Annotated in this window: 56 protein-coding genes, 20 tRNA genes, 1 riboswitch and 1 other annotated feature (1 of these 78 cut by a window edge); of the genes, 61 read left to right on the top strand and 15 right to left on the bottom strand. The window is 45.6% G+C overall.

Annotated elements, in window-relative coordinates:
• From DP120_RS15475 to DP120_RS15570, 20 genes are all read left to right on the top strand, one after another.
• Positions 1–76: transfer RNA gene (locus DP120_RS15475), tRNA-Val, on the top strand.
• Between the two features lie 14 nt (positions 77–90).
• Positions 91–166, top strand: a tRNA-Thr gene (locus DP120_RS15480).
• 10 nt (positions 167–176) lie between these two features.
• Positions 177–252: transfer RNA gene (locus DP120_RS15485), tRNA-Lys, on the top strand.
• 22 nt (positions 253–274) lie between these two features.
• Positions 275–359, top strand: a tRNA-Leu gene (locus DP120_RS15490).
• Positions 360–366: 7 nt separating this feature from the next.
• A tRNA-Gly gene (locus tag DP120_RS15495) sits at positions 367–441 on the top strand.
• A 28-nt stretch (positions 442–469) separates the two neighbouring features.
• Positions 470–558 (top strand) — tRNA-Leu (locus tag DP120_RS15500).
• A 33-nt stretch (positions 559–591) separates the two neighbouring features.
• Positions 592–668, top strand: a tRNA-Arg gene (locus DP120_RS15505).
• 27 nt (positions 669–695) lie between these two features.
• Positions 696–772: transfer RNA gene (locus DP120_RS15510), tRNA-Pro, on the top strand.
• Between the two features lie 7 nt (positions 773–779).
• Positions 780–855: transfer RNA gene (locus DP120_RS15515), tRNA-Ala, on the top strand.
• Between the two features lie 20 nt (positions 856–875).
• Positions 876–949, top strand: a tRNA-Met gene (locus DP120_RS15520).
• Positions 950–957: 8 nt separating this feature from the next.
• A tRNA-Ile gene (locus DP120_RS15525) sits at positions 958–1034 on the top strand.
• A gap of 14 nt (positions 1035–1048) precedes the next feature.
• A tRNA-Ser gene (locus DP120_RS15530) sits at positions 1049–1141 on the top strand.
• Positions 1142–1298: 157 nt separating this feature from the next.
• A tRNA-Met gene (locus DP120_RS15535) sits at positions 1299–1375 on the top strand.
• A 3-nt stretch (positions 1376–1378) separates the two neighbouring features.
• Positions 1379–1454: transfer RNA gene (locus DP120_RS15540), tRNA-Asp, on the top strand.
• 15 nt (positions 1455–1469) lie between these two features.
• Positions 1470–1545 (top strand) — tRNA-Phe (locus DP120_RS15545).
• A gap of 7 nt (positions 1546–1552) precedes the next feature.
• Positions 1553–1626, top strand: a tRNA-Gly gene (locus DP120_RS15550).
• A 16-nt stretch (positions 1627–1642) separates the two neighbouring features.
• Positions 1643–1719, top strand: a tRNA-Ile gene (locus tag DP120_RS15555).
• 1 nt (position 1720) lies between these two features.
• A tRNA-Asn gene (locus DP120_RS15560) sits at positions 1721–1795 on the top strand.
• Positions 1796–1799: 4 nt separating this feature from the next.
• Positions 1800–1890 (top strand) — tRNA-Ser (locus DP120_RS15565).
• A gap of 6 nt (positions 1891–1896) precedes the next feature.
• Positions 1897–1968 (top strand) — tRNA-Glu (locus tag DP120_RS15570).
• A 150-nt stretch (positions 1969–2118) separates the two neighbouring features.
• Here the strand turns inward: DP120_RS15570 and DP120_RS15575 are convergent.
• Entirely contained in the window at positions 2119–3030 is a 912-nt protein-coding gene (locus tag DP120_RS15575; RefSeq protein WP_112224570.1) for a 1,4-dihydroxy-2-naphthoate polyprenyltransferase, read from the bottom strand.
• 172 nt (positions 3031–3202) lie between these two features.
• Here DP120_RS15575 and DP120_RS15580 point away from each other — a divergent pair, with 172 nt between their 5' ends.
• The 10 genes from DP120_RS15580 (at position 3203) to DP120_RS15625 (ending at position 12950) form a co-directional block, all read left to right on the top strand.
• Positions 3203–4594 carry an isochorismate synthase gene (locus DP120_RS15580; protein ID WP_112224571.1) on the top strand — a complete coding sequence of 464 codons (1392 nt, stop codon included), beginning with the start codon at positions 3203–3205 and terminating at the stop codon, positions 4592–4594.
• Positions 4581–6281, top strand: a complete 1701-nt coding sequence (menD, locus tag DP120_RS15585) for a 2-succinyl-5-enolpyruvyl-6-hydroxy-3-cyclohexene-1-carboxylic-acid synthase (protein ID WP_112224572.1) — start codon at positions 4581–4583, stop codon at positions 6279–6281. The genes DP120_RS15580 and menD overlap by 14 nt, the downstream gene beginning before the upstream one ends.
• Positions 6278–7090, top strand: coding sequence for a 2-succinyl-6-hydroxy-2,4-cyclohexadiene-1-carboxylate synthase (gene menH / locus DP120_RS15590; protein WP_112224573.1), 813 nt, complete (start codon positions 6278–6280; stop codon positions 7088–7090). Before menD ends, menH begins: the two co-directional genes overlap by 4 nt.
• Before the next feature lie 10 nt (positions 7091–7100).
• Positions 7101–7919 (top strand): 1,4-dihydroxy-2-naphthoyl-CoA synthase, encoded by an 819-nt coding sequence (gene menB / locus DP120_RS15595; protein ID WP_112224574.1) that lies wholly within the window; start codon positions 7101–7103, stop codon positions 7917–7919.
• Positions 7920–7986: 67 nt separating this feature from the next.
• Positions 7987–8430 carry a GNAT family N-acetyltransferase gene (locus DP120_RS15600; protein ID WP_338046817.1) on the top strand — a complete coding sequence of 148 codons (444 nt, stop codon included), beginning with the start codon at positions 7987–7989 and terminating at the stop codon, positions 8428–8430.
• A gap of 36 nt (positions 8431–8466) precedes the next feature.
• Positions 8467–9900, top strand: coding sequence for an o-succinylbenzoate--CoA ligase (locus tag DP120_RS15605; protein ID WP_112224576.1), 1434 nt, complete (start codon positions 8467–8469; stop codon positions 9898–9900).
• A complete protein-coding gene (menC, locus tag DP120_RS15610) occupies positions 9891–10970 on the top strand; it encodes an o-succinylbenzoate synthase (RefSeq protein ID WP_112224577.1) in 1080 nt (359 codons plus the stop codon). The genes DP120_RS15605 and menC overlap by 10 nt, the downstream gene beginning before the upstream one ends.
• 106 nt (positions 10971–11076) lie before the next feature.
• Positions 11077–11964, top strand: coding sequence for a hypothetical protein (locus DP120_RS15615; RefSeq protein ID WP_112224578.1), 888 nt, complete (start codon positions 11077–11079; stop codon positions 11962–11964).
• A complete protein-coding gene (locus tag DP120_RS15620) occupies positions 11965–12543 on the top strand; it encodes a hypothetical protein (protein WP_112224579.1) in 579 nt (192 codons plus the stop codon). It abuts the gene before it with no gap.
• A complete protein-coding gene (locus tag DP120_RS15625) occupies positions 12543–12950 on the top strand; it encodes a group-specific protein (RefSeq protein ID WP_112224580.1) in 408 nt (135 codons plus the stop codon). The genes DP120_RS15620 and DP120_RS15625 overlap by 1 nt, the downstream gene beginning before the upstream one ends.
• Before the next feature lie 24 nt (positions 12951–12974).
• On the opposite strand, the gene DP120_RS15630 is transcribed toward DP120_RS15625, so the two are convergent.
• The 3 genes from DP120_RS15630 to yidD form a co-directional block, all read right to left on the bottom strand.
• Positions 12975–13400 carry a hypothetical protein gene (locus DP120_RS15630; protein WP_112224581.1) on the bottom strand — a complete coding sequence of 142 codons (426 nt, stop codon included), beginning with the start codon at positions 13398–13400 and terminating at the stop codon, positions 12975–12977.
• A 132-nt stretch (positions 13401–13532) separates the two neighbouring features.
• The gene (locus DP120_RS15635; protein WP_112224582.1) at positions 13533–14543 is read right to left on the bottom strand and encodes a metal ABC transporter substrate-binding protein; all 1011 of its coding nucleotides are present in this window, start codon (positions 14541–14543) and stop codon (positions 13533–13535) included.
• 88 nt (positions 14544–14631) lie between these two features.
• Complete coding sequence (yidD, locus tag DP120_RS15640; RefSeq protein ID WP_205854560.1) at positions 14632–14862, bottom strand: membrane protein insertion efficiency factor YidD; 231 nt, start codon at positions 14860–14862, stop codon at positions 14632–14634.
• A gap of 114 nt (positions 14863–14976) precedes the next feature.
• On the opposite strand from yidD, the gene DP120_RS15645 reads away from it, so the two are divergent.
• The 3 genes from DP120_RS15645 (at position 14977) to DP120_RS15655 (ending at position 16724) form a co-directional block, all read left to right on the top strand.
• Entirely contained in the window at positions 14977–15423 is a 447-nt protein-coding gene (locus DP120_RS15645; protein WP_112224584.1) for a Dps family protein, read from the top strand.
• 70 nt (positions 15424–15493) lie between these two features.
• Entirely contained in the window at positions 15494–15952 is a 459-nt protein-coding gene (gene ytkD / locus DP120_RS15650) for an RNA deprotection pyrophosphohydrolase (protein ID WP_112224585.1), read from the top strand.
• A complete protein-coding gene (locus DP120_RS15655) occupies positions 15933–16724 on the top strand; it encodes an alpha/beta hydrolase family protein (protein ID WP_112224586.1) in 792 nt (263 codons plus the stop codon). Before ytkD ends, DP120_RS15655 begins: the two co-directional genes overlap by 20 nt.
• Before the next feature lie 39 nt (positions 16725–16763).
• Here the strand turns inward: DP120_RS15655 and pckA are convergent, their stop codons facing one another.
• The gene (gene pckA / locus DP120_RS15660) at positions 16764–18353 is read right to left on the bottom strand and encodes a phosphoenolpyruvate carboxykinase (ATP) (RefSeq protein ID WP_112224587.1); all 1590 of its coding nucleotides are present in this window, start codon (positions 18351–18353) and stop codon (positions 16764–16766) included.
• A gap of 235 nt (positions 18354–18588) precedes the next feature.
• Positions 18589–18703: riboswitch (SAM riboswitch) on the top strand.
• A gap of 203 nt (positions 18704–18906) precedes the next feature.
• Here pckA and metK point away from each other — a divergent pair.
• On the top strand, positions 18907–20103 hold the full coding sequence (metK, locus tag DP120_RS15665) for a methionine adenosyltransferase (protein ID WP_112224588.1): 1197 nt from the start codon (positions 18907–18909) through the stop codon (positions 20101–20103).
• Between the two features lie 42 nt (positions 20104–20145).
• On the opposite strand, the gene DP120_RS15670 is transcribed toward metK, so the two are convergent.
• Positions 20146–20658, bottom strand: a complete 513-nt coding sequence (locus DP120_RS15670; RefSeq protein ID WP_112224589.1) for a gamma carbonic anhydrase — start codon at positions 20656–20658, stop codon at positions 20146–20148.
• A 112-nt stretch (positions 20659–20770) separates the two neighbouring features.
• Here DP120_RS15670 and DP120_RS15675 point away from each other — a divergent pair, with 112 nt between their 5' ends.
• Positions 20771–21574, top strand: coding sequence for an alpha/beta fold hydrolase (locus tag DP120_RS15675; RefSeq protein WP_112224590.1), 804 nt, complete (start codon positions 20771–20773; stop codon positions 21572–21574).
• Between the two features lie 22 nt (positions 21575–21596).
• Entirely contained in the window at positions 21597–22625 is a 1029-nt protein-coding gene (locus DP120_RS15680) for an LLM class flavin-dependent oxidoreductase (RefSeq protein ID WP_112224591.1), read from the top strand.
• Between the two features lie 71 nt (positions 22626–22696).
• Here DP120_RS15680 and DP120_RS15685 read toward each other — a convergent pair whose 3' ends face one another.
• The 3 genes from DP120_RS15685 to mnmL form a co-directional block, all read right to left on the bottom strand.
• A complete protein-coding gene (locus DP120_RS15685; RefSeq protein WP_112224592.1) occupies positions 22697–23029 on the bottom strand; it encodes a hypothetical protein in 333 nt (110 codons plus the stop codon).
• A 183-nt stretch (positions 23030–23212) separates the two neighbouring features.
• Complete coding sequence (gene mnmM / locus DP120_RS15690) at positions 23213–23773, bottom strand: tRNA 5-(aminomethyl)-2-thiouridylate-methyltransferase MnmM (protein ID WP_112224593.1); 561 nt, start codon at positions 23771–23773, stop codon at positions 23213–23215.
• Complete coding sequence (mnmL, locus tag DP120_RS15695; RefSeq protein ID WP_112224594.1) at positions 23770–24723, bottom strand: tRNA modification radical SAM protein MnmL/YtqA; 954 nt, start codon at positions 24721–24723, stop codon at positions 23770–23772. Before mnmL ends, mnmM begins: the two co-directional genes overlap by 4 nt.
• 156 nt (positions 24724–24879) lie before the next feature.
• Here mnmL and DP120_RS15700 point away from each other — a divergent pair, with 156 nt between their 5' ends.
• The 4 genes from DP120_RS15700 (at position 24880) to leuS (ending at position 30628) form a co-directional block, all read left to right on the top strand.
• Positions 24880–26076 (top strand): MDR family MFS transporter, encoded by a 1197-nt coding sequence (locus tag DP120_RS15700; protein WP_112224595.1) that lies wholly within the window; start codon positions 24880–24882, stop codon positions 26074–26076.
• 178 nt (positions 26077–26254) lie between these two features.
• Positions 26255–26947, top strand: coding sequence for a CoA transferase subunit A (locus tag DP120_RS15705; RefSeq protein WP_112224596.1), 693 nt, complete (start codon positions 26255–26257; stop codon positions 26945–26947).
• Between the two features lie 18 nt (positions 26948–26965).
• Entirely contained in the window at positions 26966–27619 is a 654-nt protein-coding gene (locus tag DP120_RS15710) for a 3-oxoacid CoA-transferase subunit B (RefSeq protein ID WP_112224597.1), read from the top strand.
• A gap of 45 nt (positions 27620–27664) precedes the next feature.
• Positions 27665–27871: a binding site (T-box leader), on the top strand.
• Between the two features lie 345 nt (positions 27872–28216).
• The gene (gene leuS / locus DP120_RS15715) at positions 28217–30628 is read left to right on the top strand and encodes a leucine--tRNA ligase (protein ID WP_112224598.1); all 2412 of its coding nucleotides are present in this window, start codon (positions 28217–28219) and stop codon (positions 30626–30628) included.
• A gap of 279 nt (positions 30629–30907) precedes the next feature.
• Here leuS and DP120_RS15720 read toward each other — a convergent pair whose 3' ends face one another.
• Complete coding sequence (locus DP120_RS15720) at positions 30908–32173, bottom strand: BaiN/RdsA family NAD(P)/FAD-dependent oxidoreductase (protein ID WP_112224720.1); 1266 nt, start codon at positions 32171–32173, stop codon at positions 30908–30910.
• Positions 32174–32488: 315 nt separating this feature from the next.
• Here DP120_RS15720 and DP120_RS15725 point away from each other — a divergent pair, with 315 nt between their 5' ends.
• Both DP120_RS15725 and DP120_RS15730 read left to right on the top strand, forming a co-directional pair.
• Positions 32489–34093 carry a putative polysaccharide biosynthesis protein gene (locus DP120_RS15725; RefSeq protein ID WP_112224599.1) on the top strand — a complete coding sequence of 535 codons (1605 nt, stop codon included), beginning with the start codon at positions 32489–32491 and terminating at the stop codon, positions 34091–34093.
• Positions 34094–34102: 9 nt separating this feature from the next.
• Entirely contained in the window at positions 34103–34816 is a 714-nt protein-coding gene (locus tag DP120_RS15730; RefSeq protein ID WP_112224600.1) for a pseudouridine synthase, read from the top strand.
• 294 nt (positions 34817–35110) lie between these two features.
• Here DP120_RS15730 and DP120_RS15735 read toward each other — a convergent pair whose 3' ends face one another.
• Positions 35111–35332 carry a DeoR family transcriptional regulator gene (locus tag DP120_RS15735; protein ID WP_084246586.1) on the bottom strand — a complete coding sequence of 74 codons (222 nt, stop codon included), beginning with the start codon at positions 35330–35332 and terminating at the stop codon, positions 35111–35113.
• Between the two features lie 311 nt (positions 35333–35643).
• On the opposite strand from DP120_RS15735, the gene pepV reads away from it, so the two are divergent.
• From pepV to DP120_RS15765, 6 genes are all read left to right on the top strand, one after another.
• Positions 35644–37023 (top strand): dipeptidase PepV, encoded by a 1380-nt coding sequence (gene pepV, locus DP120_RS15740; RefSeq protein ID WP_112224601.1) that lies wholly within the window; start codon positions 35644–35646, stop codon positions 37021–37023.
• Positions 37024–37099: 76 nt separating this feature from the next.
• Complete coding sequence (dat, locus tag DP120_RS15745) at positions 37100–37951, top strand: D-amino-acid transaminase (RefSeq protein ID WP_112224602.1); 852 nt, start codon at positions 37100–37102, stop codon at positions 37949–37951.
• A gap of 136 nt (positions 37952–38087) precedes the next feature.
• A complete protein-coding gene (thpR, locus tag DP120_RS15750; protein ID WP_165843816.1) occupies positions 38088–38627 on the top strand; it encodes an RNA 2',3'-cyclic phosphodiesterase in 540 nt (179 codons plus the stop codon).
• A gap of 22 nt (positions 38628–38649) precedes the next feature.
• A complete protein-coding gene (locus DP120_RS15755; protein ID WP_112224604.1) occupies positions 38650–39564 on the top strand; it encodes a diacylglycerol/lipid kinase family protein in 915 nt (304 codons plus the stop codon).
• 15 nt (positions 39565–39579) lie between these two features.
• Positions 39580–40227, top strand: a complete 648-nt coding sequence (trmB, locus tag DP120_RS15760) for a tRNA (guanosine(46)-N7)-methyltransferase TrmB (protein ID WP_112224605.1) — start codon at positions 39580–39582, stop codon at positions 40225–40227.
• A 25-nt stretch (positions 40228–40252) separates the two neighbouring features.
• The gene (locus DP120_RS15765) at positions 40253–41107 is read left to right on the top strand and encodes a YtnP family quorum-quenching lactonase (protein ID WP_112224606.1); all 855 of its coding nucleotides are present in this window, start codon (positions 40253–40255) and stop codon (positions 41105–41107) included.
• Between the two features lie 398 nt (positions 41108–41505).
• Here the strand turns inward: DP120_RS15765 and DP120_RS15770 are convergent, their stop codons facing one another.
• Both DP120_RS15770 and DP120_RS15775 read right to left on the bottom strand, forming a co-directional pair.
• On the bottom strand, positions 41506–42063 hold the full coding sequence (locus DP120_RS15770; protein WP_112224607.1) for a DEAD/DEAH box helicase family protein: 558 nt from the start codon (positions 42061–42063) through the stop codon (positions 41506–41508).
• A 101-nt stretch (positions 42064–42164) separates the two neighbouring features.
• A complete protein-coding gene (locus tag DP120_RS15775; RefSeq protein ID WP_112224608.1) occupies positions 42165–42479 on the bottom strand; it encodes a hypothetical protein in 315 nt (104 codons plus the stop codon).
• Positions 42480–42651: 172 nt separating this feature from the next.
• On the opposite strand from DP120_RS15775, the gene DP120_RS15780 reads away from it, so the two are divergent.
• The 13 genes from DP120_RS15780 to ccpA all read left to right on the top strand — a co-directional run bounded on the left by DP120_RS15780 (position 42652) and on the right by ccpA (position 54776).
• Positions 42652–43725, top strand: coding sequence for a M42 family metallopeptidase (locus tag DP120_RS15780; protein ID WP_112224609.1), 1074 nt, complete (start codon positions 42652–42654; stop codon positions 43723–43725).
• Positions 43726–43769: 44 nt separating this feature from the next.
• Positions 43770–44291 (top strand): DUF84 family protein, encoded by a 522-nt coding sequence (locus tag DP120_RS15785; protein WP_112224610.1) that lies wholly within the window; start codon positions 43770–43772, stop codon positions 44289–44291.
• A 60-nt stretch (positions 44292–44351) separates the two neighbouring features.
• On the top strand, positions 44352–44858 hold the full coding sequence (locus tag DP120_RS15790) for a hypothetical protein (protein ID WP_233785931.1): 507 nt from the start codon (positions 44352–44354) through the stop codon (positions 44856–44858).
• A gap of 21 nt (positions 44859–44879) precedes the next feature.
• Positions 44880–45197, top strand: coding sequence for a thioredoxin family protein (locus DP120_RS15795; RefSeq protein WP_112224611.1), 318 nt, complete (start codon positions 44880–44882; stop codon positions 45195–45197).
• Positions 45198–45258: 61 nt separating this feature from the next.
• Positions 45259–46074: a DUF1444 family protein gene (locus DP120_RS15800; RefSeq protein WP_112224612.1), complete on the top strand. Its 816-nt coding sequence runs from the start codon at positions 45259–45261 to the stop codon at positions 46072–46074.
• Positions 46071–46679 carry a YtpR family tRNA-binding protein gene (gene ytpR, locus DP120_RS15805; protein ID WP_112224613.1) on the top strand — a complete coding sequence of 203 codons (609 nt, stop codon included), beginning with the start codon at positions 46071–46073 and terminating at the stop codon, positions 46677–46679. The genes DP120_RS15800 and ytpR overlap by 4 nt, the downstream gene beginning before the upstream one ends.
• A gap of 6 nt (positions 46680–46685) precedes the next feature.
• Positions 46686–49205, top strand: a complete 2520-nt coding sequence (locus DP120_RS15810; RefSeq protein WP_112224614.1) for a DNA translocase FtsK — start codon at positions 46686–46688, stop codon at positions 49203–49205.
• 140 nt (positions 49206–49345) lie between these two features.
• On the top strand, positions 49346–50659 hold the full coding sequence (gene murC / locus DP120_RS15815; protein ID WP_112224615.1) for a UDP-N-acetylmuramate--L-alanine ligase: 1314 nt from the start codon (positions 49346–49348) through the stop codon (positions 50657–50659).
• A 139-nt stretch (positions 50660–50798) separates the two neighbouring features.
• The gene (locus DP120_RS15820) at positions 50799–51290 is read left to right on the top strand and encodes a DUF948 domain-containing protein (RefSeq protein ID WP_112224616.1); all 492 of its coding nucleotides are present in this window, start codon (positions 50799–50801) and stop codon (positions 51288–51290) included.
• A gap of 38 nt (positions 51291–51328) precedes the next feature.
• Positions 51329–52075, top strand: a complete 747-nt coding sequence (locus tag DP120_RS15825; protein ID WP_112224617.1) for a YtxH domain-containing protein — start codon at positions 51329–51331, stop codon at positions 52073–52075.
• Between the two features lie 16 nt (positions 52076–52091).
• Entirely contained in the window at positions 52092–52421 is a 330-nt protein-coding gene (gene ytxJ, locus DP120_RS15830; RefSeq protein WP_112224618.1) for a bacillithiol system redox-active protein YtxJ, read from the top strand.
• Positions 52422–52590: 169 nt separating this feature from the next.
• Positions 52591–53676 carry a bifunctional 3-deoxy-7-phosphoheptulonate synthase/chorismate mutase gene (locus DP120_RS15835; protein ID WP_112224619.1) on the top strand — a complete coding sequence of 362 codons (1086 nt, stop codon included), beginning with the start codon at positions 52591–52593 and terminating at the stop codon, positions 53674–53676.
• 98 nt (positions 53677–53774) lie between these two features.
• Positions 53775–54776 (top strand): catabolite control protein A, encoded by a 1002-nt coding sequence (gene ccpA, locus DP120_RS15840; protein ID WP_112224620.1) that lies wholly within the window; start codon positions 53775–53777, stop codon positions 54774–54776.
• Between the two features lie 62 nt (positions 54777–54838).
• On the opposite strand, the gene DP120_RS15845 is transcribed toward ccpA, so the two are convergent.
• Together DP120_RS15845 and DP120_RS15850 are read right to left on the bottom strand one after the other, a co-directional pair.
• The gene (locus tag DP120_RS15845) at positions 54839–56029 is read right to left on the bottom strand and encodes an acetoin utilization protein AcuC (protein WP_205854561.1); all 1191 of its coding nucleotides are present in this window, start codon (positions 56027–56029) and stop codon (positions 54839–54841) included.
• A protein-coding gene (locus DP120_RS15850; RefSeq protein ID WP_112224621.1) for an acetoin utilization AcuB family protein crosses the window boundary here: on the bottom strand, positions 55999–56191 show its 3' end. The gene runs 452 nt beyond the window's last position; 193 of the gene's 645 nt are visible here — the last part of the coding sequence; its start codon lies beyond the right edge, outside the window — the gene reads right to left on this strand; it ends in the stop codon at positions 55999–56001. Before DP120_RS15850 ends, DP120_RS15845 begins: the two co-directional genes overlap by 31 nt.

The raw sequence follows: 56191 nt of genomic DNA on the forward strand, positions 1-56191 counted from the left end.
GGAGGATTAGCTCAGCTGGGAGAGCATCTGCCTTACAAGCAGAGGGTCGGCGGTTCGATCCCGTCATCCTCCACCATTTATTTCTCTTTCGCCGGAGTAGCTCAACTGGTAGAGCAACTGACTTGTAATCAGTAGGTTGAGGGTTCAAGTCCTTTCTCCGGCACCACTCATTGCATGAGCCATTAGCTCAGTTGGTAGAGCATCTGACTTTTAATCAGAGGGTCGAAGGTTCGAATCCTTCATGGCTCACCATTTTTAATTTCATATTTGCCACGCGGGTGTGGCGGAACTGGCAGACGCACTAGACTTAGGATCTAGCGCCTTCGGGCGTGGGGGTTCGACTCCCTTCACCCGCACCATTTTTTTGCGGAAGTAGTTCAGTGGTAGAACGCCACCTTGCCAAGGTGGAGGTCGCGGGTTCGACCCCCGTCTTCCGCTCCATTTTTTTTTGCAGACAAGCCGACCCTAAGCCGGGGTGGCGGAACTGGCAGACGCACAGGACTTAAAATCCTGCGGTAGGTGACTACCGTACCGGTTCGATTCCGGTCCTCGGCACCATTTGTTTGACAAAAACAGCAGCATTCACAGCAAGCGCCCGTAGCTCAATTGGATAGAGTACTTGACTACGAATCAAGCGGTTAGAGGTTCGAGTCCTCTCGGGCGCGCCATATTTTTACCATCCAGCATTGATAGTCCGGGAAGTAGCTCAGCTTGGTAGAGCACTTGGTTTGGGACCAAGGGGTCGCAGGTTCGAATCCTGTCTTCCCGACCATTTTCACGGGGCCTTAGCTCAGCTGGGAGAGCGCCTGCCTTGCACGCAGGAGGTCAGCGGTTCGATCCCGCTAGGCTCCACCATTTTTATATTCACAGATCCAGGCGGCGTAGCTCAGCTGGCTAGAGCGTACGGTTCATACCCGTGAGGTCGGGGGTTCGATCCCCTCTACCGCCACTTTTTTAGGACCTTTAGCTCAGTTGGTTAGAGCAGACGGCTCATAACCGTCCGGTCGCAGGTTCGAGTCCTGCAAGGTCCACCATCATATATTATCTCGGAGGAATACCCAAGTTTGGCTGAAGGGATCGGTCTTGAAAACCGACAGGGGAGTCAAATCCCGCGGGGGTTCGAATCCCTCTTCCTCCTCCATATTTTTTTAAAGTGTGTGGACAATTTAAAGTATTATTATCGCGGGGTAGAGCAACGAACCGCACGAAGACGGTGAGTAACACCGAAGCAGGCGAAGCCGATGCAGGTGTCAACTACCGGAACATCGAGTATGAAAGAACTCACTATATATTATTATCGCGGGGTAGAGCAGTTCGGTAGCTCGTCGGGCTCATAACCCGGAGGTCGCAGGTTCAAATCCTGCCCCCGCAACCAAATGGTCCCGTGGTGTAGCGGTTAACATGCCTGCCTGTCACGCAGGAGATCGCCGGTTCGATCCCGGTCGGGACCGCCATTTTATTAAAAATATGGGTCAGTAGCTCAGTCGGTAGAGCATTAGATTGAAGCTCTAAGTGTCGGCGGTTCGATTCCGTCCTGACCCACCATTTTTATGCGGGTGTAGTTTAGTGGTAAAACCTCAGCCTTCCAAGCTGATGATGAGGGTTCGATTCCCTTCACCCGCTCCATTATTTTAAAAATTTTGGGCCTATAGCTCAGCTGGTTAGAGCGCACGCCTGATAAGCGTGAGGTCGATGGTTCGAGTCCATTTAGGCCCACCATTCCGAAGTAGCTCAGTGGTAGAGCACCGCACTGTTAATGCGATGGTCGTAGGTTCGAGTCCTACCTTCGGAGCCATACTGGGGAAGTACTCAAGTGGCTGAAGAGGCGCCCCTGCTAAGGGTGTAGGTCGGGCAACCGGCGCGAGGGTTCAAATCCCTCCTTCTCCGCCAGTAATTGGCCCCTTGGTCAAGCGGTTAAGACACCGCCCTTTCACGGCGGTAACACGGGTTCGAATCCCGTAGGGGTCATATGAAAAAGGAAGACGTCATGCATTTTATGCATGACGTTTTTTGTTTGTCAAAATAAGTTGTCGGAAGGCTGTTACTGCTATAAGTTCCATAGTACTTTGTATAACAATAAAAAAAGCATCTCGTTGGAGAGATGCTTTAATGAGATATTTAAATGAGGTGCCCTATTAATAAACCAATAGCCAGAAGAAAAGCAAAGAGTGTATTTGTAATGCCTGTATCTTTCATAGCTGGCATAACTTTAAGTGGTTCTGTGTATCGTTTGAATATCCGAATGATTTTAACTGGTTTAATGATGCTTATAAATACTAATAATGCCCATGGCGTGATCATCCCAAAAAGCACTAAGCCTGCAATCCATGCATACGACAGAACAAAAAAGCTTAAAAGTATGTTGACTGCAGCTGGACGGCCGGCAAGGATGGCCAACGTTTTGCGCCCGCTTGCAGCATCACCGACAATATCTCTTATGTTGTTGGACATCATTATCGCTGCTACCAAAAGGGTGCTTGGAATCGACAGAAGAATAGCATCTATCGTAACTGTTCCTGTTTGAATGTAAAACGCAATGATAACAATGAGAAAGCCCATAAATAAGCCGGAAAATAATTCTCCAAAAGGTGTATAGGCAATCGGATAAGGTCCGCCAGTATAGAGATAACCGACCATCATGGCTATACCGCCAACGACCAGCAGCCACCAGCTTGTTTGCATACAGATATAGATGCCAAGAATTCCTGCTATGCCATATAGTAAAAATGCAAGTCCCAGTACGGTTTTCGGTTTAACGCCATTTCGTACAATTGCTCCGCCGATTCCTACTGATTTTTCATTATCAAGGCCACGGGCAAAGTCGTAATACTCGTTAAACATATTGGTTGCAGCTTGAATCAGCAAACTGGCGATCAGCATTGCTGTGAATAAGCCCCAATCTATCTGTGTATTTCTTATAGCGATCATCGTTCCCAGAAAAACTGGAGCGAAAGATGCAGTCAAGGTGTGCGGGCGGGTTAACTGCCACCAGACACGCCAGCCGCTGTCCGCTTGTAATGTAGTTGTCATGTTGTATCTCTCCTCTATTTATTCCATATTATATTGTACTGCAAATTTGATCGGATTACAGCAAATGTTGTGCTGATTTTAGCAGAAAAGAGTATGATAGAGGATAGAGGTTAAAAAGATTGAGAGCTTTTCCCGAAGGTTAGGAAGCTACCATATAAACGGAGGTAATTTGATGAATCGACCACAGTATTCATCGGCCGAAAAACAAGATAATTCAAGGTATATCGCATACCGTTTTTATACAGAAACCATTGAAGTAAACAGAATGTCTGCCTTGGCTTTTTTTGAAGCAGGGGAAAGTTTTTATAAAGGAAAACGTTTCTTCTGGCAGAACCCGGAGAAGACTTTTACGCTTGTCGGACTGGGGCATGCACATGTATTGACCGGTGCCAATCACCAGGGCCGATTTGAAGATGTAAAAAGCAATTGGCAAAGTTTGTGCAAGCAGATTGTAAATGAAGAGCATTTCATAGAGCCGATTCTGTTTGGCGGTTTTTCGTTTGATCCGTTGAACAAGTCGAAAAGTATTTGGCGCGAATTTCCTGAAGCTTATTTTGCAGTTCCGACATTCCAGTTGGTAATAAAAAATGATCGTGCATATATCAGTATTCATCTGATCACTAAAAAAGAGGATACTTTCCCGGAGTTTGAAGCGTTGCGCAAAGAACGTGATAAGCTGATCCATGCTGCACAAGTGTCTGAACCGCTTACTTATAAAAAGCCTGAAGTTACGGGACGGGAAGAGCTAAAAAAAGCTTCCTACCTTTCTTCCATTGACAAAGTGACTGGCGTGATCAAGGCGAAACAGGCGGATAAAGTGGTGATTGCAAGAGTTCTAAGATTGGACTTTGATAAATCTTTATCAGCTTCTTCTGCACTCTATCAAGTTTCAAAAGAACAGCCTGAAAGCTTCCTTTTCGGACTGGAAGCCGAAGAACAATTCTTTTTTGGGGCAACACCGGAACGGCTTGTAAAAGTCGAAGATCGCCAAGCTCTGTCCACTTGCCTGGCAGGCTCCACTCCAAGAGGAAAAACCGTTGAAAAAGATAATGAGCTTGGCAATGAATTATTGAATGACAGAAAGAACCGTTCGGAACATCAATATGTAGTGGACATGATCAGTAAAGTGTTTGCTGCTCATTGCCGCGAGCAGTTTGTGCCGAAAAAGCCGAAATTGATGAAGGTAAGGGACATTCAGCATCTATACACCCCGGTTGAAGGAGAATTAAAGCAGGGGTCGAATCTGATCGATCTTGTACGAGATCTTCATCCGACACCGGCGCTTGGCGGAGAGCCGCGGCAATCCGCACTTAGCCTGATCAGACAATATGAAACGATGAATAGGGGCTTCTACGCTGCACCAATCGGCTGGATAGATGCAAAAGGCGATGGAGAATTTGCAGTGGCAATCCGTTCAGCTTTATTGGATGGAAAAGAAGCTTATTTATATGCAGGGGGCGGAATTGTCGAAGATTCCACTCCAGAGTCGGAGTATGCTGAAACTTGGGTAAAATTCCGTCCGATGCTTCGTGCCTTGGGAGGTCAATTGAGTGACGAATCGTAAATATCTAACCGAATATGTCTCTGCGTTTACACATAGTTTGGTGAACCAGGGAGTAAAAAACGTGGTGATCAGTCCCGGTTCGCGGTCGACACCACTGGCTTATGCCTGTATGAAAGAAGAAGGGCTGGCCGTTTACCGCCAGATTGATGAGCGGTCGGCGGCTTATTTTGCACTGGGAATGGCGAAGGCATCGGGAGAACCGGTGATGCTTCTCTGCACATCGGGAACTGCAGCGGCGAATTATTTTCCTGCAATTGTCGAAGCCTTCTATGCCAGAGTTCCATTGATCGTAGTGACGGCTGATCGCCCGCATGAGCTTCGGGAAGTCGGTGCGCCGCAGGCAATCAATCAAATCGATCTTTTTGGCTCTCATGTTAAATGGTCTGTAGATTTGCCGATGCCGGAACCTGAAAACCGTTTGGATTTTCTGGTGCGCCATCTGCATCGTTCAGTTAAAAATGCTGTGTCTGAGCCGAGAGGTCCGGTTCATTTGAATGTGCCTTTCCGTGAACCGTTGGTGCTGGATTTTGAACAGCAATATGACAGCACAGGCGAAATAACGCATTTAAAGGGTGAGTCACGGTTATCTTCATCGGTTGAACAATTCTTAATGGAAACTGTTAAGGCTGAAAAAGGGCTTCTGATTGTCGGTGAAATGACCGAGAAGATGCCTGATGAATTCTGGTCGTTTATCCGTAAATTGAATTGGCCGGTTCTCGCCGATCCTTTATCCAATGTACGCAGTAATCTAGATGAAAACTGTAAAGATTTGATAATCGACAGCTATGACGCCATTTTGAAAAGCGAAGTTTTTAAAGAGGTAATGGTGCCGGATGTTGTCATTCGTATTGGACCGCAGCCAGTCTCGAAACCTTTAACGCTTTATTTGGCTGCTGTAAAACCGAAAACATTCGCTGTTTTTGATGAATCACCAATGATGCGGGACGCACAATCAGTAGTGACACATCATATCCAGGCTTCAACAGACGGCTTATGGGAATTGCCCATCGGAACGAAGGCGTCCAATTCCTATACGGAAAAATGGGCAGCGGCTTCCGAGTTATTCTGGGAACTTGCAGAAGTTCATTGCAATGAAAAATTGGATGAGGGTGTGCTGGCGAAAGTTCTGTTTGATGAACTCGATAGTTGTGACCTTATTGTCAGCAGCAGCATGCCGATACGTGACACAGATACTTATTTCAAATCGACTTCCCGCGACATCATGATTTATGCAAACCGTGGCGCAAATGGCATTGATGGAGTTGTGTCGACGGCATTCGGTGTGCAGGCAGCGAAAAAGCGTCCGGCTTATCTGTTTATCGGTGACTTATCGTTCCTGCATGATATGAACGGATTGATTGCTTCGAAAATGCAGGAAACGGATTTGACGATTGTCGTGATGAACAACGACGGCGGCGGAATTTTCTCTTATCTGCCGCAATCACAGGAGGAACGTTATTTCGAAGATCTATTCGGTACTCCCACGGGGTTGAAATTCGAGGATGCCGCGAGAATGTATGATGCTGATTACGCAGCTGTCGAATCGAAAGAGCAATTTGTTGAGGCGCTTCGTACAAAAAAACAAAAGGCAGTTAAGATCATCGAAGTGTTTACGGATCGGGAAACAAATGTACGGGTCCACAGAGAGTTGTGGAATCGGCTGATTGAGGAGCTGGGCGGGCAATGAAAATGGAGATTGAAGGCGTCAATTATCACATTGAACTAATGAATGAAGATAAAGAACAGGCGCTGGTATTTCTTCATGGTTTCACCGGCAGCACCAAAACCTGGCATAAGATAGTCCCTCGCTTTGAGGAATATAAAATCGTGCTCATTGACCTGCTTGGCCACGGTGGCACCGACAGTCCGAAAGATCCGGAGCGGTATTCGATGGAGCAGCAGATGCGGGACCTGGAAAAGATATTTGACCATTTGGGGCTGACGAACTTTGCCTTGGCAGGGTATTCGATGGGCGGACGAACAGCTCTTGCATATGCCTGCGAATTTCCCGGGCGGCTTTCCTCTTTATTGCTGGAAAGTTCTTCGCCTGGTTTAAAGACTGAAGAGCAGCGCAGCGAGCGAAGAAAAAATGATGGCAGATTGGCCGAACGGATTACGTCTGGCGGAATCATATCATTTGTTGATAGCTGGGAGAAGATTCCGCTTTTCAGAACACAGCACGCATTGTCCAAGCATGTTAAAGCAGAAGTCAGGGAAGAACGGCTGGCGCAAAACCCGATAGGTCTGGCAAACAGCTTGATCGGTATGGGAACAGGTGCACAGAAGTCATACTGGGAAACAATCAGCCAGCTGCAGATTCCCGTTTTATTGGTTACGGGGAAGCTGGATGAGAAGTTCACGGCGATTGCGAAAGAGATGGTTTCGCTGATGCCGAATGCCGAACACAGTGAGATTATAGCAGGACATGCTTTACATGTGGAAAAACCTGCTGAATTTGCTACAATAGTATGGGAGTATTTAAAAAAGAATTTTTAGGAGGAAAATCATGACACGTGAATGGGTAACAGAACGTACATATGAAGATATCAAATATGAAATTTATAATGGGATTGCGAAGATTACAATCAACCGTCCGGAAGTGCGCAATGCTTTCCGTCCAAAAACGGTACATGAATTGATCGATGCATTTTCACGCGCACGCGATAATTCAGGCGTAGGCGTAATCGTATTGACTGGCGAAGGGGAAAAAGCCTTCTGTTCAGGCGGCGACCAAAGTGTTCGCGGACATGGCGGTTATGTTGGAGAAGATGAGATTCCGCGTTTGAATGTCCTTGACCTTCAGCGTTTGATCCGTGTAATCCCTAAACCGGTTGTAGCAATGGTGGCTGGATATGCAATCGGCGGCGGACATGTATTGCATGTTGTTTGTGATTTGACGATTGCTGCTGATAACGCACGCTTCGGCCAGACTGGTCCTCGCGTCGGTTCGTTTGATGCTGGCTACGGTTCAGGTTACCTTGCGCGCATCATCGGACATAAAAAAGCGCGTGAAATCTGGTACTTGTGCCGTCAGTACGACGCTCAGGAAGCGCTTGATATGGGACTTGTAAACACAGTAGTCCCTTATGAGCAGCTTGAAGATGAAACAGTGAAATGGTGCGAAGAAATGCTTGAAATGAGCCCGACTGCACTTCGTTTCGTAAAAGCGGCAATGAATGCTGATACAGATGGCCTTGCTGGTCTTCAGCAAATGGCTGGTGACGCTACTTTGCTTTACTATACAACAGACGAAGCGAAAGAAGGCCGCGATGCTTTCAAAGAAAAACGCAAGCCTGATTTCGGTCAATTCCCTCGTTTCCCTTGATCATCAATAATTGAAAGCTGTCCTCCCGGGGGGCAGCTTTTTTTAGAATGAACGGAGAGTGGCAGGAGTGTCGTCGATTCGATATAAGAGCTTTACCATGCTGGAGGCGGGAGATTTACTGAATGGACTGGTTTCATTGCATACGAAAGTTTTTGGCAGTTCAGATGATTTGGCTGGAAGAATGGCTGAAAAACCGAAATTACATATAGATCTTGCATTGGATGGCGACAGGGTAATAGGCTATAAAGTCGGCTATGCCTTAAACCGGGAGCAATTCTACAGCTGGCTCGGCGGTGTCGATGAAAGTTATCGTCATCAGGGAATAGCGCGCCGATTGATGGAGAGGCAGCATGAGTACGCCCGCCAGGAATCGTATAACGCCGTCAGGACCCATACGAAGAACAAATGGCGAAGTATGCTGCTGTTGAATATTCAAAGCGGTTTTGACATCATCGGCATATATATGGACGATACTGGTGAACCGAAAATTATATTAGAAAAGAAGCTGTGAGTATAAAGTCGGCTTTACAGAAAGGGATTTTGAAAAATGAGCTATCCGAATTGGCTTAGCCAACGGGCACATTTAAGCGGCAGCCGAATGGCGCTGTCATATGGCGGGCAGCAATGGACATTCGCGGAAATCAATGACATTGCCGCCGATTATGCGGGCAGACTGACGTCTCTTGGAATCTCTTCTGAAACGAGAGTTGCCGTCCTTGCCAAATCGCATCCGGAGTCTGTGTTTGTTATGTATGCGTGTCTGCATATAGGCTGTGAGATGGTCATGCTGAATGAGCGGCTTTCGGCAACGGAACTGGAATATCAATTGCAAGATTCAAAAGCTGCTTATTTATTGGTGGATGAAGAACTGCAAGGGAAACTCGATTCCAGCAATAAAATCAGTTTTTCTGAAATTCAAAATGCTTCGCCTTCCAATTTCAAACCGGAAGAAGAGTGGCCAGAAGATCGGACGATTTCAATCATGTATACATCCGGCACAACCGGTTATCCAAAAGGCGTCCGGCAAACAGCAGGGAACCATTTCTCCAGTGCAGTTTCATCCGCGTTGAATATCGGCATTGCACCTGGAGATGTCTGGCTCTGCGTCATGCCGCTATTCCATATCAGCGGTTTTTCGATTCTGATGCGTTCACTCATCTATGGGATGGGTGTGCAGCTTCATCCGAAATTCGATCCAAAAATCTGTGCGCACGAATTAAGCGCTGGAACAGTCACCCATATGTCTGTGGTGGCAGTGACGCTGGAACGGGTTTTGAGTGAGCTGGAAACAGCAGCTCTCCATGTTTCGGCAAATTTCAAAGCGATGCTCGCCGGCGGTGGTCCGGTTCCGATTTCATATATGGAACGGGCTGAGAAGTACGGCATTTCCGTGCTGCAAACATATGGCATGACAGAAACTTCCTCTCAGACGACCACATTGCAGCCGGCAGATGCTAAACGGAAGATCGGTTCGTCCGGCAAGCCTTTATTTTTATACCAAATAAAGATTGCTGAAAATGCAGCGCCTGGTGAAAAAGCGGAAATACTGATTAGGGGTCCACAGGTGACGCCAGGGTATATCGGGAAATTTGCGGAGCGAGACGTGCAAGAAGAAGGCTGGTTCCATACTGGAGACATCGGTTATCTGGATGAAGAAGGTTTTCTGTTTGTCGTTGACCGGCGTTCGGATCTGATTGTATCCGGCGGTGAAAACATATATCCGGCTGAGATTGAAAAGGTCTTGCTTGGACATCCGGCTGTTCGAGAAGCAGGAGTCTGCGGCATGCCCGATGAGCAATGGGGAGAAGTGCCGGCGGCTTTTGTCGTTCTTCATGAAGAAGCGGCGATGGAAGATTTAAAGGCTTTTTTGAAATCACATATTGCCGGTTATAAAATCCCGAAAGTGATTCGTACAGTCGATTCATTGCCGCGCAATGCTTCGAACAAAGTACTTAGAAGAGAGTTGAAATCATGGTTGTGACGATTCGGGAGATCAGATTCCAGCGAATCCATAAAAAGCTGAAAAAAACGTTTGTCACTTCTTTGCAGACTGTAAACGACCGTGAAGCAATCATGGTAACAATTATATCTGACAACGGGTTAGAAGGTTTCGGAGAATGTGTAGCATTCTCGACTCCCTGGTACACGGAAGAAACGGTGGAAAGCTGTGCTTTTGTGATGGAGCGGGTTTTGAAGCCATTATTGCAGGGTAGGATTCTGTCCTCACCTCACGAAGTGGCTACTGTCTTTGCACCGGTCAAAGGCAATCATATGGCGAAAGCGGCCATTGAAATAGCAGTATGGGACTTGTTTGCGAAATACGAAGGGGTGCCGTTATGGCAATATATTGGAGGTATCCATAAGCATATTCCTGCAGGTGTAGTGGTAGCAGCCGGTGCTGATGGCCTTTTGCATGACATCGAACAGGCAGTATCAAAGGGCTATAGCCGTATTAAAATTAAAATTACTGCTGAATCTGATATAGATTTATTGAAAGAGGCAATCAGCCGTTATCCTGATATAATGTTTTTCGCTGATGCGAATGGCGGATTCAATAAAGACAGTTTTGGTCAGCTCACTCTTTTTGATGATGTTGGATTTTCATTGATGGAACAGCCTTTCGGCAAACAGGAATGGGATCTTCACGCACAGGCAAAAAAACAGATGAAGACGCCTATTTGTCTGGATGAAAGCATTACAAGCATTCATGATGTAGAGCGGATGATTGAGATGCAGGCAGCTGATATTATTGTACTGAAAATGGGGCGGCTGGGCGGCTGGCATGAAACATTGAAAGTCGTGGATTTATGTCGCAGGAATAGCATCGGGATGTGGGTAGGCGGCATGATTGAATTCGGCATTTCCAAAGCCCATAATCTGGCGTTGGCTTCTCTGCCGGATATCGTGCTGCCTGGCGATTTTTCAGATTCCCGGCATTTTTGGAATGAAGACGTTATTACTCCTGAGATAGAAGTGATTGATGGAAAAATCGAATTACAGCAGCAGGCAGGCATCGGCTATAGTGTAGACTTAAATAAAGCAAGGCTCTAAGAGTCTTGCTTTATTTTTTTGTCTTTATAAAACTGATTTATGATACGATTAATTGGAACTTTCTGTATGGTTGGTTAGTTGTTTATATGGAAAAGAGGAGGGTTTTATGAACCAGCGAATATTTTTTGGTGTTCTGTCATTTATTATTTTAGGATGGATCATTGCGATAGGGTATGCAAGTTCCCAGCAACTGGATCAGCCGGTATTCCTTGATCATTACATAGATGAATACCAGCAGGATGAAATTCAAATGCAGTTTTATTACATAACGAATAAAAGAGATCGAAAAGCAGTCAATTATATAATGCTGGATGATATACCGGGCTATGTCGACCACTATTATGATCCGATGATGGAAGAGATTCCATATGAACAGCGATTTGGCCATTATGAAGTGCGAAGTATTTATGCGACATTGGATTTACGGGGACTGGATTCTATCGATGAAAAAATGGTGTTCGATAAGATGAGGGTGCATTTTTCTGATGGTCAATTTGAAACGGTAGATGTGGGTGAAATTATAATCCATCCAGCTCTGTATAATGAAAAAAATTATTTATCACAAGACGTAACAGCTGCAGGGGCTGATTGGGCCGGCTATATTCTGAATGCTGAGGAAGATTTTTCAATTGAGTCGCTGGTGCCCCATATCCCAGTGGACGAATCAGCTCACTTGAAAGTGCAGGTTCTTAATCCTGAAGAGAGTTTTCACGAATCCAGGTTCTTTAAGGTAGTGGAAGACGGGGCTCAAAATAGCCAGGGCATTGGATATGAAGATGTAAATTATCCTATCGTTTTAAATGAGGAAGATAAGTTGGCGGTGTCTTTCATAAATGAAGGCAATTATAAGTACGTTCTGAAATCCTGGGTGAGAGTTGAAGGAAAAGACACAGATGGCTTGGACGTTTCTTTCCCAACATACTTGTCTCAGATTCCGCAGTTGGAAAAAGAGGATGTAAAGACAATTATTGAACAAAAGCGGGAGGACCAATAAATGAAGAAATCATTGAGTCAAATTTTATATGGTTATGTTTTCATTCTTCTCGATATCCGGATAGGTGTGGATATCCTGGCCGATCCAGTCGGTTATCTCCTGATTGCGCTCGGATGCCTCAAGCTGGGAGAAAAGTATACAGACGGCAAACTGGCGGCTTATATTGCCATCACTATGATTTTTTTGTCCATTCCTTCCGTTCTTATCGATTTTAATCTTGTTGAAACTGGATCCTGGTATTATTATTCCAATGGCTTGTTTGTGGGTGAACTGGTTATGACTTTCTATTTGTTCAGGCTGTTGAAACGGTTGGCAGAAGCATATGGCGAAAATGAATTAAAAGACCGTACCCAATTTTTGTATAATATCTATATCCCAGCGAGCTTGTTTATGCTCGGCTTGGCTGCTTTCTATACAGCTACTGAAATGCGAAGTATGGAAGAAGTTTTTTTCGTTCTGGTACTGATTTTATTGATATTAAATATCGCCTTTATTCTTTTGCTTAATGCCTTTCGAAAAGCTGCAAAAGAGGAAGAACCGCTTGTTTTGGATCTGGGGGAAGGGAGTAAGGAGGGCTGATGAAATTTTATATCGCTTCGAGTTTTGCAAATAAAGATAAGGTAAGGGAAGCTGCAAGCATTTTAAGAGAGGCGGGACACGTTCAAACCTATGATTGGACAGCGAATTTGCGCGCTTCTTCGGTTGAAGAACTGGTGTTGTATGGAACGCTGGAGAAGAAAGCTGTGCTCGAGGCGGAGTTTATAATTGTTTTATTGCCGGCGGGCAAAGGCAGCCATATTGAATTGGGCATGGCGCTTGGACATGGAAAACGCGTGTATCTTCTTTCGGAAACTGAAGAGCTATTCGACTTTGAGGTGACCAGTACTTTCTATTATTTACCGGAAGTTCATATTCTGGTCGGAGCATTGAGCGAGAGCATTGAAAGCATCTCGAAGTCCATAGAACAGCAAAAAAGCGTCCAATGATTGCCATTGGACGCTTTCTGCATTTTATTTCAGTACTGGATTACGTGGAGATTTCAATGCTTTGAAAAGAGTTTGGATCAGGATGAATACAGCTGCTGCCGCCATACAGGAGATGGCTAACAGAAAGAAGCTATCAGCAAATTCCTCATATTTGAAGCCGAGCGCCAGGTAGGCGCCGTCTTCAAAACCGGTTGGCTGATAATAGAACAGATGGTCAAGCAGGATATCGAGCGTGGAGAAAATCCAGCCGATTACAAATGCAGCAAAAATCCGCATGCCGTGTGCCAGCATTTTTTCTTTACTGTCTTCAGGGAATTTCAGCATTAAAGCAAGAAGCGCAGTGCCAATGATGATTACCGGTATTTCCAGCTGTTCAACATACATGGAAGGGGTCACTGCCAAACTTGTCAGGACCGCTGCGACTGTTAAGGCGGCAAGCAATTTTTTCATCCGGACCATCCTTTTCAAAAAAGAAGTTATTATCAGTATACAATAAAAACGAAAATTCCGAAAACAGGTCCGGGATGTTGATATTATAAAATTTTTTGAAATGAAAAAAACACACCCGTGATGGGTGTGCTTTTATTTCAGAATAGTTTCAAGGACTTCCAGATTTCTTTCCATCAAAGTGAAGTAGGTTTCTCCATTATCGATATCTTCCTGCGTCAACACGCCGAGATTATGCATTTGGACAGCTTCCGCGCCGACTTCTTTCTGGACAACTTCTGTCAGATTGGACGAGACGTTCTGTTCGAACACGATGTATTCGATGTTTTTCTCGCGTGCCATGTCAACAATTTCCGTTAACTCTTTCTGGGATGGTTCGTCCTGGCTGTTCAGGCCAGCTACAGCCACCTGTTCAAAGCCATATGGTTCCGCTAAATAAGTGAACGCTGCGTGGGAAACAAAAAAAGTATCCTTTGATACGCGTTCCCCTAAATGGCTGAACGATTCATCCAATTGTTCGAGCTCCTCGATCAGTTGGGTGTGATTCGTTTCATAAACTTCAGTGTTACCCGGATCTTCGGCAATCAGTGAATCTTTGATGGATGTTGCAAGTTCCTGGCTGAGTTTTGGCGACATCCAGATATGAGGGTCCGTAGAGCCGTGGTCATGGCCTTCATGGTCAGCTTCTTCTGCATGTTCTTCATGATCTTCATGAACTTCATGTTCATCGTCATGGGCTTCTTCTTCACCGTCATGTTCCAGTGCAGCTTCCAATTGCTCATCAGTGATTGAATCTGCAAGTGCCGTAAATTCCACATCTTCACCATCAAGCGTGTTTTTCGCGCTGTCGATAAAACCTTCAAGGCCAAGGCCGATATAAAACATAAGGTCCGCTTCCGCGATGGCGATCATATCCTGTTGGGTCGGTTCGAATGTGTGTTCATTCGCCCCAGCCGGGTAGACGGATTCCACTTCCACTTGATCCCCGCCGATTCTTTCAGTGAAATAAGTGATCGGATAGACAGTCGTAAACACCTGGATCTTCGAGCTGTCTTCTTTTGAATCAGCATTGTCTGTTCCGGAATCGCTGCAAGCGGCCAATGTCAGTATTGATATTAATAAAATAAATAGAGCTAATTTTTTCATGTTAATCCTCCAAAATGTAACGATTACGTTTTAATTACAAACAGTATCTTACCGCAAACTATATTCAAACACAAGAAAAACCTCCAAATCATTTTTTTGGAGGCCATTCTTCAGGTACAAAATCGACGCCGCCTTTATTGAAAGGATGGCAGCTGAGTATCCGTTTTATTGCCAGGTATCCGCCTTTCAGTGCTCCGTGCTTCTCGACGGCTTCGATGCCGTAATGGGAACAGGTCGGGTAGAACCGGCAGCTGGGCGGTGACAGGGGAGATATGAAACGCTGATAGAAGCGGAAAATTTTAATCAGTATTGTTTTCATGTTGGTCGCCATCTTCTTTCCATAAGTTTGGAAACTCTTCATGTTTATTGTATGGGCTTTAAAGGTATTAATAAAGTAGAAGAACTTATCAATTTGAATGGAGAGTGGATTTGGATGTCAAAAGAATTAAATCAGGAATTAAACGTACAGGTCGCAACATGGTCGGTGGTTTATACAAAATTACATAATTTCCACTGGTATGTAAAAGGGCCGTCATTTTTCACACTGCATGTGAAATTTGAGGAACTTTATAATGAAGCGACACTTCATATGGATGAAATTGCAGAACGTTTGCTGGCACTTGGCGGCAAACCTGTAGCAACAATGAAAGAGCAGCTTGACTTGTCAGTGGTCAAGGAAGCGAGCAGCAAGGAAAGTGCTGAAGAAATGGTTGAAACCATTGTAAGTGATTATGATAAGATCATGGCTTCACTGAAAAAAGGAATGGAATATGCAGCTGAAGATGGCGACGATATGACGGAAGATATGTTGAACGCCATTCACCAGAATCTTGAGAAGCATTCATGGATGCTTTCAGCATTCCTTGGCGAAAAGAAGTAAAATAAAATTACACAAGCGCACACGTTTCGAATTGTGTGCGCTTTTTTTATTTGTTCAGGAGTGAGGCAGGATGGAATACACGGATTTAAATGGCTGCGAATGCCGGTTATCTTTTGAAAGGGATGCTTTTCAAGTGGAAAGCCGACATGTACTTGTCATTGCGAAATTCAATGGAAAATGGCTGCTGACGGAACACAGGGAGCGGGGGCTGGAGTTTCCCGGCGGCAAAGCTGAGGCAGGGGAAAGTTTGGCCGAAGCCGCCAAAAGGGAAGTATACGAAGAAACAGGCGGTGTAATTGAAAGTCTTGACTGGTTTGCGGAATACCTGGTCCACAGCGAGCCGCCATTTTCTAAAACGGTATTCACGGGAACGATTTCAGCCATTGACGAAATTGATCTGTTGGAAACTAAAGGAGCTGTTCTGGTTGAGAGTTTGGACGAGGACAGGGCCTTCAGTTTTCTGATGAAAGATGAAGGAATGAAAGAAATTATGGAGCGGGTGAAACAGGATGGAAAATGGGAAGATTAGATCAAAAAGAATATACCCTTCGCCGAATCCCCATGTGAAGCTGACGGAAATCGTTTATTGGTCAGAAGGCTTGAAGGTCAAAGGGCTGCTGGCAGAACCCAAAAAGCCGGGGAATTACAGCGGATTGCTGTACCTGCGCGGCGGCATCCAGTCAATCGGCATGGTGAGGCCGGCACGGGCTGCCCAATATGCCGCACAGGGATTTGTGGTATTTGCTCCTTATTACCGGGGCAACAGAGGGGGAGAAGGCCGTGATGAATTTGCCGGTGCCGACCGCTGGGACGCGGTCCATGCGGTGGATGTACTGAAACAATTCTGCAATGGGCATGTGCATTTGCTGGCATTTTCCAGAGGCGGCATCATGGCGCTGTGGACAGCGGTGCTGCGGGATGATATCACGTCTCTGGTGACGTGGGCAGGTGTTACAGATACAGTCTTAACTTATAAAGAGCGACCGGATATGCGGCGCATGATGAAGCGGATTTATGGTGGGACGCCGAATACGGCTTTAACTGCCTACGAAGAACGGAATCCGCTTTTAAGGTTGGATGAAGCAACAGCACCGGTGCTGATCATACACGGATTGAGAGATGAAAATGTGCTGCCGGCACAGGCTTACCTATTGGAAGAAGCTTTAAAGCTGAATGATCATCCTCATGAAACCTGGTATTTCCCCGAATACACGCATTTCTTTCCGCCGGCTGCCAACCGTAAAACGGTGGCTGCATTGGCGCATTGGATGAAAGAGAAAGAAAAAGATACTGCAAATTAAAAAGCACATCCGGCAACTCGCCGGATGTGCTTTTGCTTATTAATTGTTCAATGGTCCGCCTTGAGCGCTGATGTCAGCTGATACGGAACCGAATTTTTTGAAGTTATCCTGGAATTTCTGAGCAAGCTCCTGTGCTTTCGCATCGTAAGCTTCTTTGTCGGACCAAGCGTCACGAGGGTTAAGAACTTCAGTCGGTACGCCAGGAATTTCCTGAGGAATGCTTAGTCCGAAGACAGCTTCCTGTTCAGTCTTAACGTCGATCAATTCGCCTTTGATTGCTGCGCGAACCATTGTACGCGTATAAGAAAGTTTCATGCGGCTGCCGACTCCGTATTCTCCGCCAGTCCAACCGGTATTGACGAGGAAGACTTCCACATCGTGTTCATCGATTTTATTGCCAAGCATTTCTGCATAAACAGTTGCATGCAACGGAAGGAAAGGTGATCCAAAGCAAGTTGAGAATGTTGCTTCCGGAGAAGTGATGCCACGCTCAGTGCCTGCCAGTTTAGATGTATAGCCGCTTAGGAAATGATACATAGCCTGTTCTTTCGTCAACTTGCTGATTGGAGGCAGTACGCCGAATGCATCAGCAGTTAAGAAGACGATTGTTTTCGGGTGTCCAGCCATTGATGGGTGGATGCTGTTGTCGATTGCATCAATCGGATAAGCTGCACGCGTGTTTTCTGTCAATGAACCATCATCGTAGTCGGGAATACGTGTTTCCGGATCAACGACGACATTTTCAAGAACAGAACCAAAACGGATTGCATCAAAAATCTGGGGCTCATTTTCATGTGAAAGATTGATTGTTTTCGCGTAGCAGCCGCCTTCGATATTGAAAACGCCGTTATCAGACCAGCCGTGCTCGTCATCACCGATCAGTTTGCGGTCCTGGTCAGCTGATAGCGTCGTTTTGCCTGTTCCGGATAAACCGAAGAACAAAGCAACATCGCCTTCCTGGCCAACGTTAGCCGAGCAGTGCATAGGTAAAATGCCTTTTTCGGGAAGGATGTAGTTCATAATTGAGAAAATGGATTTTTTCATTTCGCCGGCATATTCCGTGCCGCCGATCAGAATGACTTTTTTCTCCATGGAAACGATGATGAACGTTTCTGAATCAGTGCCGTCAACTGTTGGGTCGGCCTTGAAAGTAGGCGCATAAACAACGGTGAACTCGGCGTCATGGATTTTCATTTCGTCTTCTGATGGACGGATGAATAGTTGGTGGGCAAAAAGATTATGCCAAGCAAATTCATTGATTGTCTGGATGTGCAGGCGTGACTCAGGATCTGCCCCTGCGAATCCTTTAAAGACGAAAAGTTCCTCTTTAGATTTAAGATGGTTCAGTACTTTAGCATAAAGGTTCTCAAAAACTTCAGAAGAAATCGGACGGTTTACAGTACCCCAGTCAATTTTATCTTTCGAAATATCTTCTTCTACCATATACTTATCTTTAGGCGAGCGGCCTGTGTATTTTCCTGTTTCGGCTCTGACTGCACCTTCCCGTGTCAAAATTGCTTCTCCACGTGAAGTGGCTGCCTCCACCAATTGTGGGACCGACCATTGGACATTAACGTTGGGGCCGTTTAAAAGATCTTTCAAATCGTTTGTTAAGTTAACTGAGTTCATATATGTACCTTCCTTTTCGGTTATTCCCAAGGCATTGGGGAAGAGTTATATTCGAACAATAGTATAACACATTAACCCGATTAGTCTATACTAATAACCAGGAGGATTTAAAAAATCATCATTTATGCATATTTAATACCCGTATTGGGTTGTTTTAAAGCATTCAATGCGAATAAAATATAAAAATCGTTGACATCATATAGTCTATTCCGTATGATGAAAAATTGAACGGATACTCTTATTCCGAGCTGGTGGAGGGGGCAGGCCCTATGAAACCCGGCAACCTGCTGCATTGATGCAGCGCTGGTGCCCAACCTGAAGCAAGGCTCACAGGCCTTGGATGATAAGAGTGAAAGGTGCTTATGATGATTTCTCCTTTCCTCATTTATTGATGAGAGAAGGGATTTTTTTATGGAACGCCCTTAATCCTCGTGTACAAAGGCCACAACGGCTTGAAGTTCAATCCATAACGTTTGGAACGGACTTGACATGGGAAAACGAGTACCGTATCAATTTCGAGAGCAATCTCGCAGGATATAAGGAGGAACATTTTTTGACAAACCGTCGATTATTCACATCAGAATCAGTAACAGAAGGACATCCGGATAAAATCTGTGACCAAATCTCAGATGCCATCCTGGACGCGATCCTGGCAGAAGACCCTAATGCACGAGTAGCGTGCGAAACTACCGTTACTACAGGACTTGTTCTTGTAGCAGGGGAAATTACAACAACAACATACGTGGACATCCCGAAAGTGGTGCGCCAGACTGTTAAAGAAATTGGATATACACGAGCGAAATACGGCTTTGACTCTGAAACGAGCGCGGTATTGACTGCAATTGATGAGCAATCGCCTGATATTGCAGCAGGAGTGAACGTGGCTCTTGAATCCCGTGAAGGCCAGATGACAGATAAAGAATTGGATGACATTGGAGCAGGTGACCAAGGTTTGATGTTCGGTTATGCTAACAATGAAACCGAGGAACTGATGCCATTGCCGATTTCATTGGCACATAAATTGGCTCGCCGTTTAGCTGAAGTGCGCAAAGAAGAAATTCTTCCTTATTTGCGTCCGGACGGTAAAACACAGGTTACTGTTGAATATGATGAAAACGATAAACCACTGCGTGTGGATACAATTGTTATTTCCACTCAGCATCATCCGGAAGTAACACTTGAGCAAATTCAACGCAATATTAAAGAATATGTCATCAACGAAGTCGTTCCGGCTGAATTGATCGACGACGAAACAAAATATTTCATCAACCCGACTGGCCGTTTCGTTATCGGCGGACCTCAGGGAGATGCCGGTCTTACTGGCCGCAAAATCATTGTTGATACTTACGGTGGCTATGCCCGCCACGGCGGCGGTGCTTTCTCCGGCAAGGATGCGACGAAAGTTGACCGTTCCGGTGCATACGCAGCACGCTATGTAGCGAAAAATATTGTTGCTTCCGGTTTGGCTGATAAATGTGAAGTGCAGCTGGCTTATGCGATCGGTGTTGCACATCCGGTTTCCATTTCAGTTGATACATTCGGCACAGGCAAAATCAGTGAAGACCAATTCATCGATCTTGTCCGCAATAACTTTGACTTGCGTCCGGCTGGCTTGATCAAGATGCTTGATCTTCGCCGTCCGATCTACAAGCAGACTGCAGCTTACGGCCATTTCGGCCGCACAGATATTGATCTTCCTTGGGAGCGTACTGATAAAGCTGAAACTTTGAAAGAACAATCAGGGATTTAATGAAAACAAAAACCGCTCAAGCTTCGGCTTGGCGGTTTTTTACTATTTCTGCAGAGATTTATAATAAGCGGCTTTCTCGGCATATTCCCGGACGATGCGTTCCATGTCGGCGATGTCGTCTTCATTGAGATCCCGTATGACTTTAGCAGGGCGCCCAAATGCCAGCTTGCCTGGAGGGATGACTTTTCCTTGTGGAACAAGGCTGCCGGCTCCGACAAATGCCCCTTCGCCGATTTCAGCCCCGTCGAGGATGACAGAACCCATGCCAATCAATGCATTTTTGCGGACGATGCAGCTATGGAGAGTCACCTGGTGGCCCACAGTAACATTGTCTTCCAGAATCAATGGGTTATTCGGGCTTTGGTGGAGCATGCATAGATCCTGGATATTCGTTTTAGTGCCGATAATGGTTGGGGCTACATCACCGCGGACGACTGTATTGAACCAGACGGATGATTCAGCGCCGATTTTCACATCGCCGGTGATGGTTGTGTAATCAGCGATAAAAGCCGATGGGTCTATTTGCGGGTGTTTGTCTTTGTATGGGTAAATCATGGTAAAACTCCTTTAATCAAGATAAGATATCTTTAATGGTAGCAAAACCTTTTGAAAGGTCAACTTTAAGATCTGATTTTACGAGTAGATAGATTAAAGGGGGCGTTGGTATATGTGGAAATGGCAGGCTGAAGGCCAGGCGAAAGCAGTGGTTGTAATCATTCACAGTGCATATGAACATCATCTGCGCTACGCTTGGCAAATCAAGGAATGGAGGAGTTCCGGTTTTGAAGTGGTGATGGGGGATCTGCCGGGCCACGGCAAAAACGAGGTAAACCCTAAAGCTCACAGCGAATCATTCGAAGCCTATGAAAAGGCGGTCAGTGAAATGCTGGAAGTGGCAATCGAGCTTGAGATGCCGGTGTTCATTGTGGCGCATGGTTTAGGAGCTACTTTGGCCATCAATTACTTGAGCAAACATTCCATTGAAGTGGCGGGGGCCGTATTTACTTCTCCGTGGCTTCATCTGCTGCGGACGCCTTCCAAACTATCCAGTGCATTGTCCGGGGTCCCGAAACTCACTTCACAGATTAAAATTAAACACGAAATTTCAATTGAAGATCTGACCCGGAATCCTGAAGTGATCGAACTTGAAAGGGACGATGAATTGTATAGACCGCAGATATCGATTGGCTGGTACCGTGAGCTGCAGGCTTACATGAAACAGACTGCGAGTGGAAAACAGAATTACCCGGACATCCCGACATTTGTTCAGACAGCAGAAAAGGATTTAATTGCTGATAAAGAAGCTTCGAAAAACTGGTTAAAGCAGCAGAATCTGAAAGAATTCAGTTATAAAGAATGGAAAGATGCTTACCATGATCTTTTTCAGGAACCGGAACGCGAAGATGTTTTTACCACATCGCATTTATTCATAAAAAATGTTTTACGGTCATTAGGCTACTTAGTGAAATGATGGTGGGAAGGAGTGGGTGAGTATGGTTTTGCGTTACAGTATCCTTGATCAGTCCCCTGTTTCCGAAGGCAGCAATCCTGGTGAAGCCTTGAAGCAAACTGCCGAATTGGCGCGGTCTGCCGAGAAATGGGGCTATACCCGGTTCTGGGTTTCCGAGCATCACGATGCGGCGACATTGGCGGGCTCATCTCCTGAAATCCTGATATCCCATTTGGGGGCAGTGACGGATAAAATTCGGCTGGGTTCCGGAGGAGTGATGCTGCCGCATTATTCTTCTTTCAAAATTGCTGAAAACTTTAAACTGCTGGAAGCGTTATACCCTGGCAGAATCGACGCCGGCGTCGGCCGGGCCCCGGGTGGGATGCCGCGCGCTTCATTGGCGTTGAATGAAGGGAGAAAACGGAATGTCGACAGCTTTCCGGGTCAAATAGACGAATTATCCATGTATTTGAACGATGCAATCCCGGAAGACCATATGTACCACGGCATGAAAGCGACGCCGCTGACCGAATCAGCGCCTCCGATATGGATTCTTGGTTCAAGTATGACGTCGGCTTTATTGGCGGCAGAAAAAGGTTTGCCTTATATGTTCGCACATTTCATCAACGGTGAAGGCGGACAGGATTATACCCGTACTTACAGGGAACGCTTTGAACCGGAGGGAAATGCCAGTCCGTATGTCGGATTTGCGATATTCGTTATTTGTCAGGAAACAGAAGGGGAAGCAGAAAGAGTTGCGGCTTCTTTGGATCTTGCTTTATCGATGGGGGCACAGGGCATGCCTTCAAAAGGGACCCCGCCTCCCGAAAAGGCACTTGCCTATGCATATTCAAAGTTTGAGAAATTACTGGTTGAAGAAAATCGGCGCCGTATGATTGTCGGCACGCCCAAAATGGTGGGGGACCGGTTGGAAGAGCTGGTAGAAGAATATCAGGCAGATGAAGTGATGCTCGTATCAATGGCTTATGATTTTAACGATAAACTGAAGACATTTAAGCTGGTGTCTGATGAAATAAAGAAAAGAAATTCGCAAAATAAAATAGAGCAGTAAAAAATACCGACAGGATGCTTTTGCATCGGGCGGTATTTTTGATGCAGCGGGTTATGGTTGATAGCTGAAAACTAGGTGCCCATTCCAAGGAAATATTCACGGTAAGTAATAAATGAAACGACCAGCATAACGGCGACATACATAATGGATCCGATCAGGACGTAAGAGCGCTCAGAGACGGCAGCTTTGTGTTCCATCCGAATCCCGGTCTGCCCTTGGATCGACATATCCATCTGCCTTGAAGCCATGCCGCCTTTGCTGGTAACAAAGTAGATTAAAATGAGGGCAATACCGCCGACGGGAATAGAAATATCAAGAAAAGACATATTTAACAGCAGCGAAGCGACCCAGTTCAAGGCGCCGATAATAAGAACAGTTATTAGTATTGTAATTATATTTTTCATTGTATCTTCCTCCTTCCAATTATAATAAGGTGGAAATTTTATCCTTTACTATTACTGTATACGGTTTTATCGTTAAGAAGTTTCGTTATTCGTGGAATTTTCTGTATTCTAAATGGTGCATAACTTTTCAAGGGAATAGAAAAAGCGATTGTATCGTTCGACACAATCGCTCTATGTTTTTGATTATTTCTGTGGTTTTTTCTCTATCGCGACCAGGAAAGGAGGGGAATGCTGCTGATTGATGAATTGGTATTTCATAACATCGAATTTGGTTTGCGGCAGCTGTGACACAAAGTCCATTACGGCATCCCGTTCTTCGCTGCCTCCATCATGTCCGGAGTAGATGACGATGGCGACAAGGCCGGTTTCCTTCAAGAGCTCCAGGCATTGGGTGATGGCTGCAAGCGTAGTTGCTGACTTCGTAATGATGCTGTGATCACCTTTTGGCAAATAGCCAAGATTGAAAACCGCGGCAGCAATTTCTTCTGAGACATATTGAGCGATATTGGTATGGCTGTCGAGAATCACGTCCACATTGCCGTAGTCTTTGACCCGTTCTTTTGTAGCCCGAACAGCTTCTTCCTGGATATCGAAAGCGTAAACTTTCCCGGCATCTCCGGCCAATTGCGCCAGAAACAAAGTGTCATGTCCGTTGCCGGCAGTCGCGTCAATAACTCTATCGCCATCAGCAACCGCCTGTTCCAATAAAAATTTTGTGAATGGCAAAACACGCATCAATGTCATGCTTCCACCATCCCCTGATAATGTTTGCCTTGCCAGCTTCCTCGTCTTTCAAGTTCAGCATCGATGCCATTCAGGACATCCCACTTATTCACGCTCCACATCGGGCCAATCATCAATTCGATGGGGCCGTCTCCGGTAATGCGCTGGACTATCATGTCGGGTGGAATTACTTCCAGCTGATCAGCTACGAGTTTGATGTATTCATCTTTTTCAAGGAATTCCACCATGCCTTTTTCATATTGTTTCACCATAGGCGTGCCTTTCAGAAGATGCAGCAAATGAATTTTTATGCCTTGGACATCCAATTTTGCGACTTCACGGGCAGTTTCCATCATCATGTCCCGGTCTTCAAGCGGCAGCCCATTAATGATATGGGTGCAGACACGGATGCCGCGGCTGCGCAATTTTTCGACTCCTTCTATATATAAGGAAAAATCGTGCGCCCGGTTTACTAACCGTGCGGTTTTATCGTGTACAGTCTGCAAACCAAGTTCAATCCATAAATAAGTGCGTTCATTCAGTTCAGCCAGATAATCGACCACTTCATCGGGCAAACAATCCGGACGGGTGGCGATGCTGAGGCCGATGACATTTTCCTGTGCGAGCGCCGCTTCGAATTTTTCTTTGATGACCGGAAGCGGGGCGTGGGTATTTGTATAAGCTTGAAAATAAGCGATGTATTTGCCGTCTTTCCATTTCTTATGCATTTTTGCTTTGATCTGTTCAAATTGTACAGGAATCGGATCGACGCGGTCACCCGCAAAATCACCGGACCCCGCTACCGAACAGAAAGTACATCCGCCGAATGAGACAGTGCCGTCCCGGTTGGGGCAGTCAAATCCTGCGTCAAGCGCAATTTTCATTACTTTATGGCCAAAATGGTCGCGCAGGTGGCGGTTCCATGTGTAATAGCGTTTGCCGTCTGAAGAAAAAGGCAGGTTCATTTCCATAAAAACAACTCCTCTTTTTTGTATTGTAGCATGGCCGGTTTTCGGCCCACAACGGCAGAAAAATCTGTTATTTGTGGTTCGATGAAAATCTTCTTGTAGAGTGCGGGTAAAAGGAATACAATGACTCTTGGAAATGAGCTAAGAGGAGACAGTACGATGCCGAAACAAGTATGGCTTTTAATCATCGGAATGCTTGTCAATGTTACCGGGAATTCATTCCTGTGGCCGTTGACGACTATCTATATGCATGATCATTTAGGAAAATCATTATCACTTGCCGGCCTTGTGCTGATGGCGAATGCAGGAGCCGCTGTCATCGGGAATCTGCTCGGGGGCATGCTGTTTGACCGCATCGGCGGCTATAAATCAATTATGGGCGGAATCATTGTAACGATTTTCGCTTTGACTGGCTTGACTGTTTGGCACGATTTTGTGCCATTCGTGGCGTTTTATACAATTATCGGTTTCAGCGGTGGAATCGTGTTTCCGAGTATGTATGCGATGGTCGGAACAGTTTGGCCGGAAGGCGGACGCAAAGCGTTCAACGCGATTTACCTGGCTCAGAACGTCGGCGTGGCAGTCGGACCTGCAATGGCTGGTGTGCTGGCCGCGTTAAGTTTTGATTATATTTTCATGGCGAACCTCGGAATGTATATCGTGTTTTTCTTTATCGCGTTATTCGGCTTTAAATCGATGTCGATTTCAGCCGCATCGCATACCAGTGTATTCAATGAAGGAAAAAGGATCCGCAACCGCGCGCCGTTTTATGCGCTGCTGATCGTCTCAGCCGGCTATCTCCTTTGCTGGGTCGGCTACGTCCAGTGGCAATCAACGATTTCCGCTTACACCCAGGAAATCGGCATCACTTTGCCGCAATACAGTTTTCTGTGGACATTGAACGGCGCTTTGATTGTGCTGGGACAGCCCTTGATTCGACCAATCATCAAACGCATCGAAGATAATATCAAACAGCAATTGCTGATCGGCATCGTTATTATGATGGTGTCGTATCTGGTCGTCGCTTTTGCAGAGGAATTCAGCATGTTTGTGATTGCCATGGCGATTTTGACCATTGGAGAGATGTTCGTCTGGCCGGCTGTTCCGGCGCTTGCCAATCAACTGGCGCCAAAAGGGCGGGAAGGCTTCTATCAGGGAATCGTCAATAGCGTCGCTACCGGCGGACGTATGATCGGCCCTTTAATGGGTGGAGTTATGGTCGATCTTTACGGTATGTCAGCATTATTTATCCTTGTAACCATACTACTGGTCGCGGCGATCGGTACTTCGCTGGTCTACGATCTTCCGTTGAAAAAGAAACAGACGGCGATGGAGCAGGAAAAAGCAATAGTTTGAAATACTTAATGGAACTTCGCGGAAGCGGAGTTTCTTTTTTTATTCGCATTCAGCGTTTAACATAGCCTTGCACATTTTAAGCTCTGTGTTGCGTTTCAAAGGGGACTTTGTTTAAATTAAGAATGAAAGCGTTTCAATAGTATGAATACTATGTACATAAAGCTGAGGGGGCATAAAAATGAAACCTGTTTACAGTTCCGCAAAAGAAGCGGTCGAACAAATTCAAGACGGAGCCACAATTATGGTGGGGGGCTTCGGGCTTGTCGGAATTCCCGAGCAATTGATATTGGCTCTTGTGGACAAAGGCGTTACTGACCTTACCGTCATCTCGAATAATTGCGGCGTCGATGAATGGGGTCTTGGGCTGCTATTGAAAAATAAACAGATTAAAAAGATGATTGGCTCCTACGTTGGAGAAAATAAAGAATTCGAACGCCAGGTGTTGTCTGGTGAGATCGAAGTCGAGCTGACGCCGCAAGGCACTCTTGCCGAAAAAATGCGTGCAGGCGGAGCGGGGATTCCTGCTTTCTTCACTCCTGCAGGTGTGGGAACGACTGTAGCTGAAGGAAAGGAAATCCGTGAATTCGATGGCAAGGAATATGTGTTGGAACATGCATTAAGAGCTGATTTTGCTTTGGTGCGTGCTGTAAAAGCGGATAAGATGGGAAATCTGGTGTATAACAAGACAGCGCAAAACTTCAATCCCCTTGCAGCTGCAGCGGGGAAAATCACAATAGCTGAGGTCGAGGAAATCGTTGAAACAGGAACGATTGACCCGAACCATGTTCAAACGCCAAGCATCTATGTGCAGGGTTTGCTGGAAGCGAAACAGGAAAAACGCATCGAGCGTCTAACGACAAGACAGGCTTAAGGGGAGGAGATTGATCATATGGACAAGCAATTAGTGAGAGAACGCATAGCGAAACGCGCTGAAAAAGAAATCAAGGACGGCGACTACGTCAATTTGGGCATCGGCATGCCGACTTTGGTGGCGAATTTCATTTCAGACAATAAACAAGTTGTTCTGCAATCAGAAAACGGCCTTCTTGGAATCGGACCTTATCCGACTGAAGAACAAGTCGATCCCGATTTGATCAATGCCGGCAAAGAAACGGTTACGACCATTCCGGGATCCGCATTCTTCACAAGCGCCGAATCGTTCGCAATGATCCGCGGCGGACATATCGATGTGGCGATCTTAGGCGGCATGGAAGTTGCCGAGAACGGCGACCTTGCCAACTGGATGATTCCGGGCAAAATGATCAAAGGCATGGGCGGTGCGATGGATTTAGTCCACGGTGCCAAAAAAGTCATTGTCATCATGGATCATGTGTCGAAAGACGGTTCGGCAAAAATCAAAAAGCAATGCGACCTTCCTTTAACAGGCAAAGGTGTCGTCAATAAAATTATCACAGAGCGCGCGGTTATAGAAGTGACTGAGCAGGGACTTGTGCTGTCGGAAGTGTTCGAAGGCTTCAGCGTACAGGATGTCGTCGATTCGACAGATGCGCCGCTGAACACGGAAAACGTCAAAGTATCCTGAGCTATTGCCAAAAATCGGCGGCTCAGCTAGAATAGAATGTAATAGCAAAAGACTTTGATGAGGATCAGTAAATCGTGTTTTATTCCCCCAGAGAGCCGGCATTTGGTGCAAGCCGGTGGATAAAGCGGTTGAACTCGCCTTTGAGTCTGTGTATGTGAATTCAGTAATATGCACCGTTCTCCGCGTTAAGGAATCAAGTTGGGCGAGCAATCGCTAATTTGGGTGGTACCGCGGGTGATTCCCGTCCCTTATTTTTATAAGGGGCGGGAATTTTTTATTTTCGCATAAAAATTAAATACTATTTTATGTTGAGAAGCTTTATAAGGAGCGGGTATTTATCCAGACTCCAGCTGCCCAGCTCTTCGGGTCATAAGTCAGCCCAGTGTCCAGACTCCAACGGCCAACTCCTCGGACTTAAGCTGTCCTTCCTATGCGGCAAAGAACGCCGCTTCGGAAGTTCATCTTAAGCCTGTCGGAGCTGAACGGCCGTTTTCGCTTTTCAAGTCTGCGTGACAAGGACCGTCACTACGCTGGTCTGCCTTATGCCTTTCAGAGCTTAACGGGCGCTTGCGCTATTATTTTGAGGAGGAAAAGACAATGACATTCAAGCACAAAGTTATCGAAAAGAAATGGCAGAAACATTGGGAACAGAATAAGACATTTAAATTGGAAACGGATTTTGACAAGCCAAAATTCTATGCGCTTGATATGTTCCCGTATCCATCAGGAGCCGGGCTTCACGTAGGGCATCCCGAAGGCTACACAGCGACAGATATTTTGAGCCGCATGAAACGCATGCAGGGCTATAATGTATTGCATCCGATGGGCTGGGACGCATTCGGGCTTCCTGCCGAGCAATACGCGCTTGATACAGGTAATGACCCGGCTGAATTTACGGCGAAAAATATCGCGACGTTTAAACGCCAAATCCAGGAACTTGGCTTTTCATATGACTGGGACCGTGAAATCAATACGACAGATCCGAAATATTATAAATGGACGCAGTGGATTTTCATCCAGCTATACAATAAAGGACTTGCATATGTCGATGAAGTAGCGGTCAACTGGTGTCCGGCGCTTGGCACAGTGCTAGCCAACGAAGAAGTGGTTGATGGAGTATCAGAACGCGGAGGCCATCCGGTCGAACGCCGCCCGATGCGCCAATGGGTGCTTCGCATTACGGAATACGCAGACCGCCTGCTGGAAGATTTGGACGAACTTGACTGGCCGGAAAGTCTGAAGGATATGCAGCGCAATTGGATCGGTAAATCCGAAGGGGCTGAATTGGAATTCCAAATCGACGGCAATGGCCATTCTTTCCGCGCATTTACGACTCGCCCGGATACGATTTTCGGCGCGACTTATGCGGTATTGGCGCCGGAACATAAATTGGTGGCGGCAATTACCACGCCGGAACAAAAAGAAGCTGTTGAAAAATACATTGATGACGTGAAGACAAAGAGCGATCTTGAGCGTACGGATTTGGCGAAATCCAAAACCGGTGTTTTCACAGGAGCTTATGCCATCAATCCGGCAAGCGGCGACAAGATGCCGATCTGGATTGCGGATTACGTATTGGCAACTTACGGAACTGGCGCAATCATGGCGGTGCCTGCACACGATGAGCGCGATTACGAATTTGCGAAACAATTTGATTTGCCGATAGTGGAAGTCGTGTCCGGCGGAAACATCGAAGAAGAAGCTTATGCCGGCGATGGTGAACTGATCAACTCTGATTTCCTTAACGGATTGAATAAAACCGAAGCGATTGCGAAAGCAATCGACTGGCTTGTTGAAAAAGGTGTCGGCGAGAAGAAAATTACGTACCGTCTTCGCGACTGGCTGTTCAGCCGCCAGCGTTATTGGGGCGAGCCGATTCCAATCATCCACTGGGAAGACGGCACTATGACACCGGTTGATGAAAAAGATCTTCCATTGATGCTGCCGGTGACGACAGATATCAAACCGAGCGGCACAGGAGAGTCACCTCTTGCCAACATCGAGGAATGGGTTAATGTAGTGCATCCGGAAACCGGAATGAAAGGCCGCCGCGAAACAAATACAATGCCGCAATGGGCGGGCAGCTGCTGGTACTACTTGCGTTATATCGATCCGGACAACGACAATGCGATTGCTGACCCGGAACTGTTGAAACACTGGCTGCCGGTTGACGTTTATATCGGCGGAGCCGAGCACGCGGTGCTTCATTTATTGTATGCGCGCTTCTGGCATAAAGTTTTATTTGATATCGGAGTCGTACCGACGAAAGAACCGTTCCAAAAATTGTATAACCAGGGAATGATCCTAGGTGAAGGCAATGAAAAAATGTCGAAATCCAAAGGCAATGTGGTCAACCCGGACCAGATCATCGAAAGCCACGGAGCGGATACGCTGCGCCTTTACGAAATGTTCATGGGACCGCTTGACGCATCGATCGCTTGGTCGACCAATGGACTTGAAGGGGCACGCCGCTTCCTTGACCGTGTATGGCGCCTGTTCGTCGAAGACGATGGGTTGAGTGCGAAAATTGTTGATGCGAACGACGGCAAACTGGAAAAAGTTTATCACCAGACAGTCAAAAAGGTGACGGAGGATTTCGAAGGGCTTCGATTCAATACCGCCATTTCGCAAATGATGGTCTTTATCAATGAAGGCTATAAAGCGGACGCAATTCCGAAAGAATATGTCGAAGGCTTTGTAAAACTTCTTTCGCCAATCGCGCCGCACGTGACAGAAGAATTGTGGGAGAAACTGGGCCATACAGAAACTGTCACTTACGTGGAATGGCCAGCATTCGATGAGTCGAAAATGGTCGATGATGAAGTGGAAGTTGTTGTACAGGTGAACGGCAAAGTGAGAACGAAGATTGTTGTCTCAAAAGACAGCACAAAAGAGGAATTGGAAGCGGCAGCGCTTGCGGATGAACAAATCCTAAAAGCGGCTGAAGGCAAACAGATCCGTAAAGTGATTGCGATTCCAGGGAAATTGGTAAACGTGGTTATTGCGTAAATTTTTATACCGGAGTTTCAGCTTGAGTGCTGGGGCTTCGGTTTTTTATTGGGTATATTTATTGGTTGAATTTGGAAGCTTTGAAGCTGGTTTGTCTCCGGACAGTAAAGGGTCGCTTCTGGACAGTATTTTTGATTTGCGGACAGTATTTGATCCTTTCCGGACAGTATTTTATTTCTGTGGACAGTAAATCCTTAATTTGGAAATAAACTTTGTGATTTCTGATAAATAAGCCATAAAAATAACCCTTCACAAGTTCATGCGAAGGGTTTTCACTGTTTATATTTGTTTTGCAAACTCTGCAGCGCTTCTTCCTGCCACATTTCCGGTCACCAGCGCGGAAGTGATGTTATAGCCGCCGGTGTAGCCGTGGATGTCTAGAATTTCACCGCAGAAATAAAGGCCTGGCTTTTTGCGTGAAGCCATCGTTTTCGGTTCGATTTCCTTGATGGAAACGCCGCCGCCTGTCACAAATGCTTTTTCGATTGGCTGTGTACCGGTGACGTCCATTGTAAATGCGGTAAGCTGCGCTGCCATTGCGCGCACTTTGTCGCTGGCAAGTTCAGCGCCTGTAATTGCCGGATCAATTCCCGCCCGTTGCAGAAGGAAAAGGAGCCAACGCTCTTGTGCCAAGCTTTTCCATACATTTTTCACGGATTTCTTCGGCTCATCCTTCATCATTTTGAACAGAAGCTGGAATGCGGATTCCGCATTTTCGTCCGGCATTGAATTGATGCGCATTTCAACCGGAGCACCGCCGGTTTTCTTCATTTCCTTGACGACGTACTGGCTGCATCTGAGAACAGCAGGGCCGCTCAATCCGAAATGGGTAAACAGCATATCCATCTGGTGTGTCACCAGGACTTTCCCTTTTTTATTCAGCACAGAAACAGCGACGTCCCGAAGAGCAAGTCCCTGTAAATCCCGGCTAATGATAAAGGGTTCTTTTGACAGCAGCGGTACTTCAGTTGGATAGAGATCGGTGACAGTGTGGCCCGCTTTTTCAGCCCACGGATAGCCGTCTCCCGTCGAGCCGGTCTGCGGAACAGCTTTGCCGCCGACAGCGACGACGATTGCTTTAGACGTATATTCGTCGCCGGAATGCAGCCGGACGCCCGTCACTTTGTCATCAGTCATCAATAATTTTTTCACAGGAGAATCCAGCAGTACTGTAACGCCGAGGCGGTCCATTTCACGGAACATGGCATCGGCGACATCCTGCGCCCGGTTCGAAACAGGGAACATGCGGCCATGGTCTTCTTCTTTCAGAGCCACACCGAGCCCTTCAAAAAAGGAGATGATGTCTTCATTATTGAACACGGAAAACGGACTGTGGAGAAATCTTCCGTTCCCGGGAATATTTTTCACAATTTCGTCAAGAGGCAAACGGTTGGTGACATTGCAGCGGCCTCCGCCTGATATAATCAGCTTTTTCCCAAGCTTTTTGCCTTTTTCAATCAATAGAACTTTTTGGTTGCGTGAAGCTGCGGCGATCGAAGCCATCAATCCTGAGGGACCCCCGCCGATGATTATAACGTCATACATATAAGAAGAACTCGCTTTCGTTTTTAGTGTGCAGTTTTCAGCGCCCAGCATATGCTTTTCGGAGCTAAACGGCCATTTCCGCTTTAAGATTGTCCAGACTCCAATGGCCAGCTCCTCGAGTCGCTTCGGTCTTGCCAGTAATGGCAAAATGACGCCATTACTTACAAGCCCTCCAGCGCTTGTCGGAGTTAAACGGCCATTTTCGCTTTTCTTTAGTATACACGATGCTTCAAAATCCGTTGAGTATTTCCATTTATAAGTGTAAACTATCGTGTAGATTGTTTTTTTTATCAAGAATTAGTCAGGAAGTGCAAAATGTCAACGTTAATTAAAGGAACCGCCATTTTGACTTTGGGCCTGTTTTTGTCCAAAGTGCTGGGCGTCATCTATATCATTCCATTTTACAGCTTGGTCGGGGAAGAAAATATCGGACTTTACCAATACGCCTACATACCTTATAACCTGATGCTGGCAGTCGCCATATCCGGTGCGCCGCTTGCTTTCTCGAAGTTTGTGGCGAAATACAACAGTCTCGGAGATTATGAGACCGGCAGAAGATTGCTGCGCTCGGGTATTTTGACAATGATGGTCACTGGTTTTCTTGGATTCCTGTTAATGTATGCTCTGGCGGAACCGCTTGCCCGGATGACAATTTCAGAAAAAGAGGAAATCTATTCACTCGAAGATGTGACATCTGCCATCAAATGGGTCAGTTTTGCCTTGATTGTCGTGCCATTCATGAGTTTATGGAGAGGTTTTTTCCAAGGCTATAATTATATGATGCCTACCGCAGTTTCACAATTGATTGAACAGCTTGTACGCATCATTTTCCTGCTCGGTAGTGCCTATATAATTATCGAAGTAATTGGCGGATCAGCGAAAACAGCCATCCAGTTCGCCGTGTTATCAGCGGCAGTCGGGGCGGTTGGCGGAGTGTTGGTTCTGTTCTACTATTGGAAAAAGAAAAAGCCTGAATATAATGAGCTGCGCCAAAACTCAATTCAATCTTATGACGTAGGGCTGCGGGACATGTACCGGGAAATTCTTTCATATGCCCTGCCAATCGTGTTTTTAGGAGTGGCGAATCCGTTATTCCAGTTCGTCGACCTGTTGACCTTTAACCGTGCAATGGATGCAGCGGGCAATATACCGGAAACAGACTTGTTGGGAATACTAAACCTGACAGCGCATAAATTGGTGCTGATACCGGTAATGCTAGCTACCGGATTTTCAATGGCTCTGATACCGTTGATCACCAAATACTTTACGTTGAACGAACATAAATCATTAACAAGAACACTGGATCAATCATTCCAGATGATCATCTTTCTGACATTGCCGGCAGTTGTCGGTATGACGTTATTGTCAGATGAGCTTTACCATATCTTTTACGAACAAAGTGAAATCGGATCGGAAATTCTTTCCCATTATTTGCCGGCAGCAATCCTTTTTGCTTTATTCCCGGTAACTGCATCAATACTGCAGGGAATCAATCAACAGAAATGGATTGTCTTGAATCTAATGATAGGTTTATTGCTTAAATTGTCCTTGAATATACCGCTTATTAAAGTGTTTGAAACGGACGGGGCAATTGCCGCCACAATCATCGGCTACTCAGTAGCCATTGCCATGAATATCGGTGTCATTATGGTAACGATGAATTACCGGTCTTCAATGGTAGTGCGCCGGATCATGCTGATCCTGTTAATGAATGTGGTAATGGCAGCCGTTGTATTATTAACATTGGCGGGCCTTGATCTCTTCATCGGTATGGATACTAAGATTCAGTCGATTATCCGAATGCTGATTGTCGGAGGAATAGGTGGAGCTGTTTATGGGTTTATCTCGCTGCGCACCGGCATTGCCCAGAAAATATTCGGCGAGCGACTTACGAAATATACACGCAAATTCGGTTTTTAGGAGGCCCACATGCGAATAGATAAATTTTTATCAAATATGGGTTTCGGTTCTCGAAAAGATGTAAAAGTTCTTTTGAAGTCGAAGGCGGTGGAAGTGAACGGCGAAGTGGTGCGGGATGCAAAACAGCATGTCGACGAAGTGGCTGACCTTATCACCGTTGCGGGTGAAAAAGTGGACTATGCAGAATTCATCTATCTGATGATGAATAAACCGCCTGGTGTCATATCCGCGACTGAAGACAAATACGACCAAACTGTCATTGATATGCTCGGCGACGAAGAACGCCATTTTGAACCGTTCCCGGTAGGACGGCTCGATAAAGATACAGAAGGTTTGCTGTTGCTCACAAACGATGGCAAATTGGCGCATGAATTGCTGTCGCCGAAAAAACATGTGGCGAAGACTTATTATGCGCGGATTGATGGCGTTGTTACTGAAGCAGATGGTGAGGCTTTCCGGAATGGTGTAATTTTGGATGATGGCTATCAGACGAAAGAGGCTTTTTTAAGAATCCTGAAGAGCGGTGTTGAGTCGGAGATTGAACTGACAATTACGGAAGGGAAGTTCCATCAGGTGAAGCGCATGTTTGAAAGTGTCGGAAAAACTGTGGTTTACCTGAAACGCCTGTCGATGGGCTCGTTGGAACTGGATCCGGATCTTGAACTCGGTGAGTACCGTTATCTGACGGAAGAAGAGCTAATTGGATTGAAAGAGAAAAAATGACCGCCAAAGTTGGCGGTCATTTTTTCGTTGCAGGACTATTTTCAGGTGTCCAGACTCCAGCGGCCCAGCTCTTCGGGTCATAAGCCAGCTCAGCTGCATGGCAAAGGACGCCATTTCGCTGATCTGTCTTATGCCTTTCAGAGCTTAACGGGCGTCGTCGCTTTTCTAGTGTCCAGACTCCGGCGGCCCAGCTCTTCGGGTCATAAGCCACTTTGGCTGTGCGGCTGAAGACACGCCGCTTCGCCAAATCGTCTTATGCCTTTCAGAGCTTAGCGGGCACCGTCGCTTTTCGTTCTAAGATGTCATCTTCACTTTTTTCTGCGTCGTTGTCCATTTGCCCCGACTTGGACTTGTCACCAAATCGTTAAAGGCTAACACATTCAAATCTCTTTGAATGGTGCGAGGAGTGATGCCGAATTCATCGACTAAATCTTGCGTAGTTACAGTCCCGTTTTCGAGGATGTACTTATACATATCTTTAATTCGAATTAGCATGCGATCCGTAGTAGGTTTCATAAAAGAGAACCACTCCTTCATCTTTTTTCCCGTTGGCAAAGACTAGCGGACGAGTTGCCGGGGTATACCCAGCCGGTTTCTGGCAAGTGTTTGAGACATCCTCCTAAAAAATTATCTGCCAGTCTAATTTATCTGACAATTTGATTATATCGAAAAAGTGTTTTAATATCCATGTTTTTATTTTAATTTACTTAAATTAACAAATAACTTACATATCATCATTCATCAGAATTCATAAAAAATATAACCGGAAATTCTTTTATTAAATCTAAAAAGGTGTACAATGGTCTTAATAAAAGCGGGGTGTTTAGATGGATTGGCAGCTGGAAGCGGAAAAAAGACAGGAAAGCATGCTGAGGGAATTGCAGGAACTGATTGCAATCCCGAGTATTCTAGGTGACGATGCAACACAGGATGCACCTTTTGGCAAAGAAGTAAAAAGGGCATTGGACTGGTTTTTGGAGAAAGGCCGCGAAAATGGCTACGAAGTAAAGAATGTCGACAATATTGCTGGACATCTGGAAATCGGAGCAGGTGAAGAACTGCTGGGGATTCTCGGACATGTTGATGTGGTTCCGACCGGTGAAGGGTGGACAAAAGATCCTTTCGGCGGTGTGATTGAAGATGGTAAATTATTCGGCCGCGGTGCAATCGATGATAAAGGGCCAACGATTGCAGCCTGGACTGCTTTGAATATGGTCAAAGCCGCAGGTTGTGAGTTCAATAAACGCGTAAGGCTTATTATCGGAACAGATGAGGAAAGCGGCTTCCGCTGTGTAGAAAATTACTTTCAAAAAGAAGAAATGCCGACAATGGCATTTGCGCCGGATGCGGATTTTCCAATCATAAATGCGGAAAAGGGAATTGCGGCTTTGGTTTTCTCACAGGTTTATTCCGGTAAGGAAGATCAATTGATTACGTTTAAATCCGGTGATCGGACGAATATGGTACCGGATTTGGCCCGAGCAACGGTACAAGGAAGTCTGGCTGACTGGAAAAGTGAATTTGAAAAGTTCACATCTGAATACGATTTGCCATTTACAGCTGTGGAAGAAGATGGGGAAGTCATATTGACGGTCCACGGGAAAGCTGCACACGCAATGGAGCCGAACGATGGCATCAATGCTGGGGTAATGCTCGCATTGTTCCTTAAAGAACACCTTACGGGTGACGGCCAGGTATTCACTGAATTTATTGCAGATAAGTTTTACGGCGATTCAAGAGGCAATGCGTTCGGACTTGCTTTCGCGGATGAAGCTTCTGGCGATACGACATTCAATGCAGGAATTATGCGTTTTGAAGGAGCCAAAGGGGGAACAGTAGAAGTAAGTATGCGCTATTCAATTTCCTATCCGTTCGATGACAAGATGGCTGATTTTCAGGTGGAAGGTTTTTCAATGAACATCCATTCCAATTCAAAACCTCATTATGTTGATGAAAATGACCCGTTTATCAAAACGCTGCAGGATGCCTATGAAAAGCAGACCGGCGACAAGGCGGAGCTTTTGGCTATCGGAGGCGGCACATATGCCAGGGTAATGGATAAAGGTGTCGCATTCGGTATGCTGTTCCCCGGAGAGAAAGATGTCGCCCATCAGCTGGATGAATTCGTGGATATTAACAACCTGACAAAAGCGGTTGCGATATATGCGGAGGCAATTTATCAGCTGGCGTGCAATAAAAAAGAATGAACGAGTGATTTTCAACCGGAAAATAATTAATTGATCTATCACAAAAACTACTAACAGAAGCGAAAGAGGGATGGATATGGAATGGATTTTACACAACGATGAGTTTATTCAGGAAGATGAGCTGAAGATATCAAAAGAGGACCGCGGGTATCAATTCGGCGACGGGATCTACGAAGTAATCCGTGTTTATAGTGGAGAACTTTATACGGCTAAAGAACATATCGACCGCTTTTATGCGAGTGCTGAAAAAGTGAAGATTGTCGTTCCCTATACAAAAGACGTTTTCCATAAATTGATGTACGACCTTGTTGAGAAAAATGAAATCAATAACGGACAAGTGTATGTTCAGATCACTCGTGGGTCATACGTACGCCAGCATCAATTTCCAGCAGACAGCTCGCCGGTCCTAGTGGGCTACACTAAAACAGTTGAGCGACCGCTGGAATTGATGAGAAACGGTGCACATGCAAAATTCATCGAAGACATGCGCTGGCTCAGATGTGATATCAAGAGCCTCAACCTGCTCGGCAATGTGCTTGCCAAACAGGAAGCTTATGAAAATGGCTGCTACGAAGCCGTTCTTCACCGCGGTGAAATCATTACGGAAGGTTCATCTTCCAATATGTACGGGATTAAAGACGGCGTTCTTTATACTCATCCTGCCACAAACCTGATATTGGACGGCATTACAAGAAAAACAATTCTTGGTCTATGCGAAGAATTGGGAATTACTGTCCAGGAAACGCCGATGACAAAAGTACAGGCGCTTAAGATGGATGAGTTTTTTATGTCATCAACAACGGCTGAAATCATCCCACTGACTGAAATTGACGGGTTCCAAATTGGAAATGGAGCACGAGGCCCGTTGACTGAAAAACTTCAAAAGGCTTTTGAAGCCAAATTAAACCTGGGTGTGGAAGTACAGTAATCATATTTACGAGAACAGTGGCCGGCAATAGCTGGGCGCTGTTTTTTTGCTTTCAGATAAAAAGCAGCTTAAATCAGTAAAAATCATACTGACCGTTAATAAGAGATAAATGGTAAACTGATAAGAGGTGATGCAGATGGATAATCATTATTTTATTGGGATAAAAATACCTTTGCCGACAGCTCGTTCTCTTGTGGAACAGCGGGATTCCTGGAACTTGTCCAGCCACAAACGGCTGCCTGTGGCAGAAGATCTTCATATTACACTGCTGTTTATCGGCGGTGATCCTCATGGTGAAATCGGTGAAGTGGCTAAAGCTTTGGAGGAAGTTGAGCATGAACCCTTTACTGTGGATATTACAGGAACAGGGTACTTCGGCAAAAAAGAACGGCCGAGAGTGGTATATGCGGCAACAAAAGAAAATGATTCACTGAACAGATTGCAGCGTAAGATAAAAGACACCCTTAAGGGATTCCAATTGAGCCCGGACAACAAACCGTTTGTTCCACATATAACGTTGGCGAATAAATGGGCGGCCAGAGAGCCGTGGAATGATATCCCGGAACTTGACACAGAGCGGTTTGAAGCAGATGAGTTCACATTGTTCCGGATTGAACCGGCCCAAACACCGCGCTATATTGCTGTACAAACTTATAAATTGAAGGATGGCGTATGATTGCGCCAATGGGCAGGGACAAATGAGGACTATATTCGTAATTAATCCGGTTGCCGGCAACGGCAATGCCATGAAAAAATGGCTAAAATTCAAAGAAACGATTGAATTTCCGTTCGAATTGGCGGTCAGCCGTTATAGCGGGCATGCCACCGAACTGGTGAGCGAATTGCAGCATTCACCGGATCCGGTCCTGGTAATCGGCTTTGGCGGAGACGGCACTTTAAGAGAAGTGATTGCCGGTGCGGCAGGTGCACTGCAAGTAATTGTCGGTTCCATTGCAGCGGGATCAGGAAACGATTTTAGCCGCGGTTTTCATTCCTTTGAAGATGCCGAAGAAATTGCTGCTTTTGTTAAGAATCCTGTGAGCAGCAGAAAAGATCTTGGCGAATTCATTGACGACAGGCCATATTATTTTGTCAGCAGCACAGGCATCGGCTTTGACGCGGAAATTTCAGTAAAAGTCAATCGCTCAAGGGTCAAGCAATGGCTCAATAAAATCGGTATGGGCAAACTGGTTTATTTGGTGTATGTCATCATCACTTTGCTGAGATTCCGGCTGTTCCGGCTCACTGTCGAACAGGATGGAGAAACGGTCCATTACGATAAAGTCTGGTTTGCCACGGTCTGCAATCAGCCTTACTTTGGAGGCGGCATGAAAATCTCGCCGCATTCTGTGCCGGATGATGGCATATTGGAGCTAACGGTTGTCAACCGCCTTTCCCGATTGAAACTGCTGCTGGTTTTTGGTACGGTATTCAGCGGGAAGCATCTGCGTTTCAAGGAAGTCCACCAGCTGAAAAATTCGAGGTTTTCGTTGACAGCTGATCAGCCGGTATTCCGCCATGTAGACGGCGACGGTGCCGGCCGTACGCCCGAAAATCGCAGCACCAGCTATTCAGTCAGTGCTAGAGACTGGCATTCTGTAAATAAAAGATAGAAAGAGGAAGAAAAAATGAGAGCAAGATATAAACCATGGGCAGCAGAATTGATCGAAGCCCATCCGGAAATTGTAATTCCGGAACCGCAAAAACTGAAAGGCAAATGGAAAGAGGAGTTCGGCAACTCGAATCCGCTGCATATTGAAGCTGGGAGCGGCAAAGGCCGTTTCATCACTGGAATGGCTATGGCAAATCCTAAAATCAATTACATCGGCATCGAGTTATTCGACAGCGTGATTGTTACGGCGCTTCAAACGGTGCTCGAGCAGGAAGAAGGCATTCCAAATCTTCGGCTATTGCGTGTAAATGCACAGGAAATGGAAAGCTTTTTTGAAAAAAATGAAGTTGACCGCCTGTATTTGAACTTCTCCGATCCATGGCCGAAGACGCGCCACGCAAAACGGAGACTGACGCATGAATCATTCTTGAAATTATATGAAACGGTGCTGCCAAAGAATGGGGAAATCCATTTTAAGACAGACAACCGCGGACTTTTCGAGTATTCGCTGACGAGCATCTCGGAATACGGCATGCTGCTGAAGGATGTTTCGTTGGATCTGCATGCCAATGAACCGGAATGGAACATCATGACGGAATACGAAGAGAAGTTCATGAAAAAAGGCCAGCCGATTTACCGGATGGAAGCACAATACAATTCTTAATTCGTAAGCTGAAGGGGATGGGATGATGGAGAAATTTGATTTTCACGACATGAAGTTGACTTGGCTCGATGGGGGTACTACGAATCTGGATGGCGGCACAATGTTCGGCGTAGTGCCGAAAGTGGTCTGGTCGAAGAAATATCCTGTGGATGAGAAAAACAATATCGAGCTGCCGACGCATCCGATGCTGATTCAATTCGATGGCCATAATATTTTGGTGGACAGCGGACTGGGCGACGGTAAATTGACCGACCGCCAGATTCGCAATCTTGGAGTATCTTCCGAGTCTTCATTGAATAAGAATTTGGAAGAACTCGGGTTGTCTGCTGCTGACATCGATACGGTTCTGATGACGCATCTGCACGGTGATCATGCGGCCGGCTTGACTGATAAGCAGGGAGAAGAATACGTTTCTTCATTCCCGAATGCGAAAATTTATGTTTCAGCAGTCGAATGGAATGAAATGAAGAATCCGAATATCCGCTCCCGCAACACGTACTGGAAAGAAAATTGGGAGCCGGTCCAGCATCAGGTGGAAACATTTGAAGATGAGTTGACGCTGTTCGGCGCAATCACAATGATCCACACAGGCGGCCATTCAAACGGCCATGCTGTCATCAAGCTGGAAAGTGGCGGGGAAACGATCCTTCATATGGGCGACATCATGCCGACTCATGCCCACCAAAATCCGCTTTGGGTATTGGCATATGATGACTATCCGATGGATTCGATTTATGCAAAAGAACGTTTGATGAAAGAGGCTTTGGAGAACGGATATTATTTCTCGTTCTATCACGACGCTTACTACCGTCTGCTGAAATGGAGCAAGGATGGTAAAGAGATCGTCGAGTCGCTGCAATATAAAGAGAAGAATATCTGATTTTGTGGAAGGCACCGCTTTGGCGGTGCTTTTTTTTATGGGGATTGCGGCAACCGCAACTAAATTGGATCTAGCCGCAACTAATTTGTGTTTAACCGCAACTAAAGTGATTCCAACCGCAACTAAATGATGAAATCGCGCAACTGAAAATAAAATAATGGAAAATATTTCTTTTATTTGAGCTGATTTATATCTAACCGCACCCCAAGTCGGTCTAACCGCACCTCAAATGCTTTAACCCGCACCCCAAAGTGCTCAACCCGAACCTCAAACACTTCAACCCGCACCTCAAATCCACAGCTAACAAATTACTTATATTCCCAATTGAAAAAGACTCCTAAAAAAGAGAGCCACACTATATTTTCACTCACATTTATAAAAACCTGCCAATAGCATCTTCACAACCCAAAATGCTCTTTAATCATGCCAGCGACTCTATCCGGACTGACACCTGAATTATTCAGCCGCAAATAATGGTCAGCCTGAATTTCGTTTTCAAAGGAATTCAACCGGTAGATTTTATTGGAATTCACCATTTCCTTTTCGGAGGAAGCAGTGTCCCTTTTTGTCGGCTTATGTACGAGGCGGTTGGAGGTTTTATTTCTTATGAGCCTTTCATCCAGGTCTGCCTCGAGTTCGACAAAGTAGATTTCCGCGCCTTGGTCCTGGAAAATTGCGCAAGTCCTGTTGACGAAATCCCAGTCTTCCTGCTGGTCGAAAGCCCATACGTATGTAAAGATCATGCCGTACCGTTTGCTCTTGGCAAAGGTGCTGAATATTTCCTTCCGGAACAGGGTGGAGAGTTTCCACATTTCAGGTTCAAAGCCGAAAAACGGTTCCAGCAAATCGATGGTCATGTGATTGTGCAGCAATTTCAAATCAGTTATTTTCGACAACTCCTGGCCGACAGTCATTTTGCCGACCGCCTGTGGACCGAACAGCAGAACAAATTTCATCTTCATTCACCTGGACTTTCACTGAATTTTTATGGAAATAAAAACTGCAGGAACGCGGAAATTCTCGCGTAGGCCTGCAGATGGAAACGTTCGTGTGAATTTTAAACTTTTGAGACTTCTACAACGGCGCCGGTAAATGCGTCCGCCATGAATTCGAATTGCTCGAGCTCATCGTCGCGGTGGCGAGTGATGCCGCCTTTGTAGACATCCGTCGTAACTGCGTGCTGCGTATAAGGTTCTGTTTTCATGTAGATCCATGAACCGTCAATCGGACCTTCTTCTTTAAACGAATTCTTCACTTGCTTCAATACTTCATCTGCCGGGTAAAGCTTCTGGTTGCGGTCAACCAATTCTTTGACGACAAATGTTGCAGCTACTCCTGTAGCGAAGCCGATCAATAAATCACGATTTTTCAATTAGATCCCTCCTATACTTACTGGCTAAATTGTACCATAACTAATAATTAAACGAGAAATGAAAGCAACGTCTTCATTTCCTTCCTTTCGTTTTTCGAAATAAAAAAGTGGAAATAAACTGAAAAAAGCTCTAAACTGGTTAAAGGCATTTCATTTAGGAGGAAGTTGTATCATGAATAATGAAACGAGAGAGTTATTTAAAACATTAACAGAGTTACCGGGCGCGCCCGGTAACGAACATGCTGTCCGCAAATTCATGAAGAAAGAATTGGGTGCAGTGTCCGATGAATTGATACAGGATAATCTCGGCAGTATCTTCGGAGTCAAGCACGGGGAACAGGACGGACCGCGCATCATGGTGGCCGGACATATGGATGAAGTAGGCTTTATGGTTACACAAATTACTGATAATGGCATGATCCGCTTTCAACCGCTTGGCGGCTGGTGGAACCAGGTAATGCTGGCGACACGAGTGGAAATCATCGCTGGAGATAAAGTGATACCTGGTGTAATCGGTTCGATCCCGCCGCATTTATTGAGTGAAGAGCTGCGCAGCAAACCGATGGATATCAAGAATATGCTGATTGATATCGGTGCTGACGATAGAGAAGATGCGTTGTCGTTCGGCGTCCGCCCGGGACAGCAGATCATTCCCTACAGCCCGTTCACCGCAATGGCCAATGATAAAAAAATCATGGCGAAAGCATGGGATAACCGCTACGGCTGCGGTTTGGCCATCGAGCTATTGCGTGAATTGAAAGATGAAAAACTGCCGAACGAATTGTTTTCAGGCGCGACGGTTATGGAAGAAGTCGGTCTGCGCGGCTCACAGACGGCTGCAAACATGATCAATCCGGATATTTTCTTTGCGCTTGATGCAAGCCCGGCGAATGACGCCGACGGCAACAAAAATGAGTTTGGCCAATTAGGCAAGGGGACGCTCCTGCGCATTCTCGATAAAAGTATGGTTACACACCGCGGCATGAGAGAATTTGTTCTGGACACAGCTGAATCGAATAACATCCCGTACCAGTATTTCATTTCACAAGGCGGAACGGATGCGGGACGCGTGCATACGGCAAACGAAGGAGTTCCAAGTTCCGTAATCGGAATTTGCTCCCGTTATATCCATACGTCATCGTCAATCATCCATACAGATGATTACGCTGCGGCGAAGGAATTATTGGTCAAGCTGGTAAAATCGGCTGACCGGACTACAGTGGAAACGATTAAAAATAACGCCTAAAAAGTGCCCTCGGGCACTTTTTTTTATAGAAAGGAACAATGCAGATGGATAACTTGAAAATTGCTGTTGCATCAAAAAATCAGGCGAAAATCAGAGCTGTCAGTGAGTGCCTTGGCGAACTGGGTATTCAACACGAAATTACAGCTGTCGAAACGGATTCAGGTGTTTCTGCTCAGCCGTTCTCAATGGAGGAAACGCGCCAGGGTGCGGTTAACCGCGCAGTATCAGCGATTGAGGGGCCGTTTGATTGTGCTGTCGGACTTGAAGGCGGCGTATATGAGATTGAAGGTGAACTTTACCTTTGCAATTGGGGAGCACTGGCGACCGCAGATGGGAAAGTATACACTGCCGGCGGCGCACAGGTTCCTTTACCTGAAGAAATTGGACAGAAATTAAAAGAAGGATTGGAACTTGGTCCAGTGATGGACGACTACGCCAATGAAACAGGCATCCGCCACGATAAAGGAGCAATCGGAATCCTGACAGCAGGGCTGATGAACCGCGGGGATATGTTCGGACATATCGTAAAATTGCTTATCGGACAATACCAGCTGGGCAGCGGTTGAGTTGCAAGTGGCTGGAAACATCTTTAAAATAGAAATCAGCAAAGCAGGGGAGGAAGACGCGTGAAACGGTCAGTTTTAATCACAGGAACTGTGCTATCCCTTTTTTTATTGGCAGGGTGCATGGCGACTCCTGAAGAAAGAGTGGCAGAAGGGCTGGCGGAAACCCGCACGGCTTTTGAAAAAGAGCCGACGGAAACCAATGAAACCGCGGGCCAGACAGAACTTTATCTGCCTGGCGGCTACGATATAGAGGAGCCTTCTGACGAACATAATATAATCATAACCAAAGGAAGCGATTCCTACGTTTTGTTTATTAACCCGAACGAAGCGGCTGACAGCAAATTTTTCTATGACCTGCAGAAAGCGGATGCTGAATTGGAATGGATCGCTGATGAAACATTTGAGCAGAATGGCCGTTTTGGATTTACAACACTGAGAGCGATTGCTGAAGACCGGATCGAAGTGGTCGTCAGTGCGGGCGGTGTTAAAATGACAACCATTTCCGAAGAATCGGATGTCCCCGCCAATATGGAATGGATGATGAAAACAGCGCGCTCCATTGAATAGGAAAACTGAGGAGAAGAGATTATGAAAAAACTGCAATCGATTGAAGAGTTTAACGAATACAAAAATTGCGATGGCACGGTATTTATGTTTACAGCGGGATGGTGTCCTGATTGCCGAGTCATCGACCCGGTCATGCCTGACGTGGAAGAGTCGTTCGAACAATTCGACTTTGTATCAGTTGACCGTGACGAATTCATCGACCTCTGCGCCCAACTGGATGTATACGGAATACCGAGTTTCCTGGCTTTCAGCGACGGAAAAGAATTAGGCCGTTTTGTCAGCCGGGACCGCAAAACACAAGAGGAAATTGAATCCTTTATAGCAGGATTGTCCAAATAATATCAAGACGGTTCGCCTGTGAAGGTCGGACCGTTTATTTTTGACAGAGAGGAAGAGTGATATGAATTCAACCCAACTATTTAATCTCTTAAGAGAACGTTTGCCGAGCCGTGATTTGGAATGGCGTTATGACCGTGAAAATAATACAGCGAACATCCGCCACATTAAAGTAGGTAAAGGACTGACGCTCGATCTTCCGAAAATCACCAGCCGCTATGAAACAACAGGCGAAGAAGCATTAACTGAAATCATTTATACAATCAATGAAACCTTTAATGCAATGGAACGAGAGGCGGAAGGGAATCTGCCGGGGGGAGAACATATCTATCCGGTAATCCGTTCGACCTCTTTTCCTGTAGAATCCAACGAAGGAAACCGCTTTATCACAACAGAGCACACAGCTGAAACCCGGATATATTATGCGCTTGATACCGGGGCAGCCTATCGCTTAATTGATGAAAATGTGTTAAATTCATTAAGTCTGACAGAAGATCAGCTCAAGGAACTCGCAAGGTTCCAGGTCAAGAAGCTGAAAACTGCAGTCAAGGAAGATCACGTTGCTGGAAACGTGTTTTATTTCCTCAATGAAAATGATGGCTATGACGCATCCCGAATTTTAAACGAGACTTTCCTGAAAGAAATGAAAAAGAAAATCACCGGAGACATGACCGTTTCTGTCCCGCATCAGGATGTATTGATCATTGGCGATATCCGGAATGAATCCGGCTATGACGTGCTTGCGCAAATGGCGATGAGTTTCTTCACCAATGGCAAGGTACCGATTACGTCTCTTTCTTTCATATACGAGAACGACGAATTGGAACCGATTTTCATCCTGGCAAAAAATAGACCGGAAGAGGAGAACGATAAGAAATGAATGCATTTTACAATAAGCAGGGAATAGGCGACGTATTGCTTGTTCAGCTGCAAACAGAGAAACCGGAAAAAACACATACAGAAATGAATGGCGATGTGACACTCATCAAGGATGGGAGCGGTGCAATCGCGGGCTTTAACCTTTTTAACGCATCTCAGTACATCACGTTTCCCGAAACCGGAACAATCGATGTCTCTGAGCAGCTTGTAACAGAGCTGCAGAATGCACTGGAAAAAAACAGTGTGGATTATCTTCTTGAAGTAGACTTGTCACCGAAATTTATCGTCGGTTACGTGGCGTCAAAAGAAAAACATCCAAATGCGGATAAATTGAATGTCTGCCAGGTGGATATCGGAAGCGAAAAATTGCAGATTGTTTGCGGCGCGCCCAATGTAGATGCCGGACAAAAAGTGGTTGTTGCAAAAGTAGGGGCGGTCATGCCGTCTGGAATGATTATAAAAGACGCGGAACTTCGCGGCGTCGCATCCAGCGGGATGATTTGTTCGGCTAAGGAATTGGCTTTACCGGATGCTCCTGAGGAAAAAGGGATTTTGGTATTGAATGATGAAAATGAAATCGGATCAGCATTTGAAGTAAAGGCGTGACTTGTTATGAGCTGGGTTAAAAAAGTATGGAATCGTATGTTTGCCGATGAAGTTGAGGAAGAGGTGGAACAGGAGTACATAGCACCTGTTGAGCAGAAAAGTGCGCATGTGCCTTTTCGTTTTCCATTGATTACCGACGAGGAAAGGGAAATTTTTTTGAAAAAGGAACAAAGCGGCCAACAAGTCACGATGGCAGAAGTAAGGGAAGAACTTATCCGCCGGCCATTACAACCGGCTGAGCAGACCCTCCGCAGAGAGCCGCGCAAGGAACCGGCACCTATCCAGAGACAGGTTCCACGTCCGCCGGCCCAGCGGCAGCCTCAGATTTCAAAGCCAGTACCTGAAGCCAGAAGGCCAGAGCCGATTAAGCGCCGTTTTGAGCCGACGCAAGTTCCGTCGCCCATCCACGGATTCAATGAGCCGAAACCTGCATCAATTGAAAAACTGCTGGAACAGAAAGAACGAAAAGAAGAGTTCCAAAAAGCAATTTCTCCTGTACAGGAGAAACAGGACGAAAATGTAAAAGCCGAACAAGCGGCTGAACCAGAAACAGTTCCAACAGAAATTGCCCCAAGATCGGCAGTTACTGAAAACGCTCAAGAAGAACAGGAAGAACAGGAAGAACAGGAAGAACAGCTTTTACCTGAGACACCACAAGTCCAGGAAGAAGAGCGAAAACCTGACCCGGTTCTTGTTGAAGAACAAGATGCATCACAAGTTGAAGACCATGAATTGCCACGAGATGAGGCAGTTTCAATAGAAACTCTGCCGGAACAGCCGATAGAAGAAAGTCCAGCTGTGCCGCCAGTTAATGATGTGAAATCAGTGCCAATGGATCTGGAAGAAAAACAGCCGTTACATAAAGAGCAGCAGGAAGAAGAGAATAACGTACCTGTCAACAGCACAACAGAGAAAAAGAAAGAAAAAACTGTTCCATTCAATGTGCTGATGCTAAAATCAGACAAAGAGAAATCGAAAAAACGGAACCCTTTGCCGGTGAAACAACAACCAGACGCGATTAGCCAAAAGCCGAAGCAGGAAGCTGTTCAGGTTATTAAAGCTGAAGAGCCGGCAGCACCAGCAAGCCAGGAGCCGAATGAAACAAAACCAGTCTCTGTCTATGGCCATCCGCATAGAAACTTTCTTTTAGCACCTGAAAATGACCGCAAAGACGAAGAGTGGATGGAAGAACAAGGGGAACGCTTAACAGAAGCGCTGTCGCATTTCCAAGTGCAGGCAACCATACTGAGCATAGTTCAGGGACCCGCTGTCACTCAATTTGAATTGACTGTAGCACAAGGCGTAAAAGTCAGCAAAATCCGCAATTTGGCCGACGATCTGAAATTGGCATTGGCAGCAAAAGATATTCGGATACAGGCACCAATTCCCGGGAAAAGTTCAATCGGCATCGAGATACCCAATAGAACTTCCCGGCCGGTGAGAATTTCCGAAGTTATTGAAAGCTCACAGTTTCAGGATTCCGATTCTCCTTTGGAAGCTGCACTCGGCCTTGACCTTACCGGCAAGCCGGTGACCCTGGATTTGCGGAAGATGCCCCACGGTTTGATTGCGGGTGCAACGGGCTCAGGAAAATCAGTATGCATCAATTCAATACTTGTCAGCCTTCTTTATAAATCATCGCCGCAGGATCTGAAATTATTATTGATAGATCCAAAAATGGTGGAACTTGCACCATACAACCATATACCTCATCTGGTAAGCCCGGTAATAACGGATGTCAAAGCGGCTACCGCTTCGCTTAAGTGGGCTGTATCAGAAATGGAGCGGCGTTATCAGCTGTTTGCCCATACAGGCGTCAGGGATATCAGCCGGTACAATAAGATGGTTAAAGAAAAAGGCGACCATGCACAACATTTGCCGTATATTTTAATCGTCATTGATGAGCTTGCAGATTTAATGATGATGTCTCCTCAGGATGTAGAAGATGCAATTTGCCGCATAGCGCAGAAAGCGCGTGCGTGCGGCATCCACCTGGTCATAGCTACACAGCGGCCATCTGTGGATGTCATAACGGGATTGATCAAATCCAATATTCCGACACGAATCGCCTTTTCCGTTTCGTCTCAAGTGGACAGCCGGACAATTCTGGATTCTCAGGGAGCGGAACGTCTGCTTGGAAGAGGGGATATGCTGTATCTGGGCAATGGCATGTCTGCACCAAGCCGTATCCAGGGTACATTTGTAACTGATGAAGAAATTGAAAAAATCATTGAGCACGTCCGCAGCCAAGGTGAGCCGGAGTATTTCTTTAAGGAAGATGAATTGATCAAGCAGAATGCTTCCGGATCTGAGCAGGATGATTTGTTTGAAGAAGCCTGCAGATTTATCATGCAGCAGGGCAGTGCATCTACTTCCTTGTTGCAGCGCAAGTTCCATATCGGTTATAACCGTGCAGCCAGACTGATGGATCTTATCGAGGAGCACGGCTTCATTTCCGAGCAGAACGGCAGCAAAGCCCGATCTGTACTGATTACAGAAGATGATATGTCAGAAGTCTTCCAATAACTAGTTTCATTATTTTAAAATATCGATAATATTGTATCTGGATAAAAATATGATATAATCGAATAATTGTTTGCATCAACCGGCTATCCACTAAAATCAGATGGAATAGACTACTTTAAACTTCCACAGGAGGTTCACTAATGACAGTTTTACATTTTACCGGCATCAAAGGTTCCGGAATGAGTCCGCTGGCTCAAATAATGCATGATATGGGGAACGAAGTGCAAGGTTCGGATATTGCTAAATATTTCTTTACAGAAGAACGTTTACGGGACAGAGGCATTTCGATTCTTCCGTTCGACCCGGAAAATATAACTGCAGACATGACGATCATTGCAGGGAACGCTTTTAATGATGAGCATCCTGAACTTGTTAAGGCACGGGAAATTGGCGCTACCGTCATCCGCTACCACGAGTTCCTTGGTGATCTGATGAAGCAATACGTTTCAGTTGCCATAACAGGCGCACATGGAAAAACTTCCACTACAGGCTTGATGGCTCATGTACTGAATGGTTATAAACCGGTTTCTTATCTGATTGGGGATGGAACAGGCTACGGAATGCAGAATTCACATTTCTTCGTTGTTGAAGCGTGTGAATACCGCCGGCATTTTCTTGCCTACCATCCGGATTATGCAATAATGACGAATATCGATTTTGACCATCCGGATTATTTTGCCGGTATCGATGATGTTTTTAATGCCTTTGAGGAAATGGCGCAGCAAGTGAAGAAATGCATCATTGCCTGTGGAGATGATGAATATCTTCAGAAATTACAAGCTCCGGTGCCGATGGTATATTACGGATTCGGAGAAGAAAATGATTTCCAGGCAAGAAATATTGTGAAGACAACTGAAGGAACGACCTTTGACGTTGTGATCCGCAATGAATTCTTCTATACATTCACAATTCCGATGTTCGGCGACCATACTATCCTGAATGCGCTGGCAGTTATTTCGTTATGCCATTACGAAAATATACCGGCAGATATCATCCAACAGCAGTTCAGCGGGTACCAGGGTGTGAAACGGAGATTTTCACAAACTGATATCGGCGACCGCATTCTAATAGATGACTATGCCCATCATCCGACAGAAATCCGTGCTACCCTGCAATCTGCACGCCAAAAATTTCCTGACCGTGAAGTCATAGCTATTTTCCAGCCGCATACATTTACGCGGACGCAAACATTCCTGCAGGAATTTGCAGATTGCCTGAATGAAGCGGATCAGGTTTATTTATGCGATATCTTCGGCTCTGCCCGTGAAGAAGCGGGAACTCTGACTATCCGCGATCTGGAAGAGAAAATTACAGACAGCCGGTTGCTGCAGGTAGAAGAAGTTGCACAGTTAATCAAACATAAGGATGGAGTTTTCCTGTTCATGGGAGCAGGGGACGTTACGAAATTCAAAGAAGCTTTTGAAAATCAATTGAAGACAGAGGAAACAGTTTAACTTTCGGGTTAAACTGTTTTTTTCTGTTTTTTGCAGGTTTTTAAATTTTTTTGTAGAAGTATTGTAAGAGGACTGTGTTTACGTGCAGTTCGACTAGGGTAGAAATACTATATAACAGAATGTAAAAGGAGGAATTATGATGGATTGGCAAATACTGCTTTACATAGCCGCAATCGTGGCTGCAGTCGGATTCTTAATTCTATGCGTAGCTTTGGCAATGACATTGAATTCGCTGAAAAACACATTAAAAGAAGTTTCCGGCACAGTTGCCGGGCTTGAAAACCAGCTGCAAGGGGTGACTTTGGAAACCACGAATCTCCTGCATAAGACAAATGAACTTGCAGAAGATATCCAGGTGAAAACAGAGAAGCTTAATGGTGTTGTGGACGCTGTGAAAGGTGTCGGCAATTCAGTAACTGATCTGAATGCATCGGTAAGACGCATTACGATGTCGGTCGCTTCGCAGGCAGAACAGAATGAGGAAAAAATTGCCCAGGTAGTTCAGTGGAGCAATGTTGCCATGGGAATCCGTGACAAATGGAAAGCCCGCAAGGCTTACAGCACCCGCCAGACAGAATCATATCAGCCGGTGCCCGGACAAAAACAACTTCCGCACAATGATCAGTATTAAAAGTAAGTAACTACTAATTATAATTGGAGGAATGTAAAATGACTGGAAATAACAATGATTTCAATAACCAAAAAACTAATTACAATGATTCTCAGTACAATAAAGATTATTACTCTAACTCTGGACAAAATTATCAGCAAAGTGATTATGTGCCACAATCATATGGCATGTCGAGCCGTTACGACGATCTTTATGATTACGAAGAAGAATCAGGTTCAGGCGGTTTTCTTGCCGGTGCCCTAGTCGGAGTCGTTATCGGCGCTGCAGCAGCATTATTCCTTGCGCCTAAATCAGGTAAGGAATTCCGTGGCGACCTGAATAATCAGGTATCAACTTTAAAAGAAAAATCTCAAAGCTCAAACTCCGATTCGGACAACGAAGGCGGCGGCCTGAAGCAGCAATTGAAGGACCAGTCTTCAAAAGTCGTTGATAAAGTTAAAGGCATGAAAGGCGGATCTTCACCGATGGATGACGGAACAGCGTCTTCAGAAGGGGAAGAATCGATCGATATGCATGCTACAATCGATAACACTGTCCAAGAGTCCAATAAAGAAACGCAGTCAGCCGTCGATGACGCGTTTACGTCTACAGCCAACGCTTTAAAAGAAGCAGTAGAAGAAGTGAATGATGACCAAAAATCAGGTTCTGGCTCTGCTGCCGGCAACAGCTCGAATTCTAATCAAAACAGTGTTGGAAGCTACAACGCAGATAAGAACAAATCCGGCAACAACTCAAACAAAAACAATTCCAATTCCAATAGCAACAAAAACAACTCAACAAAATGACTTGGGAGCGGATACAATGAAAAATCTTATACGCGTACAGGATTTAGACAGTCTGAAGAAGGCAGTTGAAGGCACACAAAGCTATTGGCTTTTTAAACACAGCAGCACTTGTCCTGTTTCTGCAGCGGCCTGGAACGAGTACAATGAGTATTGCTCATTGCATCCCCAACAGACCTTCCTGTTCCTTGTTGTTCAAGAGGATAAAGAATTATCGCAGGAGATTGCAGAAATCACACAAATCAAACATGAGTCGCCTCAATTGATGCATTTTTCCAATATGCAGGTTGACTGGCACGCTTCTCACAATGATATTAAAAGCAAAGCAATGCAAGAATTTATTGCTTAGTTTAGTAAGGCCGGAGCCCAGTGCTCCGGCTTTTTACTGCCCCTTTCACTTTAGCGCGTTGAAGCGCTAAAACATTTTTCGTGACTTTCCCGAATACTTTGCATATAATAGTCCTATCATGTTAAGATAAGTCACCGATTAAAGGTGATTTATGAAAGGGGAAATTAGGATGAGCCAAACGGATTTAGAACAGCTAAGAGAACAGGTCGATGCAGTAAACCTGCAAATTCTGTCCCTGATTAATGAGAGGGCTTCAGTTATACAGGAAATCGGTAAGATCAAGGAAAAACAAGGAATGAACAGATATGATCCACTCCGTGAGCGTCATATGCTGGATTTATTAAAAGAAAACAATAACGGCCCATTGGATCAAAAAACAGTCGATCATATATTCAAGGAAATTTTCAAATCTGCGTTGGATATGCAAGAGGAAGATACACGTAAAGCGTTGCTCGTATCACGGAAGAAAAAAGCTGAAGATACGATAATCGATATTAACGGTGAAAAAATTGGGCAAGGAGAGCCATCATTCATTTTTGGGCCATGTGCAGTTGAATCCCAAGAGCAAGTGTCGATTGTAGCTGAAGCGATTGGAAATAAAGGACTTAAAATGATTCGCGGCGGTGCTTACAAACCCCGCACATCTCCGTACGATTTCCAAGGCTTAGGATTGGATGGTCTGAAAATGCTGAAAAAAGCAGCAGACCAATATAATTTGGCGGTTGTTTCTGAAATTGTTACGCCTCATCACTTAGAAGAAGCTCTTGACTATGTTGATGTTGTACAAGTCGGCGCGCGTAATATGCAGAACTTCGAATTACTGAAAGCTGTAGGCAGCATCAATAAACCTGTCCTGCTTAAACGGGGAATGGCAGCAACGATTGATGAATTCATCAACGCAGCTGAGTATATTATTGCTTCCGGCAACAGCCAGATCATTCTTTGTGAGCGCGGTATCCGCACGTACGAGAAAGCGACGCGCAATACGCTGGATATTTCAGCAGTGCCGATTCTTAAACAGGAAACACATTTACCGGTATTTGTGGATGTTACCCATTCCACGGGACGCCGCGACCTTCTGTTGCCGGCTGCTAAAGCAGCAATCGCCATTGGTGCAGATGGTGTAATGGCTGAAGTCCATCCGGACCCGGCTGTAGCTTTGTCAGATGCACAGCAACAAATGAATCTTCCGCAATTCGACGAATACTACGATTCGCTGATGAAATTCATGAAGCAATATGAAATGAAAATGTAATGCCAAAAAGCCGGGCGTAACCCCGGCTTTTATTTATTTTAGTTGATATACATAAACTTATTGTCGTATGATTGAAGAAAAGGGAAGAGGGCGCTTACATGACCGTAACAATTTATGATGTGGCAAGGGAAGCGAACGTTTCCATGGCAACCGTATCACGTGTGGTAAATGGAAACCAAAACGTAAAACCGGCCACAAGAAAAAAAGTGTTGAAAGTAATTGAAGAACTTGGCTATCGCCCGAATGCAGTTGCACGGGGACTTGCCAGCAAAAAGACCACCACGGTCGGTGTCATCATCCCGGATATTTCCAATAGCACCTATGCAGAACTTGCACGGGGGATTGAAGATATAGCAACGATGTACCGCTATAATATTATTCTTTCCAATTCAGACCAAAATGAAAACAAGGAATTGCAGCTTCTTGAAACAATGCTCGGCAAACAAGTTGATGGAATTGTTTTCATGAGTGATGTCATCACTCCTGAATTGCTCCATGAATTGGAACGCTCGCCGACACCGATTGTCCTTGCAGGATCGGTTGAAGAGACTGGGAAAATTGCATCAGTCAATATCGATTATTACGGGGCAGCCTACGAAGCTGTGAAAAAATTGATTGATAATGGCCACAAGAGCATTGCATTTGTTTCCGGACCGTTAACCTCCAAGATTAACAGGGATTATAAGATGAAGGCTTACCGCGAAGCATTGGAAGACGCTGGGATCGAATTCAAGCCGGAACTTGTGGTTGAATGCAACAATTCCTATGATGAAGGAATGGAAGCAGTGGTCGAACTGAAACCATATAAACCGACTGCTTATTTTGTGAGCAATGATGAGATGTCCATCGGCGTTATTCATCAGGTGGAAGAAGAAGGACAGCAGATTCCACAGGAAGTTGAAATCATCAGTTATGAGAACTCCAAATTAGCACGTATGGCGCGTCCGATGCTAAGTTCGGTGGCATTGCCATTATATGATATCGGCGCGGTATCTATGCGGTTATTGACGAAATATATGAATAAAGAAGAAATCGATGAAAATCAGGTTATTTTACCTTACCGCATCGAAGAACGTCAATCCACTAAAAATAATGCTTAATAATTTCTCAGCAATATAAAAAAGCTGCACTGGGCTATTCCAGTGCAGCTTTTTGTATTTCTTTAAAGGTTTTTCTGTGTATGGCGAATAATGTAGAGCGCTTTTTCCAGCATTTGATGATTCTTTTCGGTAATTTCTTCTTTGCGGGGGATCGCCTCATACATATTTTTAGGATCTTCCCAGGTTTCAATGAGCGAAACCGGTGATTCTGGCTGCCATTTCTTCAGCCATTGTGTTGGCAAATTCCCGGTGGGAAGGGGAATATCATTCATTTCCATCCAAAGTAAAGACCATGCACGGGGAACGACACGCCAAATATCATAGCCGCCTCCGCCAACTGCAATCCATTTCCCCCCGCAATATTCGTGTGCGAGTTCGTGCGCGATTTTAGGTATTTCACGGAAGATGTCCATTGTTCCGTATAGATGAGTCAACGGATCCAGGTAATGGGCATCAGCGCCGTTTTGAGAAAGGATTACATCAGGCTTAAAATGTTCCACGATTTCTTTCATGGCTGTACGGTAAATTTCGAGAAACGATTCGTCTTCAGTGAATGCATCTATCGGAAAGTTGAATGAAGTTCCGTATCCCTGGCCGTTTCCGCGTTCGTTTATATTGCCCGTTCCAGGGAATAGATAGCGTCCTGTTTCGTGTATTGATACGGTGCAGACATCCGGATCATCGTAGAAGCACCACTGGACGCCATCCCCGTGGTGGGCATCTGTATCGATATAAAGCACACGGGCGCCATATTTCTTCTTCAAATAGTTTATAGCGACGGAACTGTCATTATAAATACAGAAGCCGGAAGCTTTGCCCCTGAAGCCGTGATGCAGGCCGCCTCCGAGGTTCAGGGCGTGTTGCGCTTTACCTTCCATCACATAGTCGACAGCAGTCAAAGTGCCACCCACAAGGCGTGCACTGGCTTCGTGCATATTCTCGAAGATCGGCGTATCTTCCGTACCGATTCCATAACTTTCACCTGCTTCGGAAGTAATTTCCCCTTTGCTGGCTTTTTTGACGATGTCAATATAACGCTGGTCATGTGCCAGGAGCAGTTCTTCGTCAGTAGCAATTCGTGCCGGTACGATTAAATCTTCTGGAAGCGCATTCATTTCACGGAGCAGATCAATCGTGAGAATGAGCCGCTTCTGGTTGAAAGGATGAGTCTCCGAGAACTTATAGCCCAATTGATCTTCCGAGTAAATGAAAACAGCATGTTTTATTCGTTGATTTGCGGCATATTTGGCCATAAGACATCAAAACCTTCTTTACGTAAGTCATTAATAAGGGCGAGGGGATTCATCGTCTGAATACGGAATACAAGAATCTTGTTTTCCTTTTTTTCTCTATCCGGATAAACAAGCACACTGAGCACGTTGATATTGTGCTGGTAGAAAATCTTTGAAACTTCG

The sequence above is a fragment of the Planococcus halotolerans genome, from assembly GCF_003289955.1.
GTDB classification, from domain to species: domain Bacteria; phylum Bacillota; class Bacilli; order Bacillales_A; family Planococcaceae; genus Planococcus; species Planococcus halotolerans.

Excerpts from the sequence above, each read along its gene's own strand:
- DP120_RS15575 (WP_112224570.1), bottom strand. The coding sequence starts at position 3,030 with ATGACAACTACATTACAAGCGGACAGCGGCTGGCGTGTCTGGTGGCAG.
- DP120_RS15580 (WP_112224571.1), top strand. The coding sequence starts at position 3,203 with ATGAATCGACCACAGTATTCATCGGCCGAAAAACAAGATAATTCAAGG.
- menH (WP_112224573.1), top strand. The coding sequence starts at position 6,278 with ATGAAAATGGAGATTGAAGGCGTCAATTATCACATTGAACTAATGAAT.
- menB (WP_112224574.1), top strand. The coding sequence starts at position 7,101 with ATGACACGTGAATGGGTAACAGAACGTACATATGAAGATATCAAATAT.
- DP120_RS15605 (WP_112224576.1), top strand. The coding sequence starts at position 8,467 with ATGAGCTATCCGAATTGGCTTAGCCAACGGGCACATTTAAGCGGCAGC.
- menC (WP_112224577.1), top strand. The coding sequence starts at position 9,891 with ATGGTTGTGACGATTCGGGAGATCAGATTCCAGCGAATCCATAAAAAG.
- DP120_RS15615 (WP_112224578.1), top strand. The coding sequence starts at position 11,077 with ATGAACCAGCGAATATTTTTTGGTGTTCTGTCATTTATTATTTTAGGA.
- DP120_RS15620 (WP_112224579.1), top strand. The coding sequence starts at position 11,965 with ATGAAGAAATCATTGAGTCAAATTTTATATGGTTATGTTTTCATTCTT.
- DP120_RS15625 (WP_112224580.1), top strand. The coding sequence starts at position 12,543 with ATGAAATTTTATATCGCTTCGAGTTTTGCAAATAAAGATAAGGTAAGG.
- DP120_RS15630 (WP_112224581.1), bottom strand. The coding sequence starts at position 13,400 with ATGAAAAAATTGCTTGCCGCCTTAACAGTCGCAGCGGTCCTGACAAGT.
- DP120_RS15635 (WP_112224582.1), bottom strand. The coding sequence starts at position 14,543 with ATGAAAAAATTAGCTCTATTTATTTTATTAATATCAATACTGACATTG.
- yidD (WP_205854560.1), bottom strand. The coding sequence starts at position 14,862 with ATGAAAACAATACTGATTAAAATTTTCCGCTTCTATCAGCGTTTCATA.
- DP120_RS15645 (WP_112224584.1), top strand. The coding sequence starts at position 14,977 with ATGTCAAAAGAATTAAATCAGGAATTAAACGTACAGGTCGCAACATGG.
- ytkD (WP_112224585.1), top strand. The coding sequence starts at position 15,494 with ATGGAATACACGGATTTAAATGGCTGCGAATGCCGGTTATCTTTTGAA.
- DP120_RS15655 (WP_112224586.1), top strand. The coding sequence starts at position 15,933 with ATGGAAAATGGGAAGATTAGATCAAAAAGAATATACCCTTCGCCGAAT.
- pckA (WP_112224587.1), bottom strand. The coding sequence starts at position 18,353 with ATGAACTCAGTTAACTTAACAAACGATTTGAAAGATCTTTTAAACGGC.
- DP120_RS15670 (WP_112224589.1), bottom strand. The coding sequence starts at position 20,658 with ATGATTTACCCATACAAAGACAAACACCCGCAAATAGACCCATCGGCT.
- DP120_RS15675 (WP_112224590.1), top strand. The coding sequence starts at position 20,771 with ATGTGGAAATGGCAGGCTGAAGGCCAGGCGAAAGCAGTGGTTGTAATC.
- DP120_RS15680 (WP_112224591.1), top strand. The coding sequence starts at position 21,597 with ATGGTTTTGCGTTACAGTATCCTTGATCAGTCCCCTGTTTCCGAAGGC.
- DP120_RS15685 (WP_112224592.1), bottom strand. The coding sequence starts at position 23,029 with ATGAAAAATATAATTACAATACTAATAACTGTTCTTATTATCGGCGCC.
- mnmM (WP_112224593.1), bottom strand. The coding sequence starts at position 23,773 with ATGACATTGATGCGTGTTTTGCCATTCACAAAATTTTTATTGGAACAG.
- mnmL (WP_112224594.1), bottom strand. The coding sequence starts at position 24,723 with ATGGAAATGAACCTGCCTTTTTCTTCAGACGGCAAACGCTATTACACA.
- DP120_RS15700 (WP_112224595.1), top strand. The coding sequence starts at position 24,880 with ATGCCGAAACAAGTATGGCTTTTAATCATCGGAATGCTTGTCAATGTT.
- DP120_RS15705 (WP_112224596.1), top strand. The coding sequence starts at position 26,255 with ATGAAACCTGTTTACAGTTCCGCAAAAGAAGCGGTCGAACAAATTCAA.
- DP120_RS15710 (WP_112224597.1), top strand. The coding sequence starts at position 26,966 with ATGGACAAGCAATTAGTGAGAGAACGCATAGCGAAACGCGCTGAAAAA.
- leuS (WP_112224598.1), top strand. The coding sequence starts at position 28,217 with ATGACATTCAAGCACAAAGTTATCGAAAAGAAATGGCAGAAACATTGG.
- DP120_RS15720 (WP_112224720.1), bottom strand. The coding sequence starts at position 32,173 with ATGTATGACGTTATAATCATCGGCGGGGGTCCCTCAGGATTGATGGCT.
- DP120_RS15725 (WP_112224599.1), top strand. The coding sequence starts at position 32,489 with ATGTCAACGTTAATTAAAGGAACCGCCATTTTGACTTTGGGCCTGTTT.
- DP120_RS15730 (WP_112224600.1), top strand. The coding sequence starts at position 34,103 with ATGCGAATAGATAAATTTTTATCAAATATGGGTTTCGGTTCTCGAAAA.
- DP120_RS15735 (WP_084246586.1), bottom strand. The coding sequence starts at position 35,332 with ATGAAACCTACTACGGATCGCATGCTAATTCGAATTAAAGATATGTAT.
- pepV (WP_112224601.1), top strand. The coding sequence starts at position 35,644 with ATGGATTGGCAGCTGGAAGCGGAAAAAAGACAGGAAAGCATGCTGAGG.
- dat (WP_112224602.1), top strand. The coding sequence starts at position 37,100 with ATGGAATGGATTTTACACAACGATGAGTTTATTCAGGAAGATGAGCTG.
- thpR (WP_165843816.1), top strand. The coding sequence starts at position 38,088 with ATGGATAATCATTATTTTATTGGGATAAAAATACCTTTGCCGACAGCT.
- DP120_RS15755 (WP_112224604.1), top strand. The coding sequence starts at position 38,650 with ATGAGGACTATATTCGTAATTAATCCGGTTGCCGGCAACGGCAATGCC.
- trmB (WP_112224605.1), top strand. The coding sequence starts at position 39,580 with ATGAGAGCAAGATATAAACCATGGGCAGCAGAATTGATCGAAGCCCAT.
- DP120_RS15765 (WP_112224606.1), top strand. The coding sequence starts at position 40,253 with ATGGAGAAATTTGATTTTCACGACATGAAGTTGACTTGGCTCGATGGG.
- DP120_RS15770 (WP_112224607.1), bottom strand. The coding sequence starts at position 42,063 with ATGAAATTTGTTCTGCTGTTCGGTCCACAGGCGGTCGGCAAAATGACT.
- DP120_RS15780 (WP_112224609.1), top strand. The coding sequence starts at position 42,652 with ATGAATAATGAAACGAGAGAGTTATTTAAAACATTAACAGAGTTACCG.
- DP120_RS15785 (WP_112224610.1), top strand. The coding sequence starts at position 43,770 with ATGGATAACTTGAAAATTGCTGTTGCATCAAAAAATCAGGCGAAAATC.
- DP120_RS15795 (WP_112224611.1), top strand. The coding sequence starts at position 44,880 with ATGAAAAAACTGCAATCGATTGAAGAGTTTAACGAATACAAAAATTGC.
- DP120_RS15800 (WP_112224612.1), top strand. The coding sequence starts at position 45,259 with ATGAATTCAACCCAACTATTTAATCTCTTAAGAGAACGTTTGCCGAGC.
- ytpR (WP_112224613.1), top strand. The coding sequence starts at position 46,071 with ATGAATGCATTTTACAATAAGCAGGGAATAGGCGACGTATTGCTTGTT.
- DP120_RS15810 (WP_112224614.1), top strand. The coding sequence starts at position 46,686 with ATGAGCTGGGTTAAAAAAGTATGGAATCGTATGTTTGCCGATGAAGTT.
- murC (WP_112224615.1), top strand. The coding sequence starts at position 49,346 with ATGACAGTTTTACATTTTACCGGCATCAAAGGTTCCGGAATGAGTCCG.
- DP120_RS15820 (WP_112224616.1), top strand. The coding sequence starts at position 50,799 with ATGGATTGGCAAATACTGCTTTACATAGCCGCAATCGTGGCTGCAGTC.
- DP120_RS15825 (WP_112224617.1), top strand. The coding sequence starts at position 51,329 with ATGACTGGAAATAACAATGATTTCAATAACCAAAAAACTAATTACAAT.
- ytxJ (WP_112224618.1), top strand. The coding sequence starts at position 52,092 with ATGAAAAATCTTATACGCGTACAGGATTTAGACAGTCTGAAGAAGGCA.
- DP120_RS15835 (WP_112224619.1), top strand. The coding sequence starts at position 52,591 with ATGAGCCAAACGGATTTAGAACAGCTAAGAGAACAGGTCGATGCAGTA.
- ccpA (WP_112224620.1), top strand. The coding sequence starts at position 53,775 with ATGACCGTAACAATTTATGATGTGGCAAGGGAAGCGAACGTTTCCATG.
- DP120_RS15845 (WP_205854561.1), bottom strand. The coding sequence starts at position 56,029 with ATGGCCAAATATGCCGCAAATCAACGAATAAAACATGCTGTTTTCATT.